Source organism: Nostoc sp. PA-18-2419 (assembly GCF_005869855.1).
Taxonomy (GTDB): Bacteria; Cyanobacteriota; Cyanobacteriia; order Cyanobacteriales; family Nostocaceae; genus Nostoc.
In genome coordinates this window covers 1-47,068 of the sequence record NZ_SZNH01000042.1, presented here as the reverse complement: position 1 = coordinate 47,068, position 47,068 = coordinate 1, and the positions used below count along the sequence as shown (strand labels likewise).

Here is a 47,068-nt window from a genome sequence, read left to right as displayed (position 1 = left end):
GATGTAGAGTTTGCCCAGAAAGTATTAGAGTATCGGCAAAGGCAACGGGAAGAGAGGGAACGAAAGCGGCAAGAGTCACTTGAGCGAGATGCGGCTTTCGCAGCTAGAATGCAGTCTCAGTATGGGATTAACCCGCCGTCCACACCCCCCATTAATGAAGATGGAAGTAATAATCGGGGGGGTATGGACACAGATTCAGAAGCCAGTGATTTTTGGTGGGAACGGGTAAAATATTATGCTCAGTTGGCGATTAAGCGGTTTGAATATGGGGTGGAGTCAGTTAAAGAATTACTCAGTACACTAACGATTGATGAGCGGTGGGGCGTGATCTTCAAGTTTGAGGATATTGACCAGAACTTGTTTGCTCAACTGGTGGATGGAGCGCCCGATTGGGTGGAATGGATGGCGTAAATCATCGCCTSATTGAGTTGAATACAAGTAGAGCGATCGCGCTTTTGTCGGTAATTTGTAGTTAAACGACATTGCTACCAGGGATAAACACACAAGGATTTGAGTTTTTGTCAAAATTTTGAAAAGATTAAGATTGAAAATTTAATCGGAAAGAATTTTATGGTGACAGAACTTGAGCTTCAAGAGATTTTTAACGAATTAGATTCAGACGGTGATGGCAAGGTCAACATTGATGAACTTATTTCAAATAAGAATCAGGCTTTGTATTTATCAACGTTAGCTGAGACCGGAAATTTCAACAATCTGCTAACACAGTATGATTCTGACTCAGACGGTAGCCTTTCCTTTGAAGAATTAAAAACAGCAGTTTCAGCAGTAGGTAATTTAGAAGATTAATCCCCAGTAATCGCCAAGTTACCCACACTATCCAATAACCCAGACGTTAGCCCCGGCATTTTCTCATCACGGAAATCCGGGGGCTTTTGCTTATCGTTCAATTAGCGGGTTCTACAGCGTCCTTTAAAGTACGTTAACTACCTCTTAGGTAGTATGAATTATGTATGTCACACCCCTAACACCGGAAAATACCTTAGATCAATATATATAGGGAGTAATTACACGTAATGACTCTAATGTGTAATAAGCGGCTCAAAGTGATATTTCGCCAACGGTATCCACTGCTCATTTGATCCCATTGATGCCATCATCGCGCAATACAATTTTTTTGCGAAGGAAGAAAGCATACATACTCATCGCTATCAAGCCAATCGGATGAGAAGATTCGGGAATTTGTGCTGTTTGACTCACAGAGAAAAGCGCAAAGGTACGGGTTGCATTTATATCAGTGCCAACTCTATCTGGATTAATGGTGATATTTATCGAACAACTACAAATTCCACCGCTTTGATAAATCGCTTCTAAAAATTCACTCCATTTGCGTCCTGCATAATAATCTGCATAGTTACCCAAGATACTGCCAAAATAGTTAGGGGCAAAGGTAATATTGCCTTGATTATCAATGAGCCGGATACCCAAAGCGGATTGTTGAGGAATAAGATAATCTTGAGTACTTTGTGTTTCACCTATGGCAATTGAAGCAGGATAAGTGGTTTCTAATAAATTATCAATTGTATTTCGTGCCGCTTCAGCACCTTGAGCATCAAGCCAAAATGTGGGTTGATGAATCAAGTTAGAAGGATTACCAAATAAATTGGTGAAACTACTCTGCACAAAGTTAACATTGTAAGGAGTAGTGGCAATTTCCAACTCTTTAATGCCAATGATATTGCCCTGAGAGTTAAACTGAATTGTAGCAGCTTGAACTGAGTGGGAAATGAGGCTGAATGCTGAGGTGGCAAGGCTTAAGAGGAAAATTTGTCTAAGTTTAAATATCAGCTTTAGTGTCACCATAAGACTATGTAATTATAAGGAGATATGAAAGTATGCTAAAGCATATTAAAATTCTCTAGCAACAATTGAAACACCTATATGGATGCCTAAGCCAGGAAGTTTCGCTTTTACTTCAAGGAAACTAATCATATACATGGAAGATGCGCCGTTTTTATGTTAGGAAACATTTCGCCAACGCTATCTTCGCTACTTTTCCTCCTTGTCAGCTTCTGGAGGTTCGGTTTTGTTTTTTGGTGCTACTAGCCCACTAGACTGTGAATTTGCGGCAACAAAGAAAAATCCACTAACTACTGTTGCTATCGGGATTAACTGCGAATATAGCGTTTTGGATGCGTCGTTAATAATGCTAACTGCTTTATTAAGATTCTCAATTTGAGGATCTTTTGAGTCTTTCAGCTTTGAAATTTGTTCGGAATAGTCTTGGATTTTCAAGTAACTTGCACCTGCAATCCATCCTATGAAAAACCATAGGCTTATACCTAAAAGACCAGCACTGATTAGTTTTAAACTTTCACGCCATTCAGGAGGCGTATTTGCTGTTGCATTGGCTAAAAGAAGTTTTTGAAGAAATCTCGTATCTTCTTTCGCTGCTGTATTAATGCCTCCCAATGGTGCTTCTGTCTGCTCTTGTGCTTGAGTCGGTGGTTCTAATCCTAACTGCTCCGCGCCCATTAGTTAAGCTACCTCTTAAACTACTGAGAAATCTCATTCAACTTTATTTATTACTTATCAGTTGCGATCTATGTATTTATGCAAACTAAATTTAAAGTTATTCTGTCGTTATAATACTTTTTCATGCCCTATTTAAGCTGGCATTGGCAGATACCGACTCTTAATTGAGCTTGCTAGGTTTTGAGTTGCGTCATCACCTAGAGGGAAAATCCTTTATTTTGTCTAAGTTCTTATCCCTGTTTTTCTTCTATTATTTGTTGCAATACACGCTCTGCTTTTTCCCTTATGCTTTCACGGGAGAATAATATTGAATTCTGACGCACAGTACGCCATCTTTGGCGGAAAGTTTTTTAGAGCTAAAAATGATGATTTTAGTAAAATTTAAATCACTTGAATCAAAATTAACTACTAAAAAACTACTTTTATGCTACAAAACTAACTGTACAGTTCACTACTAGAACGTTGACTATTAAAGACTCAAATCATCATCCTGCTCCTGCTGTTGCTGTTGCTGTTGCCTTAACTGTCGCCCATAATCAAGTAGCTGCTGATTCCAATCGTCAGCCTTGCATTTGAGCCGCTTGGACTGTGGCAGTAGTTCCTTAACAACTCGTGCAGCTGCATTACCCTCATCGTCCGAGTCAAAAGCCACTTGTACATTAGGAATATTCTGCAATTGCTCTACTGGTAAGCTTTTGGGATTATCTAGCGCCATGTACAAAGTTCTATTGGGTGGCACGTCGCCTCTAAGCTGATATTCCAGCATGGCAAAAGACACGGCATCGATGGGCGACTTCAAAAGCACCACTTTCTCTGGGGAATCAGTAGGCTGGCCGCCCAAGTGAAAGTAAAACCAGCCCTCACGCCGCTTAGTCCCTTTCTCGTACCCAAGAAAAGTGTTGTTTTCTCCCCGCGTACCTCGCAGGAACGCTCCTATTGCCTGGGGTTCTTCGCCAAGATTCCGCATGACGAACACAGCGTTTTGCTGGTCATCAGCGTAAACTAACCCCCTTTTATGCAGAAGTTCCACAAAATTTTCAGGTATTCCCCGTTTTTGGGTGAGGTAGTTGGAGACAGAAGACCACTTGGCTTTATCCTCAACTGGTAGCGTGAATTTGGAGCGTGGTTCTAACTGGATAATTTCAGCAGCCACTGTTTTGGCTTTTGCGATCGCTGCTCGTTCTGCCCCAGCTTCACCAAAGCGCTCATGTAACCAGACGACCGCTTGCCGTACATTGCAATTGTTAACGTGCATCACCAAATCAATTGCACCACCGCCACCCTTCTGTTGATCGGGGGCAAAGTCGTAGAACTTTTCCGCATCTATATTGATGATGTGTCCGTGGCCCTTCCATCTCCCTTGATCGTGGTGTAGCCCCAACTCCCAAGCCACATCCTCTAGGGGCAAGTCGCGCAGTTGTTGAGTCTGCTGCCGAAGAAGAAGTTTCTCTGTCTGTAATTGTTTGATGAGTTGGTCTTTGGCTTCAATTTCTTTTACCAAAGCTTTAGCTGTGGCTTCTATCTCCTGTTTTTTAGTTTGCGCTCTGTCGCGTTCGGCAGCTTTGGCTTGCATCTGGGCTAAAGTCAGTTGACTATTTGATTCAATGCCAGAGTTGACAATGCTGTAAAAATCTTTGATGTCCTGGTGTTGTGCCCTACTTCCCTTAATGCCACGCTCTAGCCCCAGATGTTCGGTGGCCGCAGAATAAGAATCTTGGAACTGCCTCATTTTCTGCCGACCGTCAAAGAAGTGCTTGGCTCTGAGTTGCCCCAAATCATCCAAGGGAACAAAGTAAGCATGAATATGTGGGGTGGCTTCGTCTAAGTGCAACTCTGCCCTGACTACGCGCTCTCCATATTGCGACTCCAGCCATTTTTTAGATGCTTCCAACCATACATCCACTTCCTTCTGCTCGTAGTAGCCGGCTTGTGTTGGGCAATTGGGGCGGAAGTATTCTGGTGAAGCGGTCAATAAAATCTCTACTGCATACACCGCATCCGGGCGAATCTTCCGCTTCTGTTCTCTTATCCTCTCCATCACCAATTGATCTAATGATTCATTTGGATTGTGATGACCGATGAACCTGATATTATTTTGGGATGGATCAGCGTTCGGCGTTTCTCTAAATCTAGCGGTATGCGCTTCACTGCCTGCCAAGTTACTGCGCTTTAGCTTTTTGATGCGTGCAATAGCGTAAGCCATCTCCGTTCACTCGTGAAATTGGGTTTAGAGCGTCGCAGACCCCACGAAACCTTTTTGTTTAAGCGAAGCGAAAAATGGCGAAAGCCAMCCTCCGTGCAAAAAGGTGTAGTGGGTACACCTAAATTATGGTACACCCAACCGAAAAATTTTGGTGGCAGTCCCCCTCCTGCGGCTCAAAAGCTTGCTGTGTAAGCTTTTGAGGTATATTCGGCACGTTATTACAGTTTTTACCTCAAACATCACTAAAAAACTCATTCACACCACTATAATACTCATAACAATCTCAATCGCTTACCAATTTGAGCGATTTTTTCCACTCCTTTTAAACTCATTCACATCACTTTTAAACTTATTTGCACCACTGTTAAACTCACAAAAATTACAGATGGGTTTTTATACGATAAACGTTGTACTACTTAGGAGACAAGATGAGCGAAAAACGCAACTTTTATGTTGAGTTGCCAAGAATTAAACGCAAGTCTAAATCTTGGGAGGGTAAGGTGATTGAATATTTATTGAACCATCCTTCTAATAAAGCCGCGACTGAATTTTCAATGGAAGCTCTAACTGCTTTTTGGTTGCCTGAAGCGTTAGAAGGTAAAGTTAGCTCTGATGAGTTGKTCAAAGCTTGTTGGTCTGCGATTGAGAAACTAGAAGGAAAACTTGCCACCATTAGAAGGATAGCTGGCATAAAAAAATTACCTTCATCCGACACAACACTTTTTAGTGCTTCTCCTGAAACTGTGAATCCCACTAAAAATAATGAGAACTTGAATGATGATGAAATTCAAGTGTCCACCTCGGATGACGATGACCAAACCTTAGATGAAGACAGTGACGATTTGATGGAACTAGAACTGTCACCGGAAATGAAACAGATCAACAAGCTGTTTGGTGTCGAGTAGTAGTTGAGAAAAAGCTCATCGTAATTGCGAAAAGCAGCGAATTAGTTTAAGGGGGCTGAATTGACTTACCCAAAAATGAGCGGAACGTTTTTTAACTTCGCCAACAGCATCCGCTTCAATGGCGAAGAACTAGAGAAGAATCGCCGCATTTTTCAGAGGGGTAAACTCTGAGGTGGCTTTTGTCGTGATTGTGTAGTTTTTTAGTAGTATTTTTTGATGGCTCTTACTTCTGATAATAGCTTTTCAATTTTGACCCTCAAAAACTTTCCGCCAAATATGGCGTACTGTGCGTCAAAAAAAAGATGGATTAGCAAGCTTAAAAGCTTTTAAGCGAATTTCCCAAGAATTTACCAATTATTGGGAGCAAATGGGAGACTTTTAAGAAGTCTTGGGAACTGTTCTTCTTTATTGGGAATTTTTGAGCTAATGAGAATTTTGTGACTGGATGACGTAAAAGATGTAAGAAGGTAAGAAAAAAACTGGAGAATTGGGAGATGTTGGATAGATATTGGGAGATGTTGAATGTAGTTGGTGAGAATTGGGAAAATGGATGTTTTGTCGAGGTTTTATCTCAGATGCACGAATTGAGTCAAATTAAGAAGCTAGTGTCAAAACTGTAATATTTATTGATAAATGTGTCAATAATCAGGGTTTGGGCGGTTCATCTTGAGAGTAATTATTAATTAGATAGACAAAAAAAGGGTCAAAAACAGGGAAAAATTATTTTTTTGGATTTTGTTTTTTTAATGTTGAGTCTTGGTTCTCGTTCAAGCCGAATGCTCAACGTTCAATTTGTTTGCGATCAACTACGATAGCAATGCGCGTTCGCGCACCTTGTGGTCAACCTAATCCAAGATAAAATCAGGAACGAAAAAAAGTTCATTGATGATGAGCCAGGGGTAAGCTATGGAAGCCAAAAGCGAGGTAACAATAAAATTTAGCGGTGAATTACCAACAGCTACACCAGCCGCGAATAAGAAAGTGGAAATCGAGTTGACTGACCAGAATGGTATAGTTTTCACCGCTCAAGTTAATGCAAAAAGTTGGCGCAAGGCTGAAACTAGCGCCTCAGAATTTGCAGACTGGGCTGGGGCTGTATCGGGCAAGCTTGGTGTGCGAACAGAAAACGGGTTTGAAATTATTGACGCAGGAATCCAACTTTTTGAAAAGAAGGCGAAGGAGGTAAAACCAGATGCAGGGGCGGCTTTTGCTGAAGCTGGCGCTTCTTCATAGATGTGTGTCTTGCGCTCGCAAGTAAATTTCTACCTCTGCCATGAGCTATTGGCAGAGGTAAAAGCACTTTTAATCGCCTATTCCACCTTTGACTAACAACGTGGAATGCCCGTCAGCATCAATCAAAAGTTAAGAAACGCTTGTGATCTCAAAACCGTAGATGGCTGGCCACAAGCGTTTTTGGTAGGTAATGCTGGGTGACACTTTTGCGCGACAATGGCTCAAAGAGAGCGATCATTAGTTAATTTAGCGAAAAGTATCTTTTATTTGCTAATTTGACTGAACTTTTTTTAGATATTTTCTTTTTGACATAGCTCCAAACCCCCCAGCCAAAATAGAACCAAGGGCAGTTAAAGGTTCGGGGACTGGTTGAGGATTAGCATTTGTCAGAGAAGCATTTGTTAACGACAATACCGATGAAGCAGAAGTATCATCTACATCGATAACACCAATACCAACGTTGTAGATGCCAGATGTTGCGAATGTGTAGCTAAAAGGAGAACTTCCGGTTAGAGGGATAACTGAGTTGCTAATGGTTACAAAAGCGCGATCGCTGAATAAAGTATCGTAGGTTAAAAAGGAATAATCAAAACTGATAACATCCCCAGCCAGAACATTTAAAGCTTGTTTGATACCAGAACCTTCGGTAGCATCAAGACCAAGGTCTCCTGAGTTAAGACCTAAAAAAGTTTCTAGGGAGTTAATATCAGTTGGGTCATTGCTGGAGACATTGTAGTTAGAAGTATCATCACTGCCATCTGAGAAGGCATTTGTTAGGGTCGCTTGACTTGAAACTGCAAAAACATCACCTGATTTGTCCCAACTGCTCAAATCAAGGCTGGCAGCAAAAGAAGGGGAGGCAATGGTGAAACTGCTCAAGCCCAAGAAGCTAAAAACCATTGCCTTTTTCATTCTTCGTTTGATAAAAGTTGCATCCAACATATAAAACTCCTACAAATTTCTGAAAACGCTTTGTTAGTAGATATCTCAGTAGATACTAATTTGGAAGACTCAACTAAGTACTGGCTTGACCCTTGCCCTCCCATTTTTTCGTGGAAGGGCTAAAGTCAAGCGCTAAAACACAAAGTTGCTAGGGTTATTAAAAGTGCCAGTACCTGCCAAATTTACTGTGATAAAAGGTCTGAAGATGTCGTTGCCTGTGGGGCCATCAGCATCAATTTGGACGCTGAAATTGCTGGCACTAGTACCCTGAACAACTTTCACATAGCCATCCGCTATGGCGTTTGCGCCGTTGTAGCCTCCTGTAACTAGGCTGTCAAGCAGTTGAGTGAAGACAATATTATCTTTGCCAACCTCAAAGTCAGTAATCGTGTCCCCGCGATCGCGGATGTTAGTATAGACAAATTGATCATTACCGCCACCGCCTGTAATTGTATCTGCACCTTGTAAGCCGATGATGCGGTCATTGCTGGAAGTGCCAGTAATAACATCACGTCCTGAAGTGCCCGTGATTTCATTCAAGCTGCTGGTCTGGTTGACGGTGACAGCTACTGCGGCTGTATTCGTGCCGCCGTTGCCATCGCTGACTGTGTAATTGAAACTTGCTGCTCCACTGAAATCAAAAGCAGGGGTAAAGACAATATTTCCCTGTTCTGTGTTAAGTACAACGCTGCCGTTAGTGGCATCGCTAACCGCAGTAATGCTCAAAGAGTTACCGTCAATATCGCTGTCATTGGCTAGTAATGTCAGCACTGAGATTGTCACTGGGATATTCTGGTCGGTGGTAGCGATGTCATTGGTAGCAACAGGTGCATCGTTGACTGGAGTAATTTCTAGGGTGACACTTTGGGAAGTTGTTCCACTTTGACCATCGCTAACGGTATAGTTAAAAATACCGCCAGCACCATTGGCATTAGCAACGGGAACAAATACTAAGTTAGTTAACTGCTGGGAAGTTAGGGTATCGCCAGCTTGAATAATACCATTGCTTAAGCGGATTTCACCTTTAGTTGCATCAGGAATCCTCTCTACTGTAATGGTTAAAGGGTCGCCATTGGCATCTGTTGGAACTGAGATGTTAAGGGATGTGGGAGCAGCATCTTCTAAAATAGTTAAGGTTTTGTTTGCCTCAGCTATAGGAGCTTCATTAACAACATCTAAGATAACTGAAGTGAAATCATCCTCATTGGGATTGTTGTTATTAGGAGTAGAATCAGGATCTCCCTCATCAACAGCAATCACTTCAGCACTATTGGTGATAGATTGTCCTGAGTTAATGTTTGCAGTAATTCTGAGGCTGACATTTTCATTAGGTGGCATATTCCCGACAGTCCATATCCCTGTGTTGCTGTCGTAGCTTCCTAAATCTGCCAATGCAGAAACGTAAGTTAACTCTCCAGGCAAGATATCTCGCACTTTTATAACAGTAGCTGTGCCAGGGCCTTGATTTGTCAGAGTCAAGGTGAAGGTCACTTGATCGCCTATGCGGGGATTAGCATTATTAACTGTTTGAGTTAATTCGAGATCTGCATTATCAGGCGTTATTGAGTTGACAGTTTTTGTACTAACCAGAGAATTGTTAGATGAGTTGTAGTCATATCCACTGGTGGTGACGTTAGTTGTATTTAAAATGTCGCCTGAAGCGATAGGATTAACAGTGAAATTGATTGTTGCGCTTTCACCACTTTTTAGAGATCCTATATTAGCCGTAGCAATATTATTGCTTACAGAAACTGGATTTATACTGGGAATTTGGATGAGACCTAAACCAACGAAAGTTCCTGGATTGGCTGAACTTAAGCCTGTATCAAAAGATTGGGCAATTGTATCGTTAGGTTCACTTAAAGTAACTTGATTACTAAAATTACCACTGCCGATGCTAACATTAAGTGTGTAACTGCCCGAAGTATAACCATATCCAGTAGGCGAACCCGTAAAGGGATCGTAGTAGAAATCATAGTAGCTGCTCACCCCAACATAATAGGTTTGAGCAGAACTAGCAGTGAAGTCTATATAAGAATCTGTTGAAAAGCTTTCACCAGGAGCCGGATTGTTATCACTTACAGCGACTTGATTTCCAGAAGAGTCAAATAGTCGTAAAACTGAGTCTAATCCCGAGCCGAATTCCTTGGCATCAATATCAATCGTGACCTGTTCGCCTGCATTCAGTTGAAACTTGAGTAAATCTAGATAGTTTAAAGCCTGCGGTGGGATTGTGGTAGTTGCTGAGACAAATTTTACCCCAGGTAGAGTTTCAGTGAGGACTACATCTGTTGCCGTATTAGGACCATTGTTGGTGACAGTCAGAGTATAGGTGTACTGGTCGCCTAGATTGACTGCTCCTGTATCATCAGTTCTCGTTACTGACAAGTCACTGCCAACCGCATTAGTAGGCGTAAGAGATAAATTGTAGTTAGTGTCACCTTCATACTGATCTACCCGAACATAGTAAGTCCCTGCTGCTAAAGCAATAATATCGATAACTTCAGCATCAGATCCTTTCAATTCAGAGGTGCTAATGATTTCATTAGAGTCAATTCTTCCATCATTGTTGCTATCTTGAGCAAGTTTTAGGTCAGCATCCGCAGCTAGACCATTGAGTTCTATTCTTAACCCACTGACATTAGCAAGACTAAAACGATAAAAATCTTCAGGATCGACATTGCCGACAAAATCACTAAAATTGGATGCGCTATTGAGAGAGCCAATATTTAAAGCTGTGCTTGGCGTACTTCCTGCTTGATCTGGCGGGATGATTGCTGGTGTTGCTGATAGGTTGAGGTTGTAGTCTGTATTACCACTGTTGCGAGAGAGCCAGACATAATAACTTCCCCCCGCTAACCCATTGATATTAAGGGCTTCTGATTCGTTACTCTCAGCGTCGGAGACAGCAATTATTTCATCGAAGTCAATGACTCCATCATTGTTAATATCTTGCCCCAGAGTGGCAACTAAATCTCCTTGATCTAATCCACTAACTTCTAGACTAAAATCGCTCAGTGCAGCCAAGCTAAAGCGATAGTAGTCATCTGGATCGACTTCACCTATAAAGTCAGTTCGGGTTAAACTGCTACTGAGGATTCCTAAATCCTGAGCATTACTGGGAGTATTACCTGCATTGTCTGGGGGAACTGGCAAGGGGGGAACTGATAAGCTTAAATTGTAATTGGTATCTCCACTTTTTTGAAAGACGCGGACGTAATAAACATTTTGACTCAGATCTGTTAGATTTATCGTTTCGTCGCTATTGCCAATCTCTTCAGAACTAGCAACTACTTCATAATCTTGCCGAATGTTATCTCCATTAAAATCCTGAATTAGCTCTACATCGACATCAGCACTCAGTCCGTTAAGGAGTAGGCTGAAATCTCGCATAGTGAAGAAATAAACTTCATCTTCTTCTATTGGGTTTCCTAATGTGAAACGGTAATAAATATCTGGATTTAAACTACTAGTAGACCCCGCCAGATTTACATTGCCTTCAAGCTGACCTAGTTCAATGGGATTGCTGAGATCGCTAGAGACTAAAACAGCAGCAAGGGGGGAGATTGAAGGGCTGGTATTACGAGAAAGAGAAGACTCTAGTGAAAATGCCTCAAGATTTGGACTTTGTAAGTTAAATCTATTAGCACTAGCTCCTAATACGGGTGTTGTTATCTCAAAATGTACATGACCATTATGACCTGCAAAATATCCTACATTTCCACTCCAAGTTCGAGGATCGTTATACAAAACTCGTCCCACTAAGCCCGTATTCTGAAAACTTTGAATGAGAGTTTGTATATCATTTAAGTTATATCCAATCGCCGTATTATCTTGAATAAAGCCACTAATGCCATTCAATATTTGCTCATTGTTAAAAGCCTGATTTCCCCTAACTGCATTTACTAAATTTCCAGGATTTCCAGGATTTCCAGGAGTAGGAGGGACAGGAAGAATAGGAGCGGCAGCTTGATAGGTTCCATTGGGATTTCTCACAATAATTTGGTTATTGGGAGCGGCTACGTACCAGACATTATTAATTCTCCTCTCAAGGAAAAAGTTTGCACCAGCATGGTATGCTTCCTGTGGAATTGTATCAATATCAACGCCTCTACCCCCATCATGACTTTTACTTGGGTCTCCCTCACCATTCCGCCCCGTCACTCCAGTTGAATTGATATTTATGCCTAACGCATTGGTTGCACCTTGAATCGCAGATGCAGAATTATTAGTTCCAAATCTCCTTTGTGTGATTACAAATGTGAAATTTTGAATACCATTTAAATTCGTCCATTGAGGAACATTGCTTGAATTGATGTCTGACTCTTTCAGCGTCGAAGGGTAATTTGTAACCCGACCTCTTCCTCCTTGAGCATAAAGACCTAGAGGACGCTGACTGGTAGCAATGTTAAACAACTGGATTGCCCAAGACAAATCATTGTCATTCCCATCCACTACTAAATTATTTCCCGATTGTTGTGGGAATGCTAAATAACTTAGTCTTTGCTCTTGACGATAAATATCTAATCTTTGAGTTCCAACTGTTACTCGATTATCACCAGAAGTAGAAAAACTATCAGTGATATTAAATTTTACAGGTATCTCAATATTTCCATTGGTAATAGTTAAGGTACTTTCGCCAATTCCTGTATCACTTCTTGCCTGACCCAATTGACGAGGAGTTCCATTTACTGTAGGAACAAAATAAAATTCACCCTTTTTAAGCTTGGTCTGCCAATCATCAATTTCTGCAATTATACCTTTATTATTACTATTACTTTGTATTCCAAATCCATTAGGATCTAACCCTGCATCTTGAAGTGAAATTCCACGTTTCTCAAATTCTTTACTTAAGTCAACTTTAATTACATCACCCAAGAAACCATCAATAGTTATCTCAAGTGGAAGCGTTTCTACATTAAAATTCCAGGCAGTACCCTCAAGTGGAGCCGTTACTTTTACGACTAATTCATCAGAATTCTTTTTAAGAACTATACGTTCTTCATTACTTTTACCACCACTTTGTAGTCCAACATCACCTGCAATTCGCTTTCCATCATAAAGAATTTGAAATTCATCAGGAATAGAATAGTTTTCCCAACTATATCTAACTAGTGTAAGTGGTGTTGATTCTAGGGGAATTGTTTTAGTGGTTCCACCTTGACCACCATCTCCTGAAATTACTGCCTGCTCAATTTCAACAAGTTGGCCGTCTATCGTAACAGTGGCAGTATCATCCGTAGTCTTTAACTGCTGTATTTGTTCTTCGCTTAAAACCTGCCCTTTCACTAAAGCTGAAAAAATAGCTCCTTCATCTCCTGGTGCATCACTACTATTCAACACAGCATCCACGCTATGACCGTATTCTTCTAGTAGAACTGATGCGATCGCTTCTGGGTTCGCTTTATTGACGCTCAGAAATTGCTCAGACAAATAAATCCGGTTAGTCGCACCAGCATAAGCTCCCCTCGCCCCATTAATCTCTGTCCCTGAGACAATATCAATTTGGGGAAAGTTGCTCACATCACCAGCTAGCCAAGCTGTCTGCAAAGGTTCTGTTACTATACCTTCTCCAAACGCCAGTGCTATATTCTGACTAAATCCCGTGTCACTGGCAAAGACTCGCAACCGCTCTTGCACTAGAAGGAAGACTTGTTCTAGAGTCCCGATCAGTTCTGGGTTGAGAGTTAAAGTTGATTCTACAAGTACACCGTTGTTGAGAATGCGAGTTTTACTCATGTCTATAAGTCTTTTTGTGATTAACGCGTGAGGATAGTCGAGGAAAATTGCCGAGGAGGCTATGGCTAATGCTTCTACTGCCTTCGGATACTGAGGTTGTTTTTTAAATCACCTACCATTTTCAAGAAGACAGGTTTTGCTCTCCGACTGATCAAGAATTTTTCTTCAAGCACCCTTCGGAAAGTTTTCAGTTCACCTTGCCATTTCTAAATTAATTACTGTAAGCGGTGTAAGCCTTGACTCTAGTAATTGCTAACTTCAAGTATTTTTACTTAAAATTTAAATACCATACTTTTGGTAGATGTAAGTAAATTTTCTAACATTGTTCATCAAATATTTATAATTATCAGTAAATTTACGACTAAAGTTTTAAACATTACAGAAAGAATAATAAAATACCTTCAAAAACTGATGGAGTAAAAAGTATTGGAATTCAGCTTCCGAAAAATCTAGTTAATGAAATCATATAGTGTATATTATCTAACATCGTAAACAGGCGATCGCTTTTCTCTTCAGTGACTTTTGCCAATCGCCTTACTTCGCTATTCATCCATCTGGGTACCCAGATGTTTGACTTCTTCTAAGGCCTTTACTACGCCAACTTCATCAGCTAGTCGGATAAATGCACTGGCTAATTCTTCTAACAAGTCGCTCCTATCCACATATTCCCCCTCGTCTGCCAAGTCCATCAGCACTCGATTGATCTGCCTGCTCAATTTTTTCGGAATGCGAAAAGTGGTTTGGGTATAGTCGGGATTCTCACGCTTGGCTAATTTATCTTTATCCTTTAACTGTTTAGATGACCGGGTTACTGGCTGTTGAGGTTGTTGGGTGGTTGAATTTTCAGGGAACTGGGTTTTTAGCTGTTCAGATAGCTGATTTTCTGGGTATCCAGGTAGTTGGGTTGCTAACTTGTCAGATGCTTGACTTTTTACCTGTTCAGATAACTGGCTTGAGGATTTTTCGGTTGGTTGAGTATCTAGCTGTTCAGATAGCTGGCTTTCTGGGTATCCAGGTAGTTGGGTTGCTAACTTGTCAGATGTTTGACTTTTCACCTGTTCAGATAACTGGCTTAATGATTCTTCGATTAGTTGAGTATCTAGCTGTTCAGATGGCTGATTTTCTGGGTATCCAGGTAGTTGGGTATTTTCTTGTGCTGCCCCTAAGACCTCACTAAATCGGCTCACCCTTTTATTGCTTGAATCACTTCGTTTTTTATTTCCGTCCAATCCCGCCATGCTACTTTGCCCCCTCGAACCTTATAAACAGGAACTCCATTAGTCACCGCATCCTTATAAGCTTTGTAAAATCGAATCCCACGACTCAAAACAGGATAACCTTGTGTTTTGAGAGCTTCCATCGCCTCCTCACCATCCCTTTGAGGCGGCGGTGGAATCATTGTAAGTAGGACTTTCCAGTTTGTATCTGGTGGCAAGGATTTAGCCATGAGTGCCATTGCGTCCATGCCCAAGAGGTCTGGTGGAGTCGGAACGATGAGTAGATCGCAACCCCTTGCTAGATCCTCCACTTCCGCATCATTAGGCCGTGCGGGAGTGTCAAAAATGATGAATTCAAATTTCTGCGTTCGCATTAACTTGGCAGCTTCCTTTTCGCCGCAAACCTGAAATGGTAGCCCACCAGGTCTTGCCCAGGTAGTTGCCGATCGATTTTGGTCTGCGTCGATCACTAGAGTTGCCCCATCATCACAAAACAGTGAGGCGAGGCAGATAGCTGAAGTTGTTTTTGACACTCCGCCCTTAAATGAGCTAAGAGAGATGATTGGCATAATCTCCCCTTATAAAAGATGGAAAAATCATATCGCACTTACACACATAAAATGTGGATGTATGAATGTTTGGGTATCCAGGTATTTATACAGCCGGAAATCAGAATTTGCAACTCAAGTATAGTGTTGATGCATTGTGAAGCTTATTTTTCGTAAATGACAACCTAGCTTATGGGGCCTCTCCATTTGAAGGCGTTTCCTCTTCCTCTTCGACCAAATCCACGCCACACCTCGTAGCCGCCTCCGCTAACCTTTGATCAATCGTTGCTAAAGGTAATCCCAACCGCAACGCTAATTCTAAATAAGCTGCGTCATAAGCGGCTAAACCTTCCTGTCTCCCCAGCGTCAAGGTTGCACCCAAAGCATTTGCATCAGTAGCCGTATCAACCTGAATCAATAGCGACTGTAACAAAGCAATAGCTTCTGATGATTGTTTCTGAGTCATACGATTACGCCGTTCAGCCACCAGTAGGACATTAGCAATCTCCAGTGACCAAATTCCCGGTACAAATGCTTCAGCATCCGGCATCATTGCTAGTATCGCATTTGCAGTAGGGTTATTTTCATCCACCAAACACCAGCTAATTGCTACAGAACAATCCAAAACAAACTGCATTAAAATCTTCGCCCCTCTTCAATCATGGAGCGGATTGACGTTTTATCTAACGCCACTTCTCGCCGCAGTTGTTCCATTCTGGCAATTGCATTACTTATCGATTTTTTCGTTGTGGGCTTTCCCCAAGCGTTATATTGTGCTTGGGCTTCTGAAGATGTTGCAACTTCTGCATCAGCTAACGGCTGTATAACCACCACTACCTCAACATTTGTATCTTTTAAATCAGTGGGTGTCTGGATTTGCAATATACCATCTGTCCCAATATGCGATCGCAACTTCATTGTTTCCATGTCGGCATTCCAGAACTCATACTTAATAAATTTGGGAAGTACCTTAATTATGCTGCTACTCTCCTCACAATAAATAGAAGCAGAATATTGCTGCCTGAGTACCCAGCTAATTTGGCTGTATGAATATTTGGGTATCCAGGTATTCAAATTATCTAGATACTAGACACGCTTCCATTGCCTACTCATCCATTGCATAACTTGACATATTTCATCGATATGAGTGGACTCAGAAGCTACAAGGAAAGTTGTAGAATTAGAAAAACCTTGTTTTCTTAGCTGAAGCAAAACCTCAGTTAATTCAACCACAGTCAAGAATTAATGGTTGCTAAAAGTTCTTGTTTTCTTTTTTCTAATTCCGAGATTTTTCGGTTCAAACTTCGGATTTCTGTATTGATTTTTGATAATTCAGCTTTGCACTTTTGAGTTTTTAAATAATCCGACCCATATTTTTCAATGACAAAATTTTCTACCTCATTCCTTAAGAGTTTAAAACAGGGATTTCCATATAAAGTATTGTGCCGATATTGCAATTTTCCTGATTTGATAGCCTCAATAATTTCTGCTAGCTCAAGGTTAAATTCTTTTTGGGCTGTTTTATCGCTCAGAGTAGCTCCCTTTTGCCCCCAAGGGGAATTGTCTTCTTCATGATTCATATAGGACTTAGTTTAAAGAACATTGAACGAGATGCTCCCATGACAACAGGTACTAAATGTATTAAAACATCTATGTAGCGCAAGGGTATCCTAGCATTCCGTTTAAGAGATAAATCCACGCGAACAGTATGTATCAGCCTTGTCCCTTTGTTGCTAAATTGAGCGTATGTCTGCTCAACCTCAAGGAGCAAAACCATGCCATTTGACATCAATCAACTCAATAATCTCGACTACGACTCAGCTGAACCCCTTCTTGCCGACTACATAGATGGTGTAGTCGAGCAGTTCGCCAAGTCTCCTGAAGGAGAAGCTTATGCCCAAGAACACCCTGAGTTCGGTGGATGGATTGCCACTTTCACAGAAATGTCCTACATCTACGAAGGATTCACCCTGCCCAAGATGACTAAGGCAGACGCACAAATCGTTATGGAACATATTCTTCCGCGCAAGCTCACGCTGATGCACAGATCAGAAGCAGAGGATGCCATCTCAGAACTAGTCGCCTTTTGGAACTTCTTGAAGCGGGAGTATAACTTTCGTAGTGCCGGGGCGATCGCAACCTATCTTGCCAAAATCGAAGGCAAGTTCACAGACTGGATGTTTGATCCAGCGAAAGGGGGTATGGCAAAAAGTTTTATTACGAGTGGGATGCAAGCCGGGTTTGACATGACGAGCGAAGAAGGGATAGCAGCCTTTCAAAAAGCTTATAACCAGCAAATCCTAAGAGAAGAACCAAACAACTTGTGATTTGAACGATATTTTTGCCAAACAGTCACGAAGTGCTTCAAAACTTATTAGGACAAGATATACTTCATACTTTAGTTGTGAGTTGTAAGAATGATAATCGTAGAGTTGGGGGGAGACAGGGTTGAGCAAAGCTCAACCCTGTCTCATTAATAAAGAGAATGGGAAGAAGCTGCCGTCGGCAGCTTCTTCCCCCACCCGTATGATTATCATTCTTATGTCGCTGACTGTGATTCATGCCCAACACTGTCTCGCAAGGGGAGTGCGTTGTCCAACCCGTGTGCCTGACTTTTTCTCGCGGCTCTTATCTGTTTGCTGTTGCGTGTCCTGGGTTATCGTCTTATGGTCAGCTCTGGAATTACTAAGTGGCGTTTCAGTAATTTCAAGTGTTTGAGTAGATGTAGTTTTCTTGCGAGTCTGCTTCTTTTTTGGGGCTGACTCTACGGGGATCTCATTTGCTGTTGTGGTCGTGAATTCTTGTGGTGCAGGTACGTCTGGCTTTTTCCGAGTCCGCTTAAATTGTCTAGTAAGCGTTTACTTTCCAAATCACGCAATCTTTGCAACAACAAGGCTTCATGTTCTTGGACATTGGCAATGAAGTCAGCTAAATGTTTGGCATTCAAATTCGTCGCCGTGGCGCTACGTTTGTTCAATTGCCTAATTTCTTGTGCCGCTAACAACACTTCTTTTTCAGTGCGTCCAACAAAAGTACTGTAATACTGAGAGATACATCTCACCCAGCGCCCATCAACATAGGCGTAAGCAACTCCCATATCAAAAGGGTCGTAGCGTACTGGTACTAATGTTTTTTCTACATTGGGATTGCGGAAAGCATCACTCCAATAGTAGAGATAATTGACTTTAATCCCATATCCCGGCTGAACTTTCGCCTGACCTTTGGGGGTGGAAGGACGTGTTGCCATGAGGAACTCTTCGTTATAGGCAATTCTTCGGTGTAAGCGTTCTCCTGCAATTGACAACCCTGTAATCTGACAAAAACATTAAGTTCTGGGTAAAAACGGGATTCAATTCGGTATCAGTACGAACGCAGTATTTTAGAGAATTATTCGGGAGAAGTTTTCTCTTTTTAGTTATGACAACTCTAGGCTTTATTATGATTCACAATTAGGACACGCAGCCATAATTTTATGCAAAGTTTTATTTGATGTTTAGGCTATAACCCTTGAAATGTCGTTAATTTTTGGTCAGGGTATGATTCACAATTTGGTCATCCAGGGGGTAAAAGCACACAACTCTTTTCTTCAGCAATTAGGCAGTCTGTTCACCGGCTCAGAAAGAGAAGCACAGTTTCCTGTGTCTAGCTCCAAATCCTCTAAAGAAAAACCGAAGACCAACACAAAAGGATTTGATTCACAGAATTTAGGCAAAAAATCTAAGGGCAAGAAAAGGTAATTAATCTGAAGTTAACACCATACTTTCAACCTCATCTTTAGGTCTTTTTTAAATCAATTCTGATATTGAATCACTCATCTGCTTTTGCAAACGCTGACGGTTATCATCATATTTCAACACCGTCTGCACCTGGGCGTGTCTGCTAAATCGCTGGGTAGCACGGTAGTTGCCATTATTGAGATCCAAAACTGTAGTAATCGCACTGTGGCGAACACGATGGGGTGACATCTTCTTAGTAATTCCGGCCTGCTTGCATAGCCCATCTACCAGTCGCCTGATTGCCTCCCCGGTTAATCTTGCTCCATTCTTGTAATAGGCCAGCACGGTGAAAAGCAGTTCATTGCTACGTTTTTTTTACTTGCTTTGATCCAACTGGCGATCGCTTTGGGGGCGGAGTCCTTAGTATTCTTGTACTACCAAAAATGATATCAATTTCGATATCAAAACATGAAATTACAGAGTCTACATAACCAAGCGACACCCAACTACTTCAGCAATAGGTGACTGATTGTTGATCAAAGTGTAAACAGTAAAGCAAGAACATTGTATGCAATGATGAACGTTATTGGAAAGTTGTATTATCAATAACGTAGTAGTGAGCATTTATGCCTAATGAGGCGGGGCAGAGGGGGAGCTCTTGGGCAGGGGAGCAGGGGGGAAAGAGTGAAGAAGGTAAGAGATAGCAAATGGAAAAAAATGCAATTACTTTTCATCAAGACTTGAAAGTGTATCAAATGGCTTTTGATGCAGCGGGAGAAGATATTTGAGGTGTCTAAAAAGTTTCCAGTAGAGGAACGTTATTCGCTCACAGACCAAATTCGTCGTTGCTCTCGTTCTGTATGTGCGAATTTAGCAGAAGCATGGAGGAAACGTAGATACGTAGCAGCATTTGTGGCGCTCATTAAATGATTGTGAAGCGTCAGCTGCTGAAACCCAGACGTGGATTGAATTTGCTGTCAAGTGTAACTACTTGGATATTGATACAGGTCGAGAAATTTACAGTAACTATAATAAGATTCTAGGTAGTTTAGTAAACATGATTAACAATCCTAACCCTTGGCTGATAAAGAAAACAGTCGGACATCCGGGCAGAAAAACAGACTCTTAGTGTCTTTCATCTCCCCTGCTCCCCTGCCCCCCTGCTCCCCTGCTTATTCTTATTGAACGCGAGTCAGCACTTATGTCAAATCCAAATTCAGGAGAAATAGTCTTTGCTTCGTTGGAAGCGTGTTTAGATGCCCCGATCGCCAGATATTTTGACGCACAACTAGACAAAGACCCAGATGTGTTGGCGCAGCTGTTGGCAGATAAGCGCAACCCCAATACTCGACGGGCTTATGAAAAGGATTTGAGGGATTTCTTTCTGAAGATGACTCTTGTGCCGCCGACTGGTGATAGTGTGCTGGAGTTTTTGCACTTGCAGCGAGAGCAGGCGGTGATGGTGGTGTTGAAATATAAGGCGATGTTGATTAAATCTGGGTTGCGGGAGGCAACCATCAATCGGCGGTTGGCGGCGATTAAGTCGTTGGCCAAAATGGGGCGGAAGTTGGGGGTGTGTAACTATTCCCTGGAGGATGTGTCGGGGGAGAAGGTCAAGGCTTATCGGGATACGCGGGGTGTTGATAGCAAAGCGATATCTGTTGTGATTCAGCAGTTTGATAGAGAAACTTTGATTGGTAAACGCAACTATGCAATTTTTCTGGTGCTGTGGGGTTTAGCGTTGCGTCGCCAGGAGGTATGCCATCTTAATGTGGGCGATTTTGATTTTTATGGTCGCAAGTTGAGGGTTTTAGGTAAGGGTAAGGGAACGAATGAAGAATATTTGGATATGTCAAAAGATGTGGCGGCGGCGATAGCGGATTGGTTAATTGCCAGGGGGGATTTGAATCCCAATTTACCAATTTTTACGGCGTTAGATTTTCATAACTCTGGGCATAGATTGACTACGGATGCTATCTATAAAATCGTGTCGGCAGCTTTTAAAAAGGCGGGGGTGAAGAAACCGATGTCACCACACAGGGTCAGGCATTCGGCGATTACGGCGGCGCTCGATGCCACTGATGGCAATATCAGAAAGGTGCAGAAGTTAAGCCGTCATGCTGACCCCAGAACGCTGATGATTTATGACGATAACAGGAATAAAGATTTGTGGGAGATGTCGGAGTTGTTGACGGGTATGTTGAACAATGGGAATGATTAATGGTAATTCATTAAAAATAAATCATTAAAAGTAAATTCAATTCTTTTGCTGATTTAGAGTAGATAGCGCTTAGTCACAGCTTCGCTAGTTCTAGGACTTTAAGTACTAAAGTACGTTTCGCTTTCTATTAATTTCATCAATTGTTGGCTTAGTGTAACTAATTGACTCTCGATTGTATAAATCATCGTATGGTTCAGATTCTAACTGCTGTGTCAAATTATTAGTAAGAGAATCGAATTCTTGGATTACCCAAGCTTTTGCTTTTTGGATCAGTAAGTAAAGATTACTATAATTTTCCTGACATAGTGTTTCCGCAGTTGCACAAACACAAATGATCTTTTCGATTTTGTAAGGGTGAACTTTCTGATTTAAGATAGCACCAGGAATGCATTGTGCATAGGAATTTTCATCATGAACTAAATGCTTATTCCGAAGTGTTTTGAAGTATGTAAAGACCTCTTGAGCTTGATCATCGCCCTTATATATCTTGCTTGAGTTTAGCTGGAATCGGGCATTATCGCCAAAGCATTTTATGTAGTAGATGATAGCGGAGCGCCACAGCGATTGTCTCATAACTAATGGCTCATTAGGAGCGGTGTTAATTGCTTCTAGACAATCTGCTGCAAATTCAAGATCAGTTCTGTGTAAACCCAGGTCTGCAAGTCGCCTAGCCTGTGGTTCTTTAAGGTTAACTAGCTTTTCGGCATGAGGAAACCCATCAATATGTAATCCAGTTGGGTTGTTAGATATGGATAAGTGTTCCATAAAAATACTTTTAATCTTTTTTCGTCACGTTTTTTCTCAAGCCCATTTTTTATTTATTGTGCATTCAACAAACTTTCAAGTTCATCAGCTTCACTTTCTGGCTTGAGATACAAAGTACAAATTCTTTCTATTTCTTCAGGTGATATACCCTGCTTGTTGCACCAAGCTCTGATGCAAGCATCGCTCAATTCTTCTACCAAACCATAATCAACTACAGGGATTTCAGTATCTTCATTACACGCAATCAAATTGAGAAGTTTGATAATATCCGGTTCGCGTACTTGTTTATTTTTAGGTGTGTATACAAGGGTATGATATTTTTGATTGTGATTAAGTAAAACGTAAATTGATGGTTCAGAATCATGAGTTAGTTTTGCACTGACAATATCATTAAGAATAGTCTTAGCATAATCACGATGCATTTGTAGTTTTGCTGTATGTTGATAGAAGGGAGAAATATCCAAATCTGCTAAAATATCTAAGTCTAATTGACCTGATTTTATTGTTACCTGAGACGCAAGCTCAGGCATATTAATTTCTTGGGAATTGGCAATTGTTAAAACGGGCAAGTCCGTCAGCTTTCTAGACTCTCCATGACGCAACATGAGATTTTCCCAACGTTGTCTAATCCTGATTAAATCATACTTCAGGTCTGTCTCTTGTGTCAGGTTAGGAACAAAGGTATATACTTTAACTGTTCGTGGAGAATGCCAAAAACGCAATATACGTCCAGCTCGTTGAACAGGGCCAATAGGAGTCCAATCAATATCATAATTGATAACAGCAGATGCATCTTGCATATTAACCCCAACTCCATGAGCATCTGTTGAAATAAATACATCATAGCTATCTTCAGAAAGAATTTCAGCATTATTAGAAATAGGTGCAAACTTTTTGATAAGTTTTTCAATTTCATTGGTTTCTTTCATCTGATATTTATCTTCATTCTCACTCTGCTCGATAGTTGCAACTACTTTTAATGCGGGGAACATTTGTTCTAATGCCTGTGCTAAGTAAACAACAGTGGCACGGCGTTCACAAAATATAATTGCTTTTTCTGAATTCTGCCTAAGTTCTTGAATAATTATGTAAAGTGCTTCAAGTTTCAAGTCTCTTTTAAAATCCAAATTAGTCAATGTTTCGATTAAAGGATTCAAAAAAGATTGTCTTTCCTGTTGAGCCGACACAAACTGTGATTTACCGAGTTTGTACTCGTTCTTTCCTCCAGGAGTATCAACAACCCTTTCAAGAACTCCACGAAGAGCCAATGGCGAACTTGCCCAGGCTATTTTCACCAATCTCCTGATACATTCTCTAAACATTGGATTACGTGAATCTAAATCAAAATATCCTTTTTTAATTGCTTCTACCAGTTCCTTGTCTAGTAATAGCGGAAAATTGACACTGTATAGGACAATTTTGGGAATATATCTCTTCTCTGTACCAAAAATAATATAATTATCTTGATTCTCTAATTGACTGTAATATTTAGCTACGTGAGGTGTAGTTAGTTGAGAAGCTACGGGTAGATGAATAAAATCTTCGGTTTGATCAATATGCCATGCACGGGCGTTATCGTCGTAATCTTCATCCAGCAAAGTATGAAGTTCGGCAGTATGTGGTAATAAATATAACTGATTATTTAAATTGCTTTCATCTCTAGCATAAGGTGAACCAGTCAATAATAAAACCTTAGTATTGCTGCTCTTTTTCAAAAATTTTTTTAACCGCAGAAAAGCTCGACGCTCTGCTGGGTTTTTCTTCATATTAAATAAATCTTGTTTAAAACGGTTCCTAAAGTAATGACTTTCATCAAAAATAATTAACCATCGTTGCTCATGAAGATTTTTTTGAATTTCTTCAAACAATTCCAAACTACCATCTTGATCTGAATTACTTTTATCTAAAGCCTGACAAACAAAATACTCGCAAGGTAAACCAGCATCACGCATTTCGCGTGTCCAATTACTGCGGACTGCCTTTGGGCCAATAACCATGACATTATCAATTAGGTCATCGTTGCGGAGGTGTAAGGCTACGTGAACTGCTACGACGGTTTTGCCTAGTCCGGTGGAAGCTACCAGCATTGACCCGCCTGATTCTTTTATCTGCCGCAGTGTTTGGGCAATCATGTCCACCTGATATGAGACAGGTTGTTTCTTATAATTACTTTTGATTGGTTGTATGTCTTCCAGGGCTAACATAGTTTTTAAGTACACATCCCACGGTCGCACAAAGTTCAGCCATCGCTGCAAGACTTCTAATAGTTCTTGGGTAATGTCTTTCGCTTCAGCAAAATATGCATCAAACTCGTTTGCTAATGCTACAACTTCGCGGCGTTTAGTGATTATATTGCCTGCCTCGACTTGCTCCATCAAACCACGTTGGGTAAGATTTGATGAAGCCATAATTACTACTTTGTGGTCAACAATATATAGCTTGGCATGATGTTCTGTAGCTCTAGCATCAACAAGGTGTAATCTGCCTTGTTGCATTTTTTCTATTAAATCTAGTACCGTCTGTCGCCGATCCTTATCTAAACCTGTTCGTAGGTCACGTAGGATATCATCAATTAATGCTTGCCGCGCTCGTTCCTCTCCAGGGTCATCAAGACCGACTAATATATAAACGCGCTTGCCTTTTGTGTATCGTCGAACTAGCCCCCAACCTCTAATTGTGAAAAATCCAGAAGCAATCCTAATCTCTTTTTTAGCTGTCTGGAAGTAATGGCTTATATACTCCAAAGCCTTTCTTCTCTCAAACCAGCTTTCTCGTGAAGTATTTATTTCACCATTTTCGTCATTTTCTATTTCTTCATTCATGAGTTGGGATTGCTTGTGGTAGATTCAGTTTCGAGGTCAATGTACCATTTTATAAATTTTCAACTTTAATAATTCCCGTACTATTACTAGAAAACATGGAATTTAAAATCAAAAATAACCCCACAGAACTGGTGGGGATAATGGTCAGCTAAGGAGGTATATCTCAGTAGTACAATAGTACTGTGAAGCGATTATGCGGTCAAGTGTGCCACGGCTTTTAAAAAGGCGGGGGTGAAGAAACCGATGTCACCGCACAGGGTCAGGCATTTGGCGATTACGGTGGCGCTTGATGCAACTGATGGGAATATCAGAAAGGTGCAGAAGTTGAGCCTGAATGCTGACCTGCGAACGCTGATGATTTATGACGATAATCGCAATAAAGACCTGTGGGAGATGTCGGAGTTGTTGACTCTTATGTTGAAGAATGCGGACGAATAAAAATTGGAATATCATCCGTTTAAATTGTCCGTCGTTATTAAGAAAATACGGGTAATCAAGTCAAAAAACCTCCGAGGTGGTACTGTTATTTTCAGAATCTACTTGAAATTAGTGAAGACTCAAGTTGCAAAATGTCTAAAAAATACAAAACACCTTGGGACTCAAAAGTATACTTTGACGGGGGAAGTAGGGGCAATCCCGGCGTGGCAGCGGGAGCAGCAGTTATAAACTATCAAGAAGAAACTTACATTGCTGAGAAATTCCTACCCCATGCCACAGTTAATGAGGCAGAGTACGCTGGCTGCATCGTGGGACTGGAGAAAGCATTAGAACTAGGCTGTGAATATGTCAGAGTTTATGGTGATAGTAAGTTAGTAGTTGAACAAGTAACAGGGTTTTGGTCGGTAAAAACTCCGCATTTGATACCCCTGTATGAGCAAGTTATATTACTAAAGCGCCAGTTTAAAAAGTGCCATTTGGAATGGATACCACGGGAGCAGAACCAGGAAGCTGACTATCTTGTTAACCAGTGCCTTGACGATAACACTGGCATTACATTCGTTAGGGAAGTTGCACTAGAACTTCCGGTCTGCGAACCCATACCTAGCTTGGCTAAAGAAATTCAAGAAATTATCTATCTGGGCGATAGAGCTAGGTTTGCTCATTTTAGGAGTCTCAAATCAGGACAAGATAAATTCTCTCGAATTAAACTAGCAGCACTTAGGGAAGCGGTTACTAATGAGGTTCTAGAGCTAGTGACTCAATCGGTAACAGAAGGAGAAGAATGGGTTGCCAGAACTTTGCGCTGGTATCTTCGTGGATTGCCCATTGATATGGCGATTTACAAAACAAAAGTTGATTTAGAAATATCGTCTAAGGTTTCTACATAAAAAATTTTAGTTCAAATACCGCAAGGGTTTAGGGTTTATCCGCTAAATCTTTAGGGTAATCCCATTTGCTCGACTATTGGCATAAATCTACTTGCCTTGTACCTCGCATAGGCATCAGCCAAAGCCTCTACTGGAGTTTTCCACTCGCCTCTACTAAACGTAGGTTTCGGTTCTGTTACCTTAGACGCTATTGGGGGTGAAACTGAAGCTCGATACGTACTAAGACCCTCTTTAGTGTACCTGCTTATATTCCAATCTAGACCATGCTCTTCAATCATTAAAATCAATTGGTCTAATTTTTTAGGTGATAGTTTCTTTTTCATTGTGAAATAGCCATTACCTCACTAATCAAATAGCATACATTATTGCTTCAATGAAGTATGAATTAGAGTCATAGTTATACAATTTTTACTAAAAGTCTAGCGTCAAACAACCTACTCATTTCACAAGAAAGAATCAAGCTTTTAGTGCTACCATAATTGCAATTTCTATTAATGCAACAGACAGGTGATTCGCTATGAGAATCAACGCTGAACAAATTGCTTATGATATCCGTGACTTGAATCGCAGTCCAGAGCAACGGCTTTTGGCTAATTTGTACTTGCTCGACCTGGATGAATATGAAGTTGAACCCTTAGCTGTTCATTGGGAGGCACTTTGCGCTTTGGGTATTGCTTTTCAAGCTGACCGGGTGCAAGTGACCATCAATGTCTATTCCCAGAATTTAGAAGCCGCTATTTTGTACGTACTCGACCTTAATTCCCGGATTCCTTTTAATTCACCAGAACACGCCACAAATACCTTTGTTAGAGCTTTGCGTGAGGGCTGGTAGTCAGTAATTCATTCTTATTACAGACAGTTTACCCCGCTACGAACCCTATTCCTCCCTCAACAGACAAGGCACAACCAAATCAAATGTTACTACGTATTTTTAGAATCAGGGAATGCCAAGAAAATCGCAGCAACGTTATCCCCAAAATTGGTCAGATATCGCCCTTGAAGTCAAACAAGGAGTGGACTGGCGATGTTCTAAATGTCAGTTGCAGTGCATTCGCCCAGGCGATGATACATCAAGGCTTACCCGTTCTCAAAGAATGGCATTAACATTAACAGTTCATCATAGAAATTTTGCGCCAGAAGATAATTGTCGAGAAAATTTATGTGCCTTATGCACAGCTTGCCACCTCAGTTTTCATACGCGCCGCAGGGGAAATGTATCGCCAGGTCAACTGTCTTTGTTTTGAGGTTATGTTGCAAAAATTTGGAGACATGAAAACCCCTATGACAGGTAGTGTTACGAAGCTGCGACGAGTAGCAACTTTTATTACTGTTCCTGCTCCCGTATTGCCCGAAGATACAAAACTACTTCCCATAACCCGGTTAGTTGTTGTATTGGCAATTCGTTAACAAACCTGGACATTATGAGATATAAATCAGTGTTAGCAAGGCGTGGGCATACACCTAAAGTTTTTTTCAAAAGTTTACCTATAGTCAGGCTAGTTTTATTGGGATTTCCTGGTATATTAGCAAGCCGGAAAACAATCTCTAAAAATTTATGGATATGTTGTTTATCTAAATTTGTTTCCTTGTTTTGAAGAGCAAGTAAATTAGCAAGATAGATCACTTTGTCTTCTAAACAGGATTCTAATTGCTCATCTCCCATATAAATTATCTGGGATGAAGCAACTTTAAAAGCTAAAAATACTAAATCTATATCTGTTGCCAACAATGAAGAAACATCCAAAGTTTCTATAATATGTTTTATTTTTTCTCTGAGATCATCATAAATTGGTAAAGTATCCACTACTATAATTAACCATAACCAGGATTCTTTAGAAAGCTGATTTTCTTCTAGAGTTGCAATTGCATTTTCTGTAATTGTTTTTAGGTGACTAGATGCCAAATACTGCCTGAGTTCTGTTCCCAGTAATCGACTTTGTTGACGGTCACTTCGGAGTAAAGAGCCTAAACAGTCGTTCGCCAGCATTGGATCTCGAAGTAGCCTCAAATCTGGCACAAGCTGTTCTTCCTTAACACGCACAGCAAAAGTAACTGCTTTGTCAAGCATACCGAGACATTCAAGTAATTCAACTGGCTTGTCTACTGTAATTGCTGCAAGACCATTAACAACAAACTCCTCCCTTGTTAGTCGATTTGGATGCAATATATCATTCCAAAACTCTAGGTCATGGTTGAGTGTGTCAGCGTTAAGTTGTCTAGACCAACAATATTTTTCTAGTTTCTGGGCAAAAGTCTTTAAAGATTCCACCTCTTTGTTGAGAACAAGTATATTGTATAATTTGCTAGTATGCGCCCATAGCATAGCCAGTCTAGTAGGCACAGTCCATTTTTTTGTTTCATTCCAATGACTAAATTCATTGTTGACTAGATGAAGTATGGTCTGAAATATATAGAAGTGAACCTCACCTTCCTCACTACATAACTCATCTAATATTCTTTTAGCTAAATCAGTAATTCTCGAACCGTCATCACTAAAATGAAGAGCTAAGTCAATTAAATGAAGTTTTGATATAGGAGATGTCCAGTGTTCTGTTAAATTTTCAAGCAGACTTTGCCTTTGTTCTGCGGAAATATTACCCAATGAATCTATCAAAATATGTGGTAGTTTAACTGGTAAGCAGCATAATCGATTTAATGTTTCCTTTAAACCATTAGAATTTAAGAGAGACTCAGTTGCACTACTTAGTTGAATTAAAAAGTTCCTGTTATCTGTGATTAAATTATCTAATCGAAAGTACCGTAGAAGTCCATCAGTTGATGGAGGAATTAAATCATCTGCACTGAACGAGTTATTATTTTCGAGTTTATTTTCTAGAATTGCATAGAATCTAGCAACTGAATCATCTCGGAAAGCTTCTGCTATTCTAAATCGCTCTCTCGCATTTTCCAATGATATTATTTCATTGGTAAACTGCTCAAATGTCTCATTACCACAATCAAACCATACACGATGCTGTTGCAGAATCTGTTTGGAGAGATTTTTATTATTAGATAGTAATAAAAACAGAGGATCATCAATTGCTTGTTTAAGTGAATTATCTTCACTCGTTATCTCTAAAATTATTTGGGAAGATTCATTTAATAAAATTTTCTGTATCTTACATTTAATCAGTGGTTTTTTTGCTTCTATAAATGCTTCTCCTTCGTTCAGAGCTTTCTCAACAGTTAACCAAAATTCTGATTCTGTAAAGACAAAAGAATTAATATTAATAGATTCAACAAATGTGTAACCCAGCCATTTAATTAAACTGACATCAGATTCTATATCACTACTAACTATCTTAGGTAGGTCTTTATAAAATTCATTAATAATGAGTTTATTAACTATATTTTGTATTTCATCCTCTTGCGGTTTCATACTATTTTCGATGATTGCAGTATGAAGTACGTGACCAGTAATTTTTGCAACTTCTGGATTGACTCTAAAGCGTGTTTTTGCAATTCGCTGGTCAATCCAGTTGAAATATTTTTGACGACGTGTAAACTTTTCTTGCTCCTGAATGTCTGTTGCTTCTAACAGTTCAATACCACGTATATATAAACCGCTAATATCTAAAGCTATAAAATTATATCTATTGTTTTCAGGATTAGATAGAGATGAGAAGTGGAGAGTACCAAAAGTACCAGTATATAAATTAGTTACTATCCAATTAGCATAAGCTACTGCATGATCCTCGCTTAAATCTTTATCTTGCCATCCAGCAACAATGGCATCTTCAGTAGCACGGAAGCAAATTAGTATAAAATTAAACTCATTTTGAGAATTGTAAAAGTTTTCAGGTGTTGCTGGTAGAATTTGTAATCTATGATTATCTAGAAGGCAGGAAGCAAGATAACGCCTAATAACTGATAGTTCCTCGGTTTCTTTTACTTCACCGTCAATTACCTGTGCTTGTTTAAGAAAGTGGATAATTTCTTGTCCAGTGACAGGAATATAACGAACATTAGCTTTACGCAATATTAAAATTTTCTCATAGTAATCATCTAGATTTAGTTGTTTACCAGCAAGGAGGGCATCAAGTACGTCAAGGATAGTAATAATGAAAGCACCTTCACGATGTGGAAATTTATTAATGCAACGGTCATCTATCCAAAGAACATCATTTGGGTTAGCTGTAAATGTTAACAAGTCAACAACAGTCAGTAAGTCTAAATTATCTTCTTGTTTAAATCCTTCCTCATTTTCATTGTCTGGTAGTGTAACTATTTCATAAATACCCTGTTCCAATCCATCACGTACTCGCTCAATTTGCTCTGATAACCATTGGTCTAATTTTAAACACTGCTTCTCATGAGTTTCCAATTCTAATTGGATTTGTTTAAGGTAATTATGCTCAATAAATATTTTGAAATGTTGACATATTTTACTAAAAACTTTATTTTTTATTAATGGCTCGATGGTACTATTTATGAAAATAACCGGAGTATTAAGTTGAGGAATAGGAGCTAAAGGATCTAGATAAGCTTGGTTTCCTAAATCTCGTAAAACTTCTTGATATTGTTCTTCTCCCAAGAGATTATTGCATTTCAATGCTTCTACCAAAGAGCGACAGTTTATTAAGTGTGTTTTTGCTGAATCTGATAATGCAATCGGGTATGACTCTCCTTCGTTATTTATTTTAGAAAGAGGTAAAAACTCAACTAAATACCCACCTTCAGCTTTTACTTTTTCTAATAAAGAGGCCCATTCTTTACCTTTAATTTCTGCAAGTTCTCCCAACTCAGTGATATTATTATCAGGTTGTATTTCTCTTAACTTGCGGCTTTTGATGTGTTCTAAAATCTGACTATTAGTCTCAAAATGAGAAGCTTGGTAAGAGAAAAGCATTCGGCGCTGATGCACTAAAGACATTTGAAGAGCAGCCGAAATTTTTAAAGGTTGGAAATACTGTTCTACTGCATCTAGAATATCCAAGTGTGCGGCTAATAAAAAAGCAGATATATCTATGTGTAAGCGCCATTGAGAGGATAAACCTATAAATTCTTCTGAAAAAGGTAGTAATTGTATAAAACGACCGCCATGACGAATAAAGACAGGTGCTTGAAAATGTGGGTTAGATGCAAAAGCATTTTTTTGTAATTGTTCATGAAGCAGTTTTAGTAAAGGAATTTTTCCTGCTTCTGCCACTGCGTGTGTTGGGAGTTCTCCATTATCATACTTTTTACTAATATCAGTTACTTGGTTGTACCTATTTTGGGATAATTTCAGTAACTCTCTAATATCAACAGCCTTAAATGGCCCTTTTCCTTCTAATGCTAGAAGTTGTGCTTGTTGTATATATGAGCGTGCTTCTTTTTCAAGATTTAACTTGAAGCTTAAATCAATTACCAAATCCAGCAGATTTTCATCAATAGGTTTTTCTGTAGCTTGCTTCCATAACTTCTGTGCCAATTTTTTGTTTTCCAGATAAACCCAATTGGCTGCCTTTAGAAGATTGATTGGTTGGACATCTTTATGAGCAGCTAACTCCCGTGCTGATATTACCAGTCCTTTCATATCTCCTAAGCGTAACTGTAAATCTATCCAAGTCAGCAGATATTCAATCTGTCTCTGTTCTTTAAACAAAGCTTCGGCTTCAGTAAGTGCTTGGATTATTAAGGGAGTGTTTGCTAAACACAGAATTTTTAAATGGCGTAAGTACCCTGGCAAAACCCCCTCTGGAAATAGTTGTTGATTATCATTTAACAACTGAAGGCACTTTCTTGGTCGTTCTGCATTCCAGAGGCAATTAACAGCAAGGTCTAAAGCCGCCAATGTGCCAACACTTTCTACTAGCATATCTGCACGGTCAGCAATATAAGTCCAGTCTTTTAGGTCGGCTTTTAATCGGCAGCATTCATATAAAAACCAAGCATTTTGACTTTCCTGAAAGCAAGTTTCTAAATACTCAACTACTGATTGCCAGTCGTTAGACTGCTTGGCAATTTGTCGTAATATGAGGGTATGTACTTGACGACTAGCAGGAGTATTATTTAAAGTATTTGCTTCTTGTAAAGCTTCTAAATAATTTCCATTAGCAACCAGTATTTGAGCGTGCCAAAGAATCCAGTAATTTGTTAAGCCTTGTTGTTCAAAGAAACTCTTTTTTTGCTCCAAAAGTGCTAATGCTTGTTGATTTTTGTCTTCATTCAAATATAACCAAATCAAAACTGTAATTTGTTCAAAATTATTTTCTGATTCTTCAATAGATTTTTCTAAGGCATTTTTACAAGATAATAGATTAATTTGGTAATTTCGAGCAATAGCCCAAATAATTACTCTTGTTTGAATAGGGTTGTGTTGTAGAAGAGTTTGACAGAAAGCTTCAGCTTCGGGTTGTCGTTCTGGATCATTTGCCAAACAAGCTAAACGCCATTCTTGTCTATATTGGTATAACTCATCTTCTCTTTCAGTTTCTAATATCAGCTTTGCAAATTCAGCTTCCGCTTTACGTAAACGTTGTAAACTTTCAGCATCACGTTTTAGAAACGAACTATCTACAGGTTCTGGATGAGGAAAGGTTGATGGCTGCAAGATAACAGGCGATATTGCACTAAAGTAGTTAATTATTGCTTCATATTCACGCACACTCTCCCAATCAGGACTAATAGCAATAGCTTCTTGGATTTTATGTGTGGCACTGTGGATATTACCTTGACACAGAAGAGTTAATGCGTGCAGTCGATAAGTTTCAGCATTTGGTTGGATACTTTCAGGAATAGTTTGGATTTCGTTAATTACATCATCAAAACGGCCTTCCTCTAACAACAACCCTAATCTGAGATTAAAAATATAGATATTATTTGTAGTGGAAATCTTGGTTAAAGTAGTTTTAGCGCCTTCAGTCTGGTATGAAATAAGGGTACGAATATAAGTATCATCTGTCTCTGGATCTATGTTATGTGCTTCGTTTGCTAGAGCCTTAGCTTGATCTCCATTTTTATCAATTAAAATTGCATACCCTGCTAACATTCTGAAAATTTTAGCTTGAAGCGATTTTGTGAATCTATTCCAATTATCTCCTTTTCTTAATTCTACTACACGAGCATAGGCACTTTTTCTTTGCCCTCGATGACCCAGTTCTATAATTTCCTGTAGTTCTGCATTTTTAGCTTCTGAAAACTCTAATAAAGTCCGATCTAGTTCAGAAGTAACTGCTGACAATTGCAACTCTAAAAATCTTTGGTTTTGTTGTGCAGGTTGATTATAAATTACTGCCTGATAAACATTGTTATTAATTGTATTGATAGCAATCTCATTGTTAAATATAGTATTGCCATCCCCGATAACAGCTTGGTTATTATTACCTTGAACTACGCGGTTTTGATTCCCCTGAACTACATTTTGAGGTATGGAACTATCAGCCTGCTGCTTTGGATCTGCATCAGGCTGTTGTGAATCAGAGTTTTCTGGTGGCAACTGGCTCATAAATCAGTTCTACAATCCCAACAGGTGAGAACCAGCCGCCGCACCTAACCAGGTTGCAACTTTCACAATAATCGGCTTGGCTGTTGTCCAGATTTTCTGACCAGCTTCCACGCCCTTAGTCGTTTTTTCAAGTGTTTCTGCCACAGTTCCCAAACGCTCTAATGCTCGTTGCTTATTTGGTTCTTCTTTATCCGTTGCTTTCTTAGCAGCACTCAAATCTTCAATTACTTCTTCTTTAGTGTCGGCTGGGAGTTCTGCGCCTTGAATTAAAGTTTCTAATTGTGCCAGTAACTTGACAACATCCTCTTTAGTTAGTGATTCTCCGGTATCTGCCCCCACTTGATTTTGTTGCGTCACCTGATTACCATCACCAAGGACAGCCTGATTATTATCCCCTTGCACTGCGCGGTTGTTATCCCCTTGAACGTTGTTAACGTTACCACCTACTGAACCACCAACTGAAAATCCACCGGGGTTGTTTGTCATAGTACCTACCTGTCCTACTTGGGTGTTTGAATAAAAACTAGGGCGCTCTAACGCCGTCATCACCATATTCTCTAATCTGCGAATCTGATTATCTTTTTCTGCTAAAAGTAATTTAATTTCTCTCTTTGGTAAGCCTTTAAACTGATTATAACTATCAAAATATTCTGCACTCAGTTGGGACTTGTCAGCCGTCGCTGCGGTTTTAGCACGAAGTAAAAACTTATCTTCACCTCGTACTTCCATGCCGACAATTCGCAGGTCAGCTTCTGGGTGATTCTCTGCTAATTGCTTAAAGGAAATAGCGATCGCTCTGGGGTCAACACCTTGGTTGTGGTAGAGGTCAAGGGTATCGAAAATTGGTTTAATGAAATCACCGAACTCCCCCGGAGCAAACACTTCTTGATTGTTATCTGGTTTGCGGAGGGGGTCAGGGTTTTCTTTTGTAGGGAGTCGCATATAAACGTACTGACATCTCACCCCATAAAATTTGGTGTCAGTGCTAATACCCCAATCTTGGATGTATGCTCCCGTAAGATTAGAGCCTGTTAAATCAGTTCCATTAAGTTGTGCCTGTACTAACTTCGCTCTGGATAAATCTGCATCTTTTAAATTCGCTTTACTTAAATCTGTGCCAATAAAACTGGTATCTATTAAATTGGCTCCTTGAAAATTTACTCCTCGCAAGTCTTCGCGGTCAAAATTCAAGTCTAGTCCCTGGCTTGTTACCAGAACTTGACGCAGTTGTGCTTTTTGAAGGTAAGTTGTTCCAGGACGAACATGGTCGAGTTTTTTAGTTTTATGGAAACAGGTGCGAGTCAAATTAGCTTTTCTAAAGTCTGTACTTTTAAGTGTGGCAGCCGTGAAGTTAGCATCAGTTAAGTTGGCGTTGCGAAAGCTAGTACCGCCAAAGGCTGCAAAAGCAACAGCGATGTTCTGAATCAAAGAGTATTTTTCATCTCCCTTCATTGCTCTCCAAGCAATGTAAGCACTAAATAAGGCGGTAGCTCCGGCGATGGCGATGGCGATGACGATGGCTCCGGCTCTGGCTCCGACAATGGCGATGCCTCCCGCTTCGACAATGGCTCCGGCTCTAGTGATAGCTCCAGCGATGGTGATGCCTCCGGCAATGGCGATAGCAATGGCAATGGCGATAGCGATGGCGATGGCAATAATACCAGCAATGGCAATGATGATGGCGATGGTGATGGCTTCGGCGATAGTGATGGCAATGATACCAGCAATGGCAATGGCGATGACAATGATACCAGCAATGGCAATGATGATGGCTCCAGCGATGGCGATGGCGGTGGTTCTGGCTCCGGTGATGGCAATGGTGACGACGATAACTCCGGCAATGGCGGTGGCGATGGTGATGGCTCCAGCGATGACTCCGGCGATGGCTCCAGTGATGGCGATGGCTGAGTTGAATCCTTGGCGAAGGATAACTATAAAAACAACAATTACTACTATTAAGGCGGTGCAGCCTGCAACTTGATTTTCGGGAATTGAACTATCAAATATACTAGCTATTAACGTTCCAGTGAAAACTGAGAAAAACCCTGAAACTCCAGACAGCAACCACGAAATACAGACTAAAAAAATAGCCCAACGCTTTTGCAGTCCAGCAGTAGCATGACTGAAATTTGCCCCCCTCAGATTCGCCCCTGTAAAATCTACACTGCAAATATCTGCACCCCTAAAATTAGCCCCCTCAAGGTTTTGACCTTTGAAGGAGCGCCCACGAAGATTTTGATCGGAGAAGTCCTKGGGCATGGTTGGGTGCAACATCCAATTTTGTTTTTTGGATACAGATATACCACGAAGAATTGCGTAATTACAAAGCTTTAAAGCGATTATCTTTTGTTACAGCCAGTTTTTTATGCTTCAATCCCCGAATTAATCCTTTCGCTCTCCTCACCAATACATCATTCATTCACAATCAAGTTATAGTCAATATAACCAAGCATCGCCCCTCTTTTTATAGCCTTATAACTATTTTTTACTTGCCACTTGCTATACAAATCACTGGCATAACGTTTGACTGTACTAACAGAGAGAAACATTTCTTTGGCAATCTGTTCAAAAACCAAACCCTGAGCCAGTAAACGCAGGACTTGTATTTGTCGTTCGGTGGGAGAGTCAAGCAAGTTTTTGTCAGCAAAACTAGGGTCAATATATCTATTTTTATAAAGGCTTTTTAACAGTTTTTTAGCCAGCTAAGGGTCAAGCAGGCATTCATCAAAGTAAGCTCTCTTGATGGCTAGTTAAATCAATTCTATATCAGCAATCTTGAGCATATAATAATCAGCATCATGACGGAAAGCCGAGTTAATAAAGTCTGAATGAGTCTGATTAGTAAATATCACTATTTTACTATTAGTCTTTCCTTTAATTGAGCGAGTCAGTTCTAAACCAATCATGTCCGGCAAGAGTAAATCAACTAATACAACATCAGGGTTCATCTGTTCAATTAACTGAAAACCTATCTTCCCACAATTAGCTGACACTGTAAATTCTATATCAGGAGATTGTTCAATAGTTACTTTGATGCCTAAGAGCGTGAATATTTCTGGTTCAAAAATTACTATTTTCAGCATGATATAGATAATCTTCTAATAATAAATTGCTTTTTATTCGGGTATTTATTATTGGTGTCTAGCGGACACGTAATAGACACTTGGTGTCTGGCTCGTGTCTGGGCTGGTGTCTGCTGGTGTCTAGGCTAGATAAGGGTTTTGGGGTTTAGTGTCTGTGGTATCTGGTGTCCGGTGTCCGCTAAGAAAGGGTGTTTTTGGGGCTAGACACCAGACACCAATCGCAGTCAAATTTGATTGAGCTTGATAACACCCTCGCCTATCCAGTCTGCTAAAGATGCCCCAACAATTTCGTACATCCAGCCCTTGATTTGCTCAACAGTAAATCTCTCACCGTTCACTTTAAAATTGCCCTTGAACTCTCTTACATCAGCTTCTATTCGCTCAGTTCTGGTGAGATATTCATACAATTTTTGCGCCATCGGTGAGAGTTTAGTTTTTTCATCTGGGGTATCACCAGCCTTGCCACCGATATTAAATTCCAGTTCATAAATGCGTTCTAATGTGGCTTTATCTATGGGTGGCGCTTCATCAGTTTTCACGGATTTATCAAGCCTAAAATCAATCCGTTTATGGTCAAGTTTAGGCAGTTCAATTGGCAACCATTGACCATGCCCCGGTAGTTTAATTTTCCCCATGCCCGATGCCTTGGCCTCAGTCGTCACCGGGTCAACTTGTGCGATTAACTCAATCTCTAATAAAGCCGCATCCCTAAGTTTTGATAACCCTTTAGCTTTGGCTAAAATTTCCATCGTGCGGTCATGTGCCACAAATAGGGGAATCATCAACTGTTTGCGGCTTTCGGTCATGGCACAGCGAAACCATTTACCAATGAAATCTGGGTCAGGTTTCCAGTTGTCGGGGGCATCCAACGGCATCGGCTCAATGATGTGATCCGTCCATGTGGTGAACTCCTCGCAAATCACCGACAACTGTTTACCAGATGCCCTTAAATGCTGCGTCCATTGCTCCTCGGTCATGCCCGAATTACGGTAAGCAGCATAGCGCAATCGCATCTCATCCATGTACCATTGCATGAAATCAGCGATTTCCCTATAGCCAGTAATCAGCCTCACCCCTCGCCATTCAACCTCAGTTCCGTGAGGGTCTAAAGCTACAACATCCCAACCAGCGTTTACCTTCTGCCAGACAATCTCTCTGGTCGTCCACGACTTACCCGAACCCATCCCCCCAAACAGTAAAGCAGGGTAGCCAATAGCGTTTTTCATCCATTGGTATTTGTCACCGTTGGCGATAACTGGCTGCTGCACTTGTTCGGTTACTGTTCCCGGTGTGCCGTGTGGTAGCTGTGCCTGGGGTTGCTCAAACTTATCGAAGCTTGCACCCCCATCTAGTAAATACCCAAACTCTTGATAGTCCTCTGCCGACATCGCCATGAGTAGAGCTGTTACTTGCTGCGGGGTGATGCTGGCGATAAACTGCTGTCTAGCCTCAGCGATTTTGATACCACGCAGGTATTTAAGTAATTCGTTCCCAGACAGTTCAAGCAGCTGCTCACCCAGTTTCACAGAGTAGTTAGCTTTCACGCCCTCAAACTGTTTAGTAGCTCGGTAGTGGGGTCTGATATCGCTTAGATAATCCCTCGCCTTAGAGGTGGCCCACAACCCAATCCCCCCTAACACCATCGCCCCTAATCCAAGGTGAATCTTAAAGGGGTTGTCAGCAGGCAATTCTCGATAGACGTACAAGCTCTCGTGCTGGAGAAATGCCCAAGGGTTATAGTTCGGGTTGCTTGTGCGGTACTGGTTAGCTTTCAAGTAGGGTTCAGGGATTTGCGATCGCTGGTCGTATCGGCAATACTTGTTACCCAACAGTAAACGCTCTGTCTCACCTTCGGCCTGGATTGGCGCGTCATACACCCTTGCCGACTCAGGGTAAAAGCACAGTTCTTTCTTTGCAATGCCGTCGCCAACGTGGGCAGCAATGGCACAAGTCACCGCACCTAATACCGATACCATCATGAGGAGATTTAGACGCGCTGGAATGTTGTATGAGCGTTGATTTAGGTCAGATGGTTTGGTGTCCATAGTCATCTCTTACGGCAATATAAAGCGAAAATCACGGCTATTACTGCGGTAAAGCTCAGAATCAAGGGGAAATGGTCTTGCTGCGGTTTTTGGATGCCCTCATACTGCTTTACCTGTTGGGTAACACCCGAAAAACTGCTACGGGCTACGAAGTCCATCTGTTGGGCATCTGTGGTTAGTTTCCACGAACTAGCAGCCAGCATGAGGGTGCGAGTTACCCCAAGCCCAAACTTTTGACGGTCGGCAATCTGGGGAATCACACTATTCTCAAAACGTAAATAGCAGAGTGTAGCAGCAACAGAAAGCCCAACAGGTAAACCTGCCACTACTGCGGGAAACAGCCCAACACTGCCTGCTAGGTACAGCGATTGGGTTGACGCAACTTGAAAGCCTGCCAGGAACGAACCCTGAGCAATGCCACGAAGTACAGCCACACCGCCATCGGTTTGGGCGATCTCTGACTGTACCTGTTCGCTGTCGTATTGTTCGCCCTGAATATGCTGTGTACGCTCGTCTACAATCTCTGCATCAAAATAGATGGGTGATTGGTTTTGATTTTTGATGAGCATAGGAACACCTTTCAAATGGTTATCCCCCAGTGAGTCTGGGGGATTTAAGAGTTAGTCAATTAACCGTCTAAAGAAACCTTTGACTCCTCGCATTGCTGCTGAACCGTGTCTGTGGATGTCTTTTAGTGTTTCTTTGGCTCTGTCTGCTGGTGATAGTCCCTGCTGCTTGTCCCTTACCTGCTGCCACAACTGCGTCTTCGCTTTGTTGGAATCAATTTCAATCGTCCTCAGTGCGACGCGGTGCGATTCACCAAGTAGGTTTAGTGTACGTCCGTGCCGAAATTGTTCTTGGCTTAATTGGTTGTCGGAGGCGATAACCTTCTGTTCTAAGCCGTAGCCCAATCGCGCATCACTGACCCGAACCTTTGACCATCCATCAGCCATTTTGTTAATGCTTGCACCAGCCTCAGTCAGAAACTTGGTTTCTTCTGTCATCACTGCTTCAGTTGCCTGTAGCCCTTGGTTTAAGTTGCCGAATACAGCCTTTGCATTCTGAGCGCGTTGGGTTTGCTTGATTCGGAAATCTGCTACAGTTGCTGCTGCTGTTGGATTGCCGTCGAGGGCTTGAAATACTGTTTCTTGGCTAATTCCCGAAAGGGAATGCAAGGCAGCGTAGGTGATGGGTGCATCTAGTTTGAGTTTGACTGTCCGGTTCATGGCTGCTCACCCCAAGTAAAGTTGTCCGGTTCATGCCCCGACTCGTCATCATCTGGCCAGTAGTTCATCTCTACAAAACGGTCATAGATTCGGGTTGCCCGTTGCCTTAGTGGAGAATCAAGGTCATCACTGATGAGGTCAAAGCGGTTTTGTCCGTGTGCCAAGAGATTGGCTGCGTCTGGGTCAATGCCATTACCAAGGAACTGACCAAATGCAGCAGCATAAGGATGATCGTCAATGGTGGAGTGAGTTGCTAAAAATTCAGTTCCGGTGAATGTTGGGTAATCAAAAGTCTCTTCTACGTCTGGGTCAACTGGCTCAATATCACCTGAAGCTTCTGCTAAAAGTTGCTGCAATCTCAAGGCGGAGTCAGTTAGGGGTGAACGTCCCCAGTCGTTAGGGTTTCTATAGTCAAGTGTCATGCTGGTAAAATCCTAATTGTGTGATGTACTTGATGCATTACTCAGTGGGCGATCGCTGTGCTTGCCGGCTCGTGCGATCGCTCTCCCATTACTGAAAAAAGCCTTCTCTTGAAACATCCACAGTAGAAGCTGTAGCCTCCCATTGCAGAGTGTTGAAAAATTGCCTGACATCTCCAAGCGTTACGTCACAGTCAAAATGTAAGCGTTGATATTGTGGATGCTGCCGAATTTGAGTTACTAATTGCTGGGCTTGTGCAATCAATTCTGGCAGTGGTTGAGTGTTCATAATTCACCTCAGAAAATTGATAATTGCAGTGATTCCTGGCTAATAACTCTCGCATTGGTACTCATGCCTGTGACTTCGTAACAACGAGTAGTCAAAGCCTTGTGATTGAGCAATAAATCAGCCTTTTTTCGTTGTCCAGCCAGAGGGCGAAAGTGATACTTTGGATGCTGGATTGTGCCTGTTTTGAACAGATATTGATAGAGGGTTCGGTCTATTTGATAGACTTTGGAATTGGTTAATAGGGTTGAGTCATAGACTCTGCTTAAATTATTCATTGCTGCCTCTATTGACTCCAAAAGAGTACAAATGATTACGCACTCTTGCTGTTGTTTATTGGATAAGTTTCTCCCTCAATTTGGGAGTAAAACTCGATATCTAAGATTGCTTCGTGAATCTCTAAAAGTGCTTGAATCGCATCACCCAAACGCAAATCATTCGATGTACTGAAACGCGATGACGCTTCAATTTGTTTGTAATTTGGCGATGCTTGGACAAACCTAAGAGTCTGTTCGCAACCCAAGAGAATGGTCATGATTTCGGTTGTTGTTAGCGATGGTTGTGTCTGCATGGTTTCTTGGTTGCTCATACCTTCTTAGACCTCTTTTTTGTTTTGGATAATTCTGGCTCCAATTGTGTCGAGGCTGGCTGTTCTTTTGGCTTTTGAAATACATAACTGATTGCACCTGCACCACCCATAGCTGCGGCGATGGTGAACATATTGTTTTTACCGATGTACTGCACTCCGAAGTAGCCAAAGGCTAACGCTGCTGCTGTTGCACCAATACCAAAAAGCGTGTTTGTAGATTTGCTCATGCTGCCCCTTTGAAATTAGTGACCATTGCGCTAAGTGCCGATTTATTTGGTTGTGTAGATTGCACTGTTTCGGGTTTGGGTGATGATTGGACATTACCGTGTTGAAAAATCAGCTTCTCAACACCTGCTGAAAGTGCTTGTGTCGGTGCATCTTGGGGTAAATCAAAAATCTTGCACAATTCAATTACTGCTAGGTAGGAGATGGTTATACGCCGAGATTCGTAATTCATTGATTAGGCTCCCAAAGATATTTGAGTTAATAGTTTCAATCCCAAAGCATTGATGAATTGGGGATTGTTCAAGACCACAAAGCCTAAACCGGCTAGGTTCTGATCCACCACTGGCAAGGAAACACCCCCACCCCAGGCGACAAGGTATTTCGCTCGGTCTAGATAATTACCAGCAGTCACAAAGTTGGCGAATTTCTCAATCCTGTTTGACCACCATTCATCTAGACATTGGCTGTACTCTGCCTCAAACTTTTTACCAGTCAGGTGGTTGCCGCCATAAGTAAAAGTGCCTTCGATAATCCCCTGGTTCACCAAGCTGGGCGAGTGCTTCACGTCCTTGGACAGCAGACTCACTCTGTCGTTTCGCTTGTCGAGAGATTCTGCAATCATGCTGTGCAGTTCACCGCAACCACCTTCAATCAAGTGACGGTCAATCACTGCGCCACTGCCGTTGAACACGGTTACAAGCCAAGTTGATGAACCAATATCGAGAGCGATCGCTAATTCTGAAGGGTCAAGAATTAGGGACGCTTCACCGAATAAGCAGTGGGCAATGCTGCCAAATCCTTCGGGGTAAATGCCTGTGACTACGATTTCAACTGTCTTGGTGACAATGGAACGGGTTACAGGGTGCAGATGCTCAAAGGTGTGAGTGCCAGATACTCGGCGTTTAATCTCTTGGCCCCAGCGTTCTGGGTTGTGATTGCTCAAACTAATTGAAAGCTTGACTCCATCGGGAATATTCAGAACTGCCAAATCTGCAAGGATACTTTCTAGTGCGAGTTCTGCTTTTTTCGCCTTATCTTCGTGTAGCAGGGTGTGGTCACTTTGGGCTAGAGCCGCACTGCCCCAAAAGAATTGAACGTCTTTTAAGTCAAGCCGCGAACCTTGTAAATAACGCACCCAGCAGCCATCTTTTGAGATGGTTTCGTGGTGCATAATGTTGCGGTTGCGAACAAGTGAGTATGCGGCAGGCATCATGATCGAAAAATCACCGATGATTGCTTTGCCATACCCTGCACCTGAATCTTTTCCGGCGATAAGGTCAGTTAGCCCGGAATTGGCTAACAACTCTGCTTGAACTAGCCAATTTTTGGCATTGGAATATAGGGTTGTCATGGTTCTGATGGTTGGTGAAAGTCTTGATTTTTCTGGCTTGGGGTTGATTTATAGCTAAATCTAGACAAATCCAGATATCCAGTTAGGGGCAAGCCATAGCATCACTTTCTGGCTTCTGTTGCCTTTGTTGGGTGACTGGTTTTGGCTTGCATATTTAGCATAGCTCGAAAACTCTAATACTCAAGTACTCGGAAAGTAATATTTACTTATACTTTGGCGATAATTAAGAAAATTAATTAATGAGTATTTGAGCTATGGAGGAAAAGAAAAAACCAGGAAGACCATCTACCAATAAAGATGACCCTGTTTATGTCCGTGCCAGAGTGCCACGAGAACTTCACAAATCTTTCAAGCTTGCTTGCACAGAAGATGATTTGGTTATGGAAGATGTAGTCAAGGATTTGATTAAAGACTGGCTTACAAGAAGAGGCAAGAAAAATTCAGCTTAGATTTCGGAGTATTAGAGCTATATAATAAGTTAGAGTCCTGTAACTTCTCCCAATTTTCAGTTTGAGAGGAGGTGACATGAATGAAGGCAACGTACAGAACTTCAATTACTTGAAAAACTATCAACTTTTATTAAGTAATTTCAAGTAAAAGTCAGGTCTTGTTAGATAGAAGACGACCAGAAGTTCTGTAAGATCAAGCTATTACCTAAATCAAGCTTGTAAAGGAGGTAAATATACAACAGCACCAAAAATTAAAAGGGCAAAGCGCTACTAGGTAGTAAACGTTTTGCCMGATGTAGAAAATTAAATATTTCAAATTACTTGGAAGCGGGGTTTATCTCTAGACGACCAAAGAAGTGGAAGGAAGGTGAGATATCTAACCACTAATTGGCAAAAGAGACTAGTCCGCGCTGCTTACTCATATTATATATGAGTTGCTGTGGCAATTTATAAATTTCTGCTTGCAGATTTTGGCAGAAAAATTCATTAAATTGTTTTTCTTCGCTCAATAAAGGGCAAAATCAAGCAATACAGCGAATTCTGTAGATATAAGGTAAAGTAGCGCGATAACCCCCTCCAGATACTGAAAACCAAAGTATTTGAGGGAAAAATCCGTGATTAATAACAACCGCGCACTTCAATCACATGAAGTTATAGGGGCGTTTGAGATGATATCTCGCCCCTCTCACATAGAAGCCAACCACTGGAATGAATGGTTAGCCAGTGCTGTTGACCCAGAGTTAATAGCTTTGAATGTCCGTTCTCTTAGTGGCCCCTCAGTGTATGAATATCTATTATGCGCCCTACCTCAAACTGCCAGACGTAACGATGGGCGACTGCGTGATGGCTACTTGAAACGATATGCCCACGCGGAAAACGGTGCATGGTGGGTTAGCGGACTTGACCCGCTTAATGATTGGTTGGCGATGGACTGGGGACGGATGAAACCAGATTACCCCCGCCTCGAATGGGACAAGACTACACAGCAGCAAACTCAAAAGCCAGTCAAGTACGAGTCGCCTCCCAAAACTCCCAACCGAGTTACCTACTTGAGAATGCCCCTACATTTATGGCGGTTGGTATCACTTCGCTATAACGTGCCGATGCCAGAACATATTACCATTACCGACCAGGGAGAGGCGTTAGGTTTTTGGGCTTGGGTAATGGCACATCCTGAAATCCCTGTAATCCTTACAGAGGGCGAGAAGAAGGCTGGTTGTCTCCTAACTTTGGGCTTTGTAGCGATCGCACTCCCTGGAATCTGGAATGGCCGAGTGGGCAAGGAGGATTTAGAAAGACTTCACCCTGATTTAGTCCCAATGACTCAAAAGGGGCGTAAAATCGTTGTTCTGTTCGACTACGAAAGCAAACCCAAAACTAAACAGCAGATTTTTCAAGCTACTCGCCGCACAGCTTCTGCAATTGTAGAACTTTGTTGCCAATGTGAAGTAGCGCTGCTGCCAGGGCCAGAGAAAGGAATTGACGATTGGGTTGTGGCTCTGGGTAGAAAGGCAGACAAAGCCGTGACCACAATGATTGCTGATGCCTTGAGAATCAGCGAGTACAAGCAAAGATTTTTCATTAACCGAGCTAGGGGACTCCATAAGTACAAGCCCAATGTGACAGTTAATACCCGCTATCTCTCACTTGCAATTCACTCCCTACCTCAATCGGGGTTAGTTGGTTTGGTTTCCGACATGGGAACAGGAAAGACTGAAATTTTGGCAGTTCTCAGAAGAGATAACCCAAACTTGAGCTTTTTGAACAATGGGCATCGGGTTACTTTGCTCAAGAATCTCAGCGATCGCTTACAAACAGCAATGTACTCCGCGATTTCTTGCGGGGACTGGGGTCAGGTAAAAGCTCTCAGCATTACCGTGGATTCTCTGTATAAAATGGCAAATGATTTACAGGCTTACGATATTCTATTTATTGATGAAGCCTGTCAGTACCTCGCCCATCTGCTGAAGTCCAAAACCTGCAAAGAACACAGGGGGGCGATTCTGGAAGTGCTTGAGTATCTAGTTTACAACGCCAAATTGGTAGTGTTGGCAGATGCTCACCTCGATGACCTGACCATTGAGTTTTTCATGAATTTGCGACCGACTGGTGAAAAACCCTACATCATCAAAAACCTGTATCGCTCAGGTGGTCGTCAAGTTCATTGGTACGAGGGGAAAAACAGCAGCGCAATCGTTGCCGAGTTTCACGCTCAACTGATGATGGGTAAAAAGTTGATGATGGTCAGCGACAGTAAGCGGTTTATTAAAAAGCTAGAAAGAGCGCTCAATGATGGTTCAGCAATTGATGACGCTGATGATACACCGGAATCAGCCGAAGACCGCAAGTTACGGGTGTGGGCTATTCACTCCGAGAACAGTGGTAGTGAAGAGAATGTCATCTTTATCCGAGAGATTAACATTGCCATTAAGGATCTTGACGCTTTTTTAATTACTCCCAGTCTCAGTTCAGGGGTTGACATTTCCAGCTATCATTTTGATGCCGTGTTTGGCGTGTTTCATGCTGTCTCGCAGTCGGCTACAGAATGCGCCCAGCAATTATGGCGGTATCGTCCAAATGTCCCCATGTATGTTTGGGTGGCTCCGCGTCCCCCCTTTGGTTACGCCGAAACCAATGCCCGACGCATTAAAGAAAAGATTCTCCAGACAAATGAGATGACCGCGTTTCTGATTCGCATTAACAGGGATTCGGGCAAACGTGGGGCTGAGAAGGATTGGGCATTAGATGCTAGTTGTCAGATTGAAGGGCAACGCAATTGGTCTATCAATCATTTACGGGCTGATTTGCGATCGCTCTTAGAGGAAATGGGCAATACGATTATTCCTTTGGGCAACGGTGGTGATGAAGCGACTTCGCGGTGGATGAAGGCGGCTGGTATTGCCATTGATGAGGAGCATTACCGTAAAGTTGTCAATGCCAAAGATATTGACAGAAGGACTTACATCAGTAGGCAACATCAAGATTACCTGAAGCCCGAAGAAGTTTTGGAGTGTGAGAAGTTCCGCATACAGGACACTTACGGCATGAGCGTAACCCCGGAACTGGTTGAGCAAGATGACGGGGGACGCTTAATTAAAAAGATTGTCGCACTTGAAGCGATATTGGCCGCACCGGGGGAAATGGTTGCTGATGATCAGGGGCGCGAGTTTATTCCACCGCCAGCTATTGTTGCCGAACGTGATAAATCGGAACGGGAGCGATTAGCTATCTGCACAGACTGGAGCAATCATTCTACCGCTTGGTTGATGCGTCATCGGCTGGGACTCAGGGCAGTGTTGATGTCTATGATGGCTGGGGTTGAGATTAAAGGGGACGAAGCGATGATTCAGGCTTTGGCTGAGTTTTCTAAGCGCAATACATCTCACGTTAAAGGTATTCTTAATCTGACCATTCCCCTTGATGAATCTCCTGTATGGATTTTGGGGCAGTATCTCGCTCAACTGGGACTGTCCACCGAATCACGACGACCGCTTGAAGATGGTAAGCGCGTTAGGTACTATCGGCTCAATACTGAGGATGTAGAGTTTGCCCAGAAAGTATTAGAGTATCGGCAAAGGCAACGGGAAGAGAGGGAACGAAAGCGGCAAGAGTCACTTGAGCGAGATGCGGCTTTCGCAGCTAGAATGCAGTCTCAGTATGGGATTAACCCGCCGTCCACACCCCCCATTAATGAAGATGGAAGTAATAATCGGGGGGGTATGGACACAGATTCAGAAGCCAGTGATTTTTGGTGGGAACGGGTAAAATATTATGCTCAGTTGGCGATTAAGCGGTTTGAATATGGGGTGGAGTCTTTGAATATGGGGTGGAGTC

The 47,068-nt window shown here is 41.5% G+C and carries 41 protein-coding genes and 2 pseudogenes; 13 read left to right on the top strand and 30 right to left on the bottom strand.

The genetic code is table 11. The features are described from left to right. Positions 1-411, top strand: a pseudogene (locus FCR06_RS33955) (bifunctional DNA primase/helicase); the annotation flags it as partial. Positions 412-570: 159 nt separating this feature from the next. Next, positions 571-807 carry an EF-hand domain-containing protein gene (locus FCR06_RS27820; RefSeq protein ID WP_138505545.1) on the top strand — a complete coding sequence of 79 codons (237 nt, stop codon included), beginning with the start codon at positions 571-573 and terminating at the stop codon, positions 805-807. A gap of 285 nt (positions 808-1,092) precedes the next feature. Here FCR06_RS27820 and FCR06_RS27815 read toward each other — a convergent pair whose 3' ends face one another. The 3 genes from FCR06_RS27815 to mobV form a co-directional block, all read right to left on the bottom strand. Further along, on the bottom strand, positions 1,093-1,821 hold the full coding sequence (locus FCR06_RS27815) for a hypothetical protein (protein ID WP_223280330.1): 729 nt from the start codon (positions 1,819-1,821) through the stop codon (positions 1,093-1,095). Between the two features lie 186 nt (positions 1,822-2,007). Next, the gene (locus FCR06_RS27810; protein ID WP_138505543.1) at positions 2,008-2,493 is read right to left on the bottom strand and encodes a hypothetical protein; all 486 of its coding nucleotides are present in this window, start codon (positions 2,491-2,493) and stop codon (positions 2,008-2,010) included. A 469-nt stretch (positions 2,494-2,962) separates the two neighbouring features. Further along, a complete protein-coding gene (gene mobV, locus FCR06_RS27805; protein WP_138505541.1) occupies positions 2,963-4,696 on the bottom strand; it encodes a MobV family relaxase in 1,734 nt (577 codons plus the stop codon). A 12-nt stretch (positions 4,697-4,708) separates the two neighbouring features. On the opposite strand from mobV, the gene FCR06_RS27800 reads away from it, so the two are divergent. The 3 genes from FCR06_RS27800 to FCR06_RS27790 all read left to right on the top strand — a co-directional run bounded on the left by FCR06_RS27800 (position 4,709) and on the right by FCR06_RS27790 (position 6,834). Further along, on the top strand, positions 4,709-4,888 hold the full coding sequence (locus FCR06_RS27800; RefSeq protein WP_138505539.1) for a hypothetical protein: 180 nt from the start codon (positions 4,709-4,711) through the stop codon (positions 4,886-4,888). A 236-nt stretch (positions 4,889-5,124) separates the two neighbouring features. Continuing rightward, on the top strand, positions 5,125-5,601 hold the full coding sequence (locus tag FCR06_RS27795; protein ID WP_138505538.1) for a hypothetical protein: 477 nt from the start codon (positions 5,125-5,127) through the stop codon (positions 5,599-5,601). A 906-nt stretch (positions 5,602-6,507) separates the two neighbouring features. Next, the gene (locus FCR06_RS27790) at positions 6,508-6,834 is read left to right on the top strand and encodes a hypothetical protein (protein WP_138505535.1); all 327 of its coding nucleotides are present in this window, start codon (positions 6,508-6,510) and stop codon (positions 6,832-6,834) included. Between the two features lie 270 nt (positions 6,835-7,104). Here FCR06_RS27790 and FCR06_RS27785 read toward each other — a convergent pair whose 3' ends face one another. From FCR06_RS27785 to FCR06_RS27755, 7 genes are all read right to left on the bottom strand, one after another. Beyond that, complete coding sequence (locus FCR06_RS27785) at positions 7,105-7,776, bottom strand: PEP-CTERM sorting domain-containing protein (RefSeq protein WP_138505533.1); 672 nt, start codon at positions 7,774-7,776, stop codon at positions 7,105-7,107. A 132-nt stretch (positions 7,777-7,908) separates the two neighbouring features. Further along, positions 7,909-13,515, bottom strand: a complete 5,607-nt coding sequence (locus tag FCR06_RS27780; RefSeq protein ID WP_138505531.1) for an Ig-like domain-containing protein — start codon at positions 13,513-13,515, stop codon at positions 7,909-7,911. Positions 13,516-14,057: 542 nt separating this feature from the next. Further along, positions 14,058-14,702 carry a hypothetical protein gene (locus FCR06_RS27775; RefSeq protein WP_138505529.1) on the bottom strand — a complete coding sequence of 215 codons (645 nt, stop codon included), beginning with the start codon at positions 14,700-14,702 and terminating at the stop codon, positions 14,058-14,060. Beyond that, positions 14,699-15,301, bottom strand: coding sequence for a ParA family protein (locus FCR06_RS27770; RefSeq protein ID WP_138505527.1), 603 nt, complete (start codon positions 15,299-15,301; stop codon positions 14,699-14,701). The genes FCR06_RS27775 and FCR06_RS27770 overlap by 4 nt, the downstream gene beginning before the upstream one ends. A 169-nt stretch (positions 15,302-15,470) precedes the next feature. Further along, on the bottom strand, positions 15,471-15,917 hold the full coding sequence (locus FCR06_RS27765; protein ID WP_138505525.1) for a type II toxin-antitoxin system VapC family toxin: 447 nt from the start codon (positions 15,915-15,917) through the stop codon (positions 15,471-15,473). Further along, positions 15,917-16,207, bottom strand: a complete 291-nt coding sequence (locus FCR06_RS27760) for a hypothetical protein (RefSeq protein ID WP_138505523.1) — start codon at positions 16,205-16,207, stop codon at positions 15,917-15,919. The genes FCR06_RS27765 and FCR06_RS27760 overlap by 1 nt, the downstream gene beginning before the upstream one ends. A 308-nt stretch (positions 16,208-16,515) precedes the next feature. Beyond that, positions 16,516-16,860 (bottom strand): hypothetical protein, encoded by a 345-nt coding sequence (locus tag FCR06_RS27755; RefSeq protein WP_138505521.1) that lies wholly within the window; start codon positions 16,858-16,860, stop codon positions 16,516-16,518. 195 nt (positions 16,861-17,055) lie between these two features. Between FCR06_RS27755 and FCR06_RS27750 the strand changes: the two genes are divergently transcribed. Beyond that, positions 17,056-17,607 (top strand): hypothetical protein, encoded by a 552-nt coding sequence (locus FCR06_RS27750; protein ID WP_138505519.1) that lies wholly within the window; start codon positions 17,056-17,058, stop codon positions 17,605-17,607. Between the two features lie 437 nt (positions 17,608-18,044). Here the strand turns inward: FCR06_RS27750 and FCR06_RS27745 are convergent, their stop codons facing one another. Both FCR06_RS27745 and FCR06_RS27740 read right to left on the bottom strand, forming a co-directional pair. After that, positions 18,045-18,527: a Mu transposase C-terminal domain-containing protein gene (locus tag FCR06_RS27745; RefSeq protein WP_223280329.1), complete on the bottom strand. Its 483-nt coding sequence runs from the start codon at positions 18,525-18,527 to the stop codon at positions 18,045-18,047. A 538-nt stretch (positions 18,528-19,065) separates the two neighbouring features. Then, entirely contained in the window at positions 19,066-19,341 is a 276-nt protein-coding gene (locus tag FCR06_RS27740) for a tyrosine-type recombinase/integrase (protein WP_223280328.1), read from the bottom strand. 362 nt (positions 19,342-19,703) lie between these two features. On the opposite strand from FCR06_RS27740, the pseudogene FCR06_RS27735 reads away from it, so the two are divergent. Next, positions 19,704-20,125 (top strand): annotated as a pseudogene (locus tag FCR06_RS27735) (four helix bundle protein). Between the two features lie 72 nt (positions 20,126-20,197). After that, positions 20,198-21,217 (top strand): tyrosine-type recombinase/integrase, encoded by a 1,020-nt coding sequence (locus FCR06_RS27730; RefSeq protein ID WP_138505517.1) that lies wholly within the window; start codon positions 20,198-20,200, stop codon positions 21,215-21,217. A 105-nt stretch (positions 21,218-21,322) separates the two neighbouring features. On the opposite strand, the gene FCR06_RS27725 is transcribed toward FCR06_RS27730, so the two are convergent. The 3 genes from FCR06_RS27725 to FCR06_RS34660 all read right to left on the bottom strand — a co-directional run bounded on the left by FCR06_RS27725 (position 21,323) and on the right by FCR06_RS34660 (position 25,257). Beyond that, positions 21,323-21,982: a hypothetical protein gene (locus FCR06_RS27725; protein ID WP_138505515.1), complete on the bottom strand. Its 660-nt coding sequence runs from the start codon at positions 21,980-21,982 to the stop codon at positions 21,323-21,325. A 53-nt stretch (positions 21,983-22,035) separates the two neighbouring features. Continuing rightward, entirely contained in the window at positions 22,036-24,804 is a 2,769-nt protein-coding gene (locus FCR06_RS27720) for a helicase-related protein (protein ID WP_138505513.1), read from the bottom strand. A 246-nt stretch (positions 24,805-25,050) separates the two neighbouring features. Beyond that, the gene (locus FCR06_RS34660; RefSeq protein ID WP_189523604.1) at positions 25,051-25,257 is read right to left on the bottom strand and encodes a hypothetical protein; all 207 of its coding nucleotides are present in this window, start codon (positions 25,255-25,257) and stop codon (positions 25,051-25,053) included. 116 nt (positions 25,258-25,373) lie between these two features. Here FCR06_RS34660 and FCR06_RS27710 point away from each other — a divergent pair, with 116 nt between their 5' ends. Then, positions 25,374-26,132, top strand: a complete 759-nt coding sequence (locus FCR06_RS27710) for a ribonuclease HI family protein (protein WP_138505511.1) — start codon at positions 25,374-25,376, stop codon at positions 26,130-26,132. A 50-nt stretch (positions 26,133-26,182) separates the two neighbouring features. Here FCR06_RS27710 and FCR06_RS27705 read toward each other — a convergent pair whose 3' ends face one another. Next, on the bottom strand, positions 26,183-26,455 hold the full coding sequence (locus tag FCR06_RS27705) for a hypothetical protein (RefSeq protein WP_138505509.1): 273 nt from the start codon (positions 26,453-26,455) through the stop codon (positions 26,183-26,185). A 194-nt stretch (positions 26,456-26,649) separates the two neighbouring features. Here FCR06_RS27705 and FCR06_RS27700 point away from each other — a divergent pair, with 194 nt between their 5' ends. Both FCR06_RS27700 and FCR06_RS27695 read left to right on the top strand, forming a co-directional pair. After that, the gene (locus tag FCR06_RS27700; RefSeq protein ID WP_138505507.1) at positions 26,650-26,964 is read left to right on the top strand and encodes a hypothetical protein; all 315 of its coding nucleotides are present in this window, start codon (positions 26,650-26,652) and stop codon (positions 26,962-26,964) included. A 112-nt stretch (positions 26,965-27,076) separates the two neighbouring features. Then, a complete protein-coding gene (locus FCR06_RS27695) occupies positions 27,077-27,376 on the top strand; it encodes an HNH endonuclease (protein WP_138505505.1) in 300 nt (99 codons plus the stop codon). 80 nt (positions 27,377-27,456) lie between these two features. On the opposite strand, the gene FCR06_RS27690 is transcribed toward FCR06_RS27695, so the two are convergent. From FCR06_RS27690 to FCR06_RS27625, 14 genes are all read right to left on the bottom strand, one after another. Next, positions 27,457-33,561 carry a hypothetical protein gene (locus FCR06_RS27690; protein ID WP_138505503.1) on the bottom strand — a complete coding sequence of 2,035 codons (6,105 nt, stop codon included), beginning with the start codon at positions 33,559-33,561 and terminating at the stop codon, positions 27,457-27,459. A gap of 9 nt (positions 33,562-33,570) precedes the next feature. Continuing rightward, the gene (locus FCR06_RS27685; protein ID WP_138505501.1) at positions 33,571-35,820 is read right to left on the bottom strand and encodes a pentapeptide repeat-containing protein; all 2,250 of its coding nucleotides are present in this window, start codon (positions 35,818-35,820) and stop codon (positions 33,571-33,573) included. A 152-nt stretch (positions 35,821-35,972) separates the two neighbouring features. Then, on the bottom strand, positions 35,973-36,194 hold the full coding sequence (locus tag FCR06_RS33945) for a response regulator transcription factor (RefSeq protein ID WP_223280327.1): 222 nt from the start codon (positions 36,192-36,194) through the stop codon (positions 35,973-35,975). Between the two features lie 117 nt (positions 36,195-36,311). Continuing rightward, positions 36,312-36,644, bottom strand: coding sequence for a response regulator (locus FCR06_RS33940; protein WP_138505496.1), 333 nt, complete (start codon positions 36,642-36,644; stop codon positions 36,312-36,314). Between the two features lie 224 nt (positions 36,645-36,868). Further along, positions 36,869-38,689: a hypothetical protein gene (locus FCR06_RS33090; protein WP_189523603.1), complete on the bottom strand. Its 1,821-nt coding sequence runs from the start codon at positions 38,687-38,689 to the stop codon at positions 36,869-36,871. Between the two features lie 2 nt (positions 38,690-38,691). Then, positions 38,692-39,258 (bottom strand): hypothetical protein, encoded by a 567-nt coding sequence (locus tag FCR06_RS27665; RefSeq protein ID WP_138505494.1) that lies wholly within the window; start codon positions 39,256-39,258, stop codon positions 38,692-38,694. 51 nt (positions 39,259-39,309) lie between these two features. Next, positions 39,310-39,915, bottom strand: a complete 606-nt coding sequence (locus FCR06_RS27660) for a hypothetical protein (protein ID WP_138505492.1) — start codon at positions 39,913-39,915, stop codon at positions 39,310-39,312. Next, on the bottom strand, positions 39,912-40,337 hold the full coding sequence (locus FCR06_RS27655; RefSeq protein WP_138505490.1) for a hypothetical protein: 426 nt from the start codon (positions 40,335-40,337) through the stop codon (positions 39,912-39,914). The genes FCR06_RS27660 and FCR06_RS27655 overlap by 4 nt, the downstream gene beginning before the upstream one ends. An 88-nt stretch (positions 40,338-40,425) precedes the next feature. Further along, entirely contained in the window at positions 40,426-40,623 is a 198-nt protein-coding gene (locus FCR06_RS27650) for a hypothetical protein (protein WP_138505488.1), read from the bottom strand. Between the two features lie 8 nt (positions 40,624-40,631). Then, positions 40,632-40,898, bottom strand: coding sequence for a hypothetical protein (locus tag FCR06_RS27645; RefSeq protein ID WP_138505486.1), 267 nt, complete (start codon positions 40,896-40,898; stop codon positions 40,632-40,634). Between the two features lie 35 nt (positions 40,899-40,933). Continuing rightward, positions 40,934-41,209 carry a hypothetical protein gene (locus FCR06_RS27640; RefSeq protein WP_138505484.1) on the bottom strand — a complete coding sequence of 92 codons (276 nt, stop codon included), beginning with the start codon at positions 41,207-41,209 and terminating at the stop codon, positions 40,934-40,936. After that, a complete protein-coding gene (locus FCR06_RS27635; protein ID WP_138505483.1) occupies positions 41,206-41,436 on the bottom strand; it encodes a hypothetical protein in 231 nt (76 codons plus the stop codon). The genes FCR06_RS27640 and FCR06_RS27635 overlap by 4 nt, the downstream gene beginning before the upstream one ends. Beyond that, positions 41,433-41,666, bottom strand: a complete 234-nt coding sequence (locus FCR06_RS27630; RefSeq protein ID WP_104902313.1) for a hypothetical protein — start codon at positions 41,664-41,666, stop codon at positions 41,433-41,435. Before FCR06_RS27630 ends, FCR06_RS27635 begins: the two co-directional genes overlap by 4 nt. Positions 41,667-41,669: 3 nt before the next feature. Further along, positions 41,670-42,785: a ParM/StbA family protein gene (locus FCR06_RS27625; protein ID WP_138505481.1), complete on the bottom strand. Its 1,116-nt coding sequence runs from the start codon at positions 42,783-42,785 to the stop codon at positions 41,670-41,672. A gap of 254 nt (positions 42,786-43,039) precedes the next feature. Here FCR06_RS27625 and FCR06_RS27620 point away from each other — a divergent pair, with 254 nt between their 5' ends. Together FCR06_RS27620 and FCR06_RS27615 are read left to right on the top strand one after the other, a co-directional pair. Further along, positions 43,040-43,234 (top strand): plasmid partition protein ParG, encoded by a 195-nt coding sequence (locus FCR06_RS27620; RefSeq protein WP_104902315.1) that lies wholly within the window; start codon positions 43,040-43,042, stop codon positions 43,232-43,234. A 614-nt stretch (positions 43,235-43,848) separates the two neighbouring features. After that, a partial coding sequence (locus FCR06_RS27615) for a plasmid replication protein, CyRepA1 family (RefSeq protein WP_223280326.1) occupies positions 43,849-47,068 on the top strand: 3,220 nt, incomplete at its 3' end.

Bases quoted from the DNA above. Each gene is read 5' to 3' on its own strand.
- FCR06_RS33940 (WP_138505496.1), bottom strand. From the start codon at position 36,644: ATGCTGAAAATAGTAATTTTTGAACCAGAAATATTCACGCTCTTAGGC.
- FCR06_RS27660 (WP_138505492.1), bottom strand. From the start codon at position 39,915: ATGAACCGGACAGTCAAACTCAAACTAGATGCACCCATCACCTACGCT.
- FCR06_RS27810 (WP_138505543.1), bottom strand. From the start codon at position 2,493: ATGGGCGCGGAGCAGTTAGGATTAGAACCACCGACTCAAGCACAAGAG.
- FCR06_RS27760 (WP_138505523.1), bottom strand. From the start codon at position 16,207: ATGGAAACAATGAAGTTGCGATCGCATATTGGGACAGATGGTATATTG.
- FCR06_RS27695 (WP_138505505.1), top strand. From the start codon at position 27,077: ATGCCAAGAAAATCGCAGCAACGTTATCCCCAAAATTGGTCAGATATC.
- FCR06_RS27730 (WP_138505517.1), top strand. From the start codon at position 20,198: ATGTCAAATCCAAATTCAGGAGAAATAGTCTTTGCTTCGTTGGAAGCG.
- FCR06_RS27625 (WP_138505481.1), bottom strand. From the start codon at position 42,785: ATGACAACCCTATATTCCAATGCCAAAAATTGGCTAGTTCAAGCAGAG.
- FCR06_RS27770 (WP_138505527.1), bottom strand. From the start codon at position 15,301: ATGCCAATCATCTCTCTTAGCTCATTTAAGGGCGGAGTGTCAAAAACA.
- FCR06_RS27765 (WP_138505525.1), bottom strand. From the start codon at position 15,917: ATGCAGTTTGTTTTGGATTGTTCTGTAGCAATTAGCTGGTGTTTGGTG.
- FCR06_RS27755 (WP_138505521.1), bottom strand. From the start codon at position 16,860: ATGAATCATGAAGAAGACAATTCCCCTTGGGGGCAAAAGGGAGCTACT.
- mobV (WP_138505541.1), bottom strand. From the start codon at position 4,696: ATGGCTTACGCTATTGCACGCATCAAAAAGCTAAAGCGCAGTAACTTG.
- FCR06_RS27750 (WP_138505519.1), top strand. From the start codon at position 17,056: ATGCCATTTGACATCAATCAACTCAATAATCTCGACTACGACTCAGCT.
- FCR06_RS27700 (WP_138505507.1), top strand. From the start codon at position 26,650: ATGAGAATCAACGCTGAACAAATTGCTTATGATATCCGTGACTTGAAT.
- FCR06_RS27815 (WP_223280330.1), bottom strand. From the start codon at position 1,821: ATGGTGACACTAAAGCTGATATTTAAACTTAGACAAATTTTCCTCTTA.
- FCR06_RS27820 (WP_138505545.1), top strand. From the start codon at position 571: ATGGTGACAGAACTTGAGCTTCAAGAGATTTTTAACGAATTAGATTCA.
- FCR06_RS27690 (WP_138505503.1), bottom strand. From the start codon at position 33,561: ATGAGCCAGTTGCCACCAGAAAACTCTGATTCACAACAGCCTGATGCA.
- FCR06_RS27710 (WP_138505511.1), top strand. From the start codon at position 25,374: ATGTCTAAAAAATACAAAACACCTTGGGACTCAAAAGTATACTTTGAC.
- FCR06_RS27790 (WP_138505535.1), top strand. From the start codon at position 6,508: ATGGAAGCCAAAAGCGAGGTAACAATAAAATTTAGCGGTGAATTACCA.
- FCR06_RS27780 (WP_138505531.1), bottom strand. From the start codon at position 13,515: ATGAGTAAAACTCGCATTCTCAACAACGGTGTACTTGTAGAATCAACT.
- FCR06_RS27725 (WP_138505515.1), bottom strand. From the start codon at position 21,982: ATGGAACACTTATCCATATCTAACAACCCAACTGGATTACATATTGAT.
- FCR06_RS27705 (WP_138505509.1), bottom strand. From the start codon at position 26,455: ATGAAAAAGAAACTATCACCTAAAAAATTAGACCAATTGATTTTAATG.
- FCR06_RS27650 (WP_138505488.1), bottom strand. From the start codon at position 40,623: ATGAACACTCAACCACTGCCAGAATTGATTGCACAAGCCCAGCAATTA.
- FCR06_RS34660 (WP_189523604.1), bottom strand. From the start codon at position 25,257: ATGATATTCCAATTTTTATTCGTCCGCATTCTTCAACATAAGAGTCAA.
- FCR06_RS27620 (WP_104902315.1), top strand. From the start codon at position 43,040: ATGGAGGAAAAGAAAAAACCAGGAAGACCATCTACCAATAAAGATGAC.
- FCR06_RS27665 (WP_138505494.1), bottom strand. From the start codon at position 39,258: ATGCTCATCAAAAATCAAAACCAATCACCCATCTATTTTGATGCAGAG.
- FCR06_RS27640 (WP_138505484.1), bottom strand. From the start codon at position 41,209: ATGAGCAACCAAGAAACCATGCAGACACAACCATCGCTAACAACAACC.
- FCR06_RS27745 (WP_223280329.1), bottom strand. From the start codon at position 18,527: ATGGCAACACGTCCTTCCACCCCCAAAGGTCAGGCGAAAGTTCAGCCG.
- FCR06_RS27655 (WP_138505490.1), bottom strand. From the start codon at position 40,337: ATGACACTTGACTATAGAAACCCTAACGACTGGGGACGTTCACCCCTA.
- FCR06_RS27630 (WP_104902313.1), bottom strand. From the start codon at position 41,666: ATGAATTACGAATCTCGGCGTATAACCATCTCCTACCTAGCAGTAATT.
- FCR06_RS27720 (WP_138505513.1), bottom strand. From the start codon at position 24,804: ATGAATGAAGAAATAGAAAATGACGAAAATGGTGAAATAAATACTTCA.
- FCR06_RS27635 (WP_138505483.1), bottom strand. From the start codon at position 41,436: ATGAGCAAATCTACAAACACGCTTTTTGGTATTGGTGCAACAGCAGCA.
- FCR06_RS33090 (WP_189523603.1), bottom strand. From the start codon at position 38,689: ATGGACACCAAACCATCTGACCTAAATCAACGCTCATACAACATTCCA.
- FCR06_RS27785 (WP_138505533.1), bottom strand. From the start codon at position 7,776: ATGTTGGATGCAACTTTTATCAAACGAAGAATGAAAAAGGCAATGGTT.
- FCR06_RS27645 (WP_138505486.1), bottom strand. From the start codon at position 40,898: ATGAATAATTTAAGCAGAGTCTATGACTCAACCCTATTAACCAATTCC.